Origin of the sequence: Sinorhizobium terangae (assembly GCF_009601505.1) — a bacterium.
GTDB classification, from domain to species: domain Bacteria; phylum Pseudomonadota; class Alphaproteobacteria; order Rhizobiales; family Rhizobiaceae; genus Sinorhizobium; species Sinorhizobium terangae.
The window spans coordinates 110764-167183 of record NZ_WITC01000124.1 but is presented as its reverse complement, the minus strand read 5'-3'; the positions used below and the strand labels follow the sequence as shown (position 1 = coordinate 167183).

The 56420-nt window shown below is 62.7% G+C and carries 56 protein-coding genes (1 of these 56 running past the window's edge); 39 read left to right on the top strand and 17 right to left on the bottom strand.

Annotated elements, in window-relative coordinates; translation table 11 throughout:
* Both GHK62_RS30040 and mutM read right to left on the bottom strand, forming a co-directional pair.
* Positions 1 to 728: the 5' portion of an enoyl-CoA hydratase gene (locus GHK62_RS30040; protein ID WP_153442583.1), read on the bottom strand. It extends 46 nt beyond the left edge of the window; the window shows 728 of its 774 coding nt (coding positions 1–728); its start codon is at positions 726 to 728; its stop codon lies beyond the left edge, outside the window.
* Positions 729 to 767: 39 nt separating this feature from the next.
* The gene (mutM, locus tag GHK62_RS30035) at positions 768 to 1658 is read right to left on the bottom strand and encodes a bifunctional DNA-formamidopyrimidine glycosylase/DNA-(apurinic or apyrimidinic site) lyase (RefSeq protein ID WP_153442582.1); all 891 of its coding nucleotides are present in this window, start codon (positions 1656 to 1658) and stop codon (positions 768 to 770) included.
* A 221-nt stretch (positions 1659 to 1879) separates the two neighbouring features.
* On the opposite strand from mutM, the gene ubiE reads away from it, so the two are divergent.
* From ubiE to coaBC, 8 genes are all read left to right on the top strand, one after another.
* A complete protein-coding gene (ubiE, locus tag GHK62_RS30030; RefSeq protein WP_153442581.1) occupies positions 1880 to 2656 on the top strand; it encodes a bifunctional demethylmenaquinone methyltransferase/2-methoxy-6-polyprenyl-1,4-benzoquinol methylase UbiE in 777 nt (258 codons plus the stop codon).
* A 5-nt stretch (positions 2657 to 2661) separates the two neighbouring features.
* Positions 2662 to 4236, top strand: coding sequence for a 2-polyprenylphenol 6-hydroxylase (gene ubiB, locus GHK62_RS30025; protein WP_153442580.1), 1575 nt, complete (start codon positions 2662 to 2664; stop codon positions 4234 to 4236).
* 361 nt (positions 4237 to 4597) lie between these two features.
* Positions 4598 to 5101 (top strand): GNAT family N-acetyltransferase, encoded by a 504-nt coding sequence (locus GHK62_RS30020; RefSeq protein ID WP_153442579.1) that lies wholly within the window; start codon positions 4598 to 4600, stop codon positions 5099 to 5101.
* Between the two features lie 98 nt (positions 5102 to 5199).
* Positions 5200 to 6054, top strand: coding sequence for a helix-turn-helix transcriptional regulator (locus GHK62_RS30015; protein WP_153442611.1), 855 nt, complete (start codon positions 5200 to 5202; stop codon positions 6052 to 6054).
* Between the two features lie 38 nt (positions 6055 to 6092).
* Positions 6093 to 6635 (top strand): YbhB/YbcL family Raf kinase inhibitor-like protein, encoded by a 543-nt coding sequence (locus GHK62_RS30010; RefSeq protein ID WP_153442578.1) that lies wholly within the window; start codon positions 6093 to 6095, stop codon positions 6633 to 6635.
* A gap of 269 nt (positions 6636 to 6904) precedes the next feature.
* The gene (locus GHK62_RS30005; RefSeq protein WP_153442577.1) at positions 6905 to 7684 is read left to right on the top strand and encodes an SDR family oxidoreductase; all 780 of its coding nucleotides are present in this window, start codon (positions 6905 to 6907) and stop codon (positions 7682 to 7684) included.
* 45 nt (positions 7685 to 7729) lie between these two features.
* On the top strand, positions 7730 to 8200 hold the full coding sequence (locus tag GHK62_RS30000) for a nucleoside deaminase (RefSeq protein WP_153442576.1): 471 nt from the start codon (positions 7730 to 7732) through the stop codon (positions 8198 to 8200).
* An 86-nt stretch (positions 8201 to 8286) separates the two neighbouring features.
* Positions 8287 to 9495, top strand: coding sequence for a bifunctional phosphopantothenoylcysteine decarboxylase/phosphopantothenate--cysteine ligase CoaBC (gene coaBC, locus GHK62_RS29995; RefSeq protein ID WP_153442575.1), 1209 nt, complete (start codon positions 8287 to 8289; stop codon positions 9493 to 9495).
* A gap of 135 nt (positions 9496 to 9630) precedes the next feature.
* On the opposite strand, the gene GHK62_RS29990 is transcribed toward coaBC, so the two are convergent.
* On the bottom strand, positions 9631 to 10461 hold the full coding sequence (locus tag GHK62_RS29990) for a class II glutamine amidotransferase (RefSeq protein ID WP_153442574.1): 831 nt from the start codon (positions 10459 to 10461) through the stop codon (positions 9631 to 9633).
* Between the two features lie 247 nt (positions 10462 to 10708).
* On the opposite strand from GHK62_RS29990, the gene GHK62_RS29985 reads away from it, so the two are divergent.
* The 11 genes from GHK62_RS29985 to GHK62_RS29935 all read left to right on the top strand — a co-directional run bounded on the left by GHK62_RS29985 (position 10709) and on the right by GHK62_RS29935 (position 22711).
* Complete coding sequence (locus tag GHK62_RS29985; RefSeq protein ID WP_153442573.1) at positions 10709 to 11839, top strand: Gfo/Idh/MocA family protein; 1131 nt, start codon at positions 10709 to 10711, stop codon at positions 11837 to 11839.
* Between the two features lie 244 nt (positions 11840 to 12083).
* A complete protein-coding gene (locus GHK62_RS29980; RefSeq protein ID WP_153442572.1) occupies positions 12084 to 12944 on the top strand; it encodes a MurR/RpiR family transcriptional regulator in 861 nt (286 codons plus the stop codon).
* A 110-nt stretch (positions 12945 to 13054) separates the two neighbouring features.
* Complete coding sequence (locus GHK62_RS29975; protein ID WP_184108411.1) at positions 13055 to 15007, top strand: bifunctional 5-dehydro-2-deoxygluconokinase/5-dehydro-2-deoxyphosphogluconate aldolase; 1953 nt, start codon at positions 13055 to 13057, stop codon at positions 15005 to 15007.
* Between the two features lie 67 nt (positions 15008 to 15074).
* On the top strand, positions 15075 to 16928 hold the full coding sequence (gene iolD, locus GHK62_RS29970; RefSeq protein ID WP_153442571.1) for a 3D-(3,5/4)-trihydroxycyclohexane-1,2-dione acylhydrolase (decyclizing): 1854 nt from the start codon (positions 15075 to 15077) through the stop codon (positions 16926 to 16928).
* 242 nt (positions 16929 to 17170) lie between these two features.
* Entirely contained in the window at positions 17171 to 18073 is a 903-nt protein-coding gene (iolE, locus tag GHK62_RS29965) for a myo-inosose-2 dehydratase (RefSeq protein WP_153442570.1), read from the top strand.
* Positions 18074 to 18283: 210 nt separating this feature from the next.
* Positions 18284 to 19084: a 5-deoxy-glucuronate isomerase gene (iolB, locus tag GHK62_RS29960; RefSeq protein ID WP_153442569.1), complete on the top strand. Its 801-nt coding sequence runs from the start codon at positions 18284 to 18286 to the stop codon at positions 19082 to 19084.
* Between the two features lie 176 nt (positions 19085 to 19260).
* Positions 19261 to 19665, top strand: coding sequence for a GFA family protein (locus GHK62_RS29955; protein WP_153442568.1), 405 nt, complete (start codon positions 19261 to 19263; stop codon positions 19663 to 19665).
* A gap of 4 nt (positions 19666 to 19669) precedes the next feature.
* Positions 19670 to 20476 (top strand): AraC family transcriptional regulator, encoded by an 807-nt coding sequence (locus GHK62_RS29950; RefSeq protein ID WP_153442567.1) that lies wholly within the window; start codon positions 19670 to 19672, stop codon positions 20474 to 20476.
* A 72-nt stretch (positions 20477 to 20548) separates the two neighbouring features.
* Positions 20549 to 21451 carry a DMT family transporter gene (locus GHK62_RS29945; protein ID WP_153442566.1) on the top strand — a complete coding sequence of 301 codons (903 nt, stop codon included), beginning with the start codon at positions 20549 to 20551 and terminating at the stop codon, positions 21449 to 21451.
* A gap of 71 nt (positions 21452 to 21522) precedes the next feature.
* Complete coding sequence (locus GHK62_RS29940; protein WP_153442565.1) at positions 21523 to 22215, top strand: B3/B4 domain-containing protein; 693 nt, start codon at positions 21523 to 21525, stop codon at positions 22213 to 22215.
* A gap of 124 nt (positions 22216 to 22339) precedes the next feature.
* Complete coding sequence (locus tag GHK62_RS29935; protein ID WP_153442564.1) at positions 22340 to 22711, top strand: hypothetical protein; 372 nt, start codon at positions 22340 to 22342, stop codon at positions 22709 to 22711.
* Positions 22712 to 22754: 43 nt separating this feature from the next.
* Here GHK62_RS29935 and GHK62_RS29930 read toward each other — a convergent pair whose 3' ends face one another.
* Positions 22755 to 24338: a peptide chain release factor 3 gene (locus tag GHK62_RS29930; RefSeq protein ID WP_153442563.1), complete on the bottom strand. Its 1584-nt coding sequence runs from the start codon at positions 24336 to 24338 to the stop codon at positions 22755 to 22757.
* Between the two features lie 91 nt (positions 24339 to 24429).
* Here GHK62_RS29930 and dut point away from each other — a divergent pair, with 91 nt between their 5' ends.
* A complete protein-coding gene (dut, locus tag GHK62_RS29925) occupies positions 24430 to 24906 on the top strand; it encodes a dUTP diphosphatase (protein WP_153442562.1) in 477 nt (158 codons plus the stop codon).
* 46 nt (positions 24907 to 24952) lie between these two features.
* Here the strand turns inward: dut and GHK62_RS29920 are convergent, their stop codons facing one another.
* Positions 24953 to 25387, bottom strand: coding sequence for an Lrp/AsnC family transcriptional regulator (locus tag GHK62_RS29920; protein WP_136506692.1), 435 nt, complete (start codon positions 25385 to 25387; stop codon positions 24953 to 24955).
* Positions 25388 to 25522: 135 nt separating this feature from the next.
* Here GHK62_RS29920 and GHK62_RS29915 point away from each other — a divergent pair, with 135 nt between their 5' ends.
* A complete protein-coding gene (locus GHK62_RS29915) occupies positions 25523 to 26434 on the top strand; it encodes a DMT family transporter (RefSeq protein WP_153442561.1) in 912 nt (303 codons plus the stop codon).
* Here the strand turns inward: GHK62_RS29915 and GHK62_RS29910 are convergent.
* Positions 26418 to 27167 (bottom strand): gamma-glutamylcyclotransferase, encoded by a 750-nt coding sequence (locus GHK62_RS29910; RefSeq protein WP_153442560.1) that lies wholly within the window; start codon positions 27165 to 27167, stop codon positions 26418 to 26420. The genes GHK62_RS29915 and GHK62_RS29910 overlap by 17 nt on opposite strands.
* Positions 27168 to 27241: 74 nt before the next feature.
* Positions 27242 to 27874 (bottom strand): LysE family translocator, encoded by a 633-nt coding sequence (locus GHK62_RS29905; RefSeq protein WP_153442559.1) that lies wholly within the window; start codon positions 27872 to 27874, stop codon positions 27242 to 27244.
* Positions 27875 to 28049: 175 nt separating this feature from the next.
* On the opposite strand from GHK62_RS29905, the gene GHK62_RS29900 reads away from it, so the two are divergent.
* Both GHK62_RS29900 and cysK read left to right on the top strand, forming a co-directional pair.
* Entirely contained in the window at positions 28050 to 28667 is a 618-nt protein-coding gene (locus GHK62_RS29900) for a LysE family translocator (protein WP_184108410.1), read from the top strand.
* 137 nt (positions 28668 to 28804) lie between these two features.
* Positions 28805 to 29773, top strand: coding sequence for a cysteine synthase A (gene cysK / locus GHK62_RS29895; RefSeq protein WP_153442557.1), 969 nt, complete (start codon positions 28805 to 28807; stop codon positions 29771 to 29773).
* 169 nt (positions 29774 to 29942) lie between these two features.
* Here cysK and GHK62_RS29890 read toward each other — a convergent pair whose 3' ends face one another.
* From GHK62_RS29890 to rsmI, 9 genes are all read right to left on the bottom strand, one after another.
* Positions 29943 to 30503, bottom strand: a complete 561-nt coding sequence (locus GHK62_RS29890) for a hypothetical protein (protein ID WP_153442556.1) — start codon at positions 30501 to 30503, stop codon at positions 29943 to 29945.
* Position 30504: 1 nt separating this feature from the next.
* Positions 30505 to 32037, bottom strand: a complete 1533-nt coding sequence (locus GHK62_RS29885; protein WP_153442555.1) for a YifB family Mg chelatase-like AAA ATPase — start codon at positions 32035 to 32037, stop codon at positions 30505 to 30507.
* A gap of 240 nt (positions 32038 to 32277) precedes the next feature.
* Positions 32278 to 33270, bottom strand: coding sequence for an endonuclease/exonuclease/phosphatase family protein (locus GHK62_RS29880; protein ID WP_184108409.1), 993 nt, complete (start codon positions 33268 to 33270; stop codon positions 32278 to 32280).
* Positions 33267 to 34385, bottom strand: a complete 1119-nt coding sequence (locus GHK62_RS29875; RefSeq protein WP_153442554.1) for a sn-glycerol-3-phosphate import ATP-binding protein UgpC — start codon at positions 34383 to 34385, stop codon at positions 33267 to 33269. The genes GHK62_RS29880 and GHK62_RS29875 overlap by 4 nt, the downstream gene beginning before the upstream one ends.
* Positions 34386 to 34449: 64 nt before the next feature.
* A complete protein-coding gene (ugpE, locus tag GHK62_RS29870) occupies positions 34450 to 35292 on the bottom strand; it encodes a sn-glycerol-3-phosphate ABC transporter permease UgpE (protein ID WP_153442553.1) in 843 nt (280 codons plus the stop codon).
* Positions 35293 to 35302: 10 nt separating this feature from the next.
* Positions 35303 to 36223 carry an ABC transporter permease subunit gene (locus GHK62_RS29865; RefSeq protein WP_167528397.1) on the bottom strand — a complete coding sequence of 307 codons (921 nt, stop codon included), beginning with the start codon at positions 36221 to 36223 and terminating at the stop codon, positions 35303 to 35305.
* Positions 36224 to 36345: 122 nt separating this feature from the next.
* The gene (locus GHK62_RS29860; RefSeq protein ID WP_153442551.1) at positions 36346 to 37644 is read right to left on the bottom strand and encodes an extracellular solute-binding protein; all 1299 of its coding nucleotides are present in this window, start codon (positions 37642 to 37644) and stop codon (positions 36346 to 36348) included.
* Between the two features lie 94 nt (positions 37645 to 37738).
* The gene (locus tag GHK62_RS29855; RefSeq protein WP_153442550.1) at positions 37739 to 38107 is read right to left on the bottom strand and encodes a YraN family protein; all 369 of its coding nucleotides are present in this window, start codon (positions 38105 to 38107) and stop codon (positions 37739 to 37741) included.
* Positions 38097 to 39011, bottom strand: a complete 915-nt coding sequence (gene rsmI / locus GHK62_RS29850) for a 16S rRNA (cytidine(1402)-2'-O)-methyltransferase (RefSeq protein WP_153442608.1) — start codon at positions 39009 to 39011, stop codon at positions 38097 to 38099. Before rsmI ends, GHK62_RS29855 begins: the two co-directional genes overlap by 11 nt.
* 270 nt (positions 39012 to 39281) lie before the next feature.
* On the opposite strand from rsmI, the gene dnaN reads away from it, so the two are divergent.
* From dnaN to GHK62_RS29815, 7 genes are all read left to right on the top strand, one after another.
* On the top strand, positions 39282 to 40400 hold the full coding sequence (dnaN, locus tag GHK62_RS29845) for a DNA polymerase III subunit beta (protein ID WP_136506667.1): 1119 nt from the start codon (positions 39282 to 39284) through the stop codon (positions 40398 to 40400).
* Positions 40401 to 40632: 232 nt separating this feature from the next.
* A complete protein-coding gene (gene pmtA, locus GHK62_RS29840; protein ID WP_153442549.1) occupies positions 40633 to 41235 on the top strand; it encodes a phospholipid N-methyltransferase PmtA in 603 nt (200 codons plus the stop codon).
* 8 nt (positions 41236 to 41243) lie between these two features.
* Positions 41244 to 41825 (top strand): histidine phosphatase family protein, encoded by a 582-nt coding sequence (locus tag GHK62_RS29835; RefSeq protein WP_184108408.1) that lies wholly within the window; start codon positions 41244 to 41246, stop codon positions 41823 to 41825.
* Between the two features lie 7 nt (positions 41826 to 41832).
* The gene (gene pyrF / locus GHK62_RS29830; RefSeq protein WP_153442547.1) at positions 41833 to 42537 is read left to right on the top strand and encodes an orotidine-5'-phosphate decarboxylase; all 705 of its coding nucleotides are present in this window, start codon (positions 41833 to 41835) and stop codon (positions 42535 to 42537) included.
* Between the two features lie 139 nt (positions 42538 to 42676).
* Positions 42677 to 42964: a DUF1330 domain-containing protein gene (locus GHK62_RS29825; protein WP_153442546.1), complete on the top strand. Its 288-nt coding sequence runs from the start codon at positions 42677 to 42679 to the stop codon at positions 42962 to 42964.
* Between the two features lie 119 nt (positions 42965 to 43083).
* On the top strand, positions 43084 to 44064 hold the full coding sequence (locus GHK62_RS29820; RefSeq protein ID WP_153442545.1) for a complex I NDUFA9 subunit family protein: 981 nt from the start codon (positions 43084 to 43086) through the stop codon (positions 44062 to 44064).
* 241 nt (positions 44065 to 44305) lie between these two features.
* Positions 44306 to 44467, top strand: a complete 162-nt coding sequence (locus tag GHK62_RS29815; protein WP_153442544.1) for a hypothetical protein — start codon at positions 44306 to 44308, stop codon at positions 44465 to 44467.
* Positions 44468 to 44596: 129 nt separating this feature from the next.
* On the opposite strand, the gene GHK62_RS29810 is transcribed toward GHK62_RS29815, so the two are convergent.
* On the bottom strand, positions 44597 to 45403 hold the full coding sequence (locus tag GHK62_RS29810; protein ID WP_153442543.1) for an undecaprenyl-diphosphate phosphatase: 807 nt from the start codon (positions 45401 to 45403) through the stop codon (positions 44597 to 44599).
* Positions 45404 to 45572: 169 nt separating this feature from the next.
* Here GHK62_RS29810 and GHK62_RS29805 point away from each other — a divergent pair, with 169 nt between their 5' ends.
* From GHK62_RS29805 to GHK62_RS29765, 9 genes are all read left to right on the top strand, one after another.
* Positions 45573 to 46265 carry a glutathione S-transferase family protein gene (locus tag GHK62_RS29805; protein ID WP_153442542.1) on the top strand — a complete coding sequence of 231 codons (693 nt, stop codon included), beginning with the start codon at positions 45573 to 45575 and terminating at the stop codon, positions 46263 to 46265.
* 10 nt (positions 46266 to 46275) lie between these two features.
* Positions 46276 to 47448, top strand: a complete 1173-nt coding sequence (gene queG, locus GHK62_RS29800; RefSeq protein WP_153442541.1) for a tRNA epoxyqueuosine(34) reductase QueG — start codon at positions 46276 to 46278, stop codon at positions 47446 to 47448.
* The gene (locus GHK62_RS29795) at positions 47436 to 48311 is read left to right on the top strand and encodes an SDR family oxidoreductase (RefSeq protein WP_153442540.1); all 876 of its coding nucleotides are present in this window, start codon (positions 47436 to 47438) and stop codon (positions 48309 to 48311) included. The genes queG and GHK62_RS29795 overlap by 13 nt, the downstream gene beginning before the upstream one ends.
* 460 nt (positions 48312 to 48771) lie before the next feature.
* A complete protein-coding gene (locus GHK62_RS29790) occupies positions 48772 to 49146 on the top strand; it encodes a septal ring lytic transglycosylase RlpA family protein (protein ID WP_153442539.1) in 375 nt (124 codons plus the stop codon).
* 137 nt (positions 49147 to 49283) lie between these two features.
* Positions 49284 to 50573: an RsmB/NOP family class I SAM-dependent RNA methyltransferase gene (locus GHK62_RS29785; RefSeq protein WP_153442538.1), complete on the top strand. Its 1290-nt coding sequence runs from the start codon at positions 49284 to 49286 to the stop codon at positions 50571 to 50573.
* A 161-nt stretch (positions 50574 to 50734) separates the two neighbouring features.
* Positions 50735 to 52015, top strand: coding sequence for an imelysin family protein (locus tag GHK62_RS29780; protein WP_153442537.1), 1281 nt, complete (start codon positions 50735 to 50737; stop codon positions 52013 to 52015).
* 347 nt (positions 52016 to 52362) lie between these two features.
* Entirely contained in the window at positions 52363 to 53913 is a 1551-nt protein-coding gene (locus GHK62_RS29775) for a di-heme oxidoreductase family protein (RefSeq protein WP_153442536.1), read from the top strand.
* Positions 53913 to 55040 carry an imelysin family protein gene (locus GHK62_RS29770; protein WP_153442535.1) on the top strand — a complete coding sequence of 376 codons (1128 nt, stop codon included), beginning with the start codon at positions 53913 to 53915 and terminating at the stop codon, positions 55038 to 55040. The genes GHK62_RS29775 and GHK62_RS29770 overlap by 1 nt, the downstream gene beginning before the upstream one ends.
* A 231-nt stretch (positions 55041 to 55271) precedes the next feature.
* Complete coding sequence (locus GHK62_RS29765; RefSeq protein WP_153442534.1) at positions 55272 to 56261, top strand: magnesium transporter CorA family protein; 990 nt, start codon at positions 55272 to 55274, stop codon at positions 56259 to 56261.
* Positions 56262 to 56420: the final 159 nt, after the last annotated feature.

Sequence of the window (56420 nt, the reverse complement as noted above, 5' to 3'; positions counted from 1 at the left end):
ATCCCCTCCTTCTGATCCTCGGTCGCAAAGAGCGACTGGAAAAGCCGCCGCTCGAAGCGCAGGCCTTCGGCCAGGGTAACCTCCAGCGAGCGGTTGACCGCCTCCTTGGCCATCATCACCGCCGGCAGCGAGAAGGCGGCGATCTTTTCTGCGGCAGCGAGCGCTTCCTCCATCAGTTTTTCAGGTGCCACCACACGCGAAACGAGTCCCGACCGCTCGGCTTCCGCCGCATCCATCATCCGGCCCGTGAGCACCAGATCCATGGCCTTCGCCTTGCCGACGGCGCGCGTGAGGCGCTGCGAGCCGCCCATGCCCGGAATGACGCCGAGGGTAATCTCCGGCTGGCCGAACTTCGCCGTCTCCGACGCAATGATGATGTCGCACATCATCGCGAGCTCGCAGCCGCCGCCGAGTGCAAAGCCGGAAACGGCGGCAATCAGCGGCTTGCGGGCGCCGGCCACCCGCTCCCAGCCGCCGAGAAAATCGCCAAGATAGGAATCGACGAAATCGAGCGCCTGCATCTCCTTGATATCGGCACCGGCCGCGAATGCACGCTCCGAACCGGTCAACACGATCGCGCCGATGTCCTTGTCGGCGTCCAAGACCTTGAACGCAGCATCGAGCTCCCGCATCACGGTCGAATTCAGCGCGTTCAGGGCCTGCGGGCGGTTGAGCGTGATCACGCCCACGCGTCCGCGCGTTTCGACCAGCAACGTCTCGTAACTCATTCTTGATCTCCTCCGTTCGGAGGCGCCCGATCGAGCGCCCTATTTCTGGCAGCGCGGGCAGTAGAAGGTCGAACGCCCGGCATGAACGATGCGGGCGACGGTACCGCCACAGCCCGGCTTGCGGCAAGCCTCGCCTTCACGATCGTAGACCGAAAAGGAATGCTGGAAGTAGCCGAGCGAGCCGTCCGCCTGGATGTGGTCCTTCAAGGACGAGCCGCCGGCGGCGATGGCGTCGGCAATCACCTCGTGGATCGCCTGTGTCAACGTCACCAGGCCTTGCTTCGCGCGCCCGCGCTTGTCCACCAGCGAGCCGGCGGGGCGGGAGGGCGACAGGTCCGACCGCCACAGCGCTTCGCAAACGTAGATATTGCCAAGGCCGGCAACGATCTTCTGGTCCAGCAGCGCTGCCTTGAGCGGCTGCGCCTTGCCGGCAAAGCGCTGGGCGAGGTAGGCGGCATCAAGCGCGTTGCCTGTCGGCTCCTGGCCGAGGTCGCGGAAGAACACGTGATCGGCGATCCCGTCGCGCCGGGCGAGATCCATGAAGCCGAAGCGGCGCGGGTCGTTGTAGATCACGCGCGCGGGGCCGGATCGGCCGTTGAGATGGAAAATCACATGGTCGTGCTTCACGTCCTTGCCGCGGGGATGATGGAACGCGCCCGGTGTCGCCGGATCGTCGCCGGCCTCGATCCGGAAAGAACCGGACATGCCGAGATGCGCGATGATGACATCGCCGCCTTCGAGATCGATCATCAGATATTTGGCGCGGCGCGACAGGGAAACGATGCGGCGCCCGGAGACCGAAGCTGAAAAATTGTCGGGAAAGGGAAAGCGCAGGTCCGGCCTGCGCAACTCGGCCCGCACGAGAAGCGCCCCCTCCATGGTCGGCGCCAGCCCCCGCTTCACCGTCTCGACCTCGGGCAATTCCGGCATTGTTCGTCTTCCCTGTTGCGCTCGCGCACCGGTCGTGCGCGGCATTCCCTTCACGGCATTGATGTCCTATAGGGATGCAGCGATTTGAAAGTGTTACAGCGACCTCGTGCGTCCGAAAGACGCACGAGGCTGTAGGCCGCAGCCATCCTCACCGCTGAGATAGCGCGGATGGGGCGATTTCGCTATGGTGCCGGCAAATTTGGTTGAAGTGGAGTTTCGTAATGACAGATGAGCGCGTATCGGCCAATGGGGGCATGGAAACCTCCTTCGGCTTTCGCGAGGTCGGCGCGGGCGAAAAGCAGCCGCTCGTCAACGATGTCTTCCACAAGGTCGCCAAGCGCTACGACATCATGAACGACGTGATGTCGGCCGGGCTTCACCGTGTCTGGAAGGATGCAATGATTGCGGCGCTCAATCCGCCGCGTCGGGAAAGCTATCGGGTGCTGGATGTGGCGGGCGGCACCGGCGACATCGCGTTTCGCATCGTCGAAGCCTCCGATCGCAAGGCCCATGCGACCGTGCTCGATATCAACGGCTCGATGCTCGCCGTCGGCGCCGAACGGGCAAGCAAGAAGAAGCTTTCGCCCAATCTCGACTTCGTCGAGGCCAATGCCGAAGACCTGCCTTTCGCTGCGAATTCCTTCGACGCCTACACGATTGCCTTCGGTATCCGTAACGTGCCGCGCATCGACGTGGCGCTCAAGGAGGCCTATCGCGTCTTGAAGCGCGGCGGACGGCTGCTGGTGCTCGAGTTTTCCGACGTCGAGATGCCGCTGCTTGACCGTTTCTATGACGCCTGGTCGTTCAATGCGATTCCCAAATTCGGCAAACTGATCACGGGTGACGATGCGCCCTACCAGTATCTGGTCGAATCGATCCGGAAGTTCCCCAACCAGCGCGATTTCGCCGCGATGATCAAGGATGCCGGCTTTTCACGCGTCTCGTTCACCAATTATACCGGCGGTATCGCGGCACTTCATTCCGGCTGGAAAATCTGAACGCAATGAGCACGCCTGGAGCATATTTTCGCCTCGTGCGGATCGGCTGGGTCCTTGCGCGCGAGGACGCCTTTTCTGCCGTTCCGTCCGAGCATCTTCCTCCGCTGGCACGCTTCGTGCAGCGGCTCGCAGGACTGCTTGCCCGCCGCAGGGCCCGGCTTGAGGCACGCAGCGGTCGTCTTGCCCGCGCCGTCGAACGGCTTGGCCCCTCCTATGTCAAGGTCGGCCAGTTCCTGGCGACGCGCCCGGATGTCGTTGGTGCCGAGCTCGCCGCCGATCTCTCACTCTTGCAGGACCGGATGGCGACGTTTCCTGAAAGCGACGCCAGGGCCGCGATCGAAGGCTCGCTCGGCCGATCGGTCGATGCGCTTTTTGCCGAATTTTCCGAGCCGATGGCGGCCGCCTCGATCGCCCAGGTCCACCCCGCCGTCGTCCTGCGCGACGGCAAGCGCGAAAAGGTGGCCGTCAAAGTCATCCGGCCCGGCGTGCGCCAGCGCTTTGCCGCCGACATCGAGGCCATGTACCTGGTCTCCCGCATGCAGGAGCGGTTTCTTCCCTACACGCGGCGGCTTAGGCCCGTCGAGGTGACAAAGACGCTGGAGCAGACGACCAAGGTCGAAATGGACCTGAGGCTCGAGGCCGCAGCTCTTTCCGAACTCGGAGAAAACACCAAAGAGGATTCCGGTTTTCGCGTGCCCAAGGTCGACTGGGAACGCACTGGCCGCGACGTCGTCACCATGGAATGGATCGACGGCGTGAAGATGTCCGACATCGAAGGACTGAAGCGAGCCGGCCACGATCTCAACCGGCTCGCCGAAACGCTCATCCAGTCCTTCCTGCGGCACACGCTGCGTGACGGTTTCTTCCATGCCGACATGCACCAGGGCAATCTGTTCGTCGACGACGCCGGCCACATCGTCGCCGTCGACATGGGCATCGTCGGGCGGCTCGGAAAAAAGGAACGCCGCTTCCTCGCCGAGATCCTTTACGGCTTCATCATGCGCGACTACCAGCGCGTCGCCGACGTGCATTTCGAGGCGGGTTACGTTCCATCCCATCACGACGCCGCGAGCTTTGCCCAGGCGATCCGCGCGATCGGCGAGCCGATTCACGGCCAGCCGGCCGAGACCATCTCGATGGCGAAGCTCCTGACGCTGCTCTTCGAGGTTACCGAGCTCTTCGACATGCAGACGCGCCCCGAACTGGTGATGCTGCAGAAGACGATGGTCGTCGTTGAAGGTGTGGCCCGCACGCTCAACCCGCGTTTCAACATGTGGAAAGCGTCGGAACCGGTCGTCGGCAAATGGATCCGCGACAATCTCGGCCCGAAGCGCATTGTCGCCGATCTGCGCGACGGCCTGCATGCGGCGCTCCGGGTTGCCGAGGCAGTGCCAGAGATCGCCGCCCGGACCGAGCGATTCTCATCGGAACTCATGGCGATGAGCGAAAACGGCCTGCGCTTCGATGCCGAGACCGCGCAGGCGATCGGAAAGGCCGAGGCACGCCACACGCGCTCTGGCCGCGTCGCGCTCTGGATTATCGCGGCGACGCTCATCTATATCGCCTGGCAGCTCGGATGATAGGCAGTAATCGCCCCTCTCTTCGGATTTAACCCGAGGACTAACCCTCTCCCCGCCGGCGCAGGGGATTTGAGAGGGCGCCACTGTCTCCCGCCCCCCGGCGGACCCCACAAGGGGAGAAGGTGGCGACCGCTGCGGAAACTTTGTCCCTCACTTGCGATCCCCCTTCCGATTCTTCGCATCCTGAAGTAGCATCCGGCCATGGATAGTCGTTTTGCGCTCGTGCCGATGGTGACCACGCACACCCCAGGGTGTGCGGGGAGCCTGTTGCGCTAAGCGGCCGTCTCCACGCCAACCCTGCCGAGGTAAGCAGGGTTCGGCGCTGTTTCCTCGGCCTCACATCTTGAGGAGAGAGGAAACGATGACCCCTATCCAACCCGAATTGCTGATCCGCGCCGCGTCCGCTGACGACTGGGAGGCCCTCGCCGCCTTGCGGGACTTGCCCGGCGTTCGCCGAGGCACACTCAGACTGCCCTTCGCGCCGCCGGAACAGACCCGAAAATGGCTCGAAAACCTCACCGAAACCGACATGGTTATCGTTGCCGAACTGGAGGGGCGCATCGTCGGGTTGGCTGGCCTGCATCGTCACAGGGGACGGCGGCAGCATGCGGCGGATCTTGGCATGAGCGTGCATGACGATTACCGGCGGCGCGGTATCGGCAGGGCCTTGCTCAACGCCCTGATCGACGCGGCCGACCGGTGGCTCGGCATTTCCCGCATCGAGTTGACGGTCTTCACCGACAATGAAGCGGCGATCGCGCTCTATCGCCAGGCAGGTTTCGAGACCGAGGGCCTACTGAAATCCTACGCGCTGCGGGACGGCGCGCTTGCCGACGTGCTAGCCATGGCGCGACTACACCCATGACGGGACGCCGCCTTCAGGCGGCCGCGGCAGGCGACGGTCTCAGAGTTTTGCGAGCGACCACCGAACTGCCATGTCATTCGTCAACCGGGAGGGAACACATGCAGCACGAAACTCCTCTTCTTTCGGCCGGTGCCCTCATCCGACAGGCGGGACGGGCGTGCTTTCATCGGCTCGTGAGCACCACCCCTGCGCTTGTCCAGGTGCGTTCGGGAACCAAGGTGGTGATCATACGCGATACCCCTTTGCGCTTCACAGCCGGCGACTTTGGCCTGTTGCCCGATCATCAGCCCATGACGATCGAAAACATTCCCAATGCAGCGCAGAACTACGAAGCCCGCGCCCTGCCCATTTCACGCCACTTGTTTGAAGAGACCTACGCGCGCCTGGCTTCCGTCGCGCCTCCTCGGACGCCACTTGCGATGAAGGCCGTGGACCTGCCGGGCGAAGCGGTCGCGCTGTTTGACTTCTGGTGCTCGCCGGAAAATCTCGCGACACTCCCCAGTGCCGTCGCCACGGTCCGCTTGATGGAACTCATAACCTGGTTTGCGCTCAGCGGCGCCGTGTTGGGCAACCGGGGAAGCCTGCTTCTGCAGGATCGCCTGCGTCAGATGATCGAGACCGACCCCGCCCACGGCTGGACTTTGGGCCATGCCGCGTCCGCCTTCCACATGAGCGAGGCCACGCTCCGGCGGAAGTTGGCGGCGGAGAACACCAGCTTCACCGAGACATTGAGCGACACGCGCATGACGCGGGCGCTGGCGCTCCTGCAGACGACAATGTTGTCTATTGCAAACATTGCCCAGGAAGTGGGCTACGATTCGCCGTCCCAATTTGCCGCACGGTTCAAAGATCGCTTTGGCGTCAATCCGCGCGACGTGCGGGGAGGTTCCGCGATATTTGAGCGGATCGGGACAGAAGTTGCGCATATCGGGGCAGACAAAATTTCTGCCTGACGTAGGCTTGCTTCATTGGCAACTACAGGAAAATACCTATGCGCCTCATCACAACACTTCTCACCTTGAGCTTTCTCGGCACCACCGCCGCGCACGCCGAGATGAAACTGACCTCGAAAGACCTGACAGCAGGCAAGCCGATGGCCGATGCGCAGGTCTTCAACGGCTTCGGCTGCAGTGGGAAGAATACCTCACCACATCTGGCATGGTCGGGTGCGCCGCCGGGTACCAAGAGTTTCGCGGTCATGGCTTATGATCCCGATGCACCCACGGGTTCTGGCTGGTGGCACTGGACCGTGTTCAACCTGCCCGCCGACGCCACCGAGATCGCGACCGGGGCAAGCGGAGACAAGAAGCTTCTCGCAGGCGCGGTTGAGGGCCGCACCGATTTCGGCATGTCCGGCTACGGTGGCGCGTGCCCGCCTGAAGGTCACGGACCACACCGCTACCAGTTCACGGTCTATGCATTATCCCAGGACAAGCTCCCCCTCGATGAAAATGCCCCCGCCGCCATGGTTGGCTTCTTTGTCCGGGCCAATGCACTGGACCAAGCGACGATCGAGGTCACGTACGAGCGCTGATCTGCGCTGCCCCGCGGCGCATTTCCCGCCACGGGGCAAGTTCTTGGCGGTCCGCATCGGCGGCCCCGCATCCCGAACCTGGCCATAGCAAACCTCCATGCCGAGACCGAACGCGGCGCCCCCGGGGCTTTCTCTTTGAATCCACCAGTGAATTTTCCGACTTGTGCGACACGCGGTCGCCCTGCCATTTTCCCTCTGCTTCATTGACGACATCGTCCAGGCGCGGTCCAACAATGCGAGCAGCGACAATCAGGTGGGAGGATCGGATCATGGATCTCGGTATCGCAGGAAAACGGGCGCTCGTGCTTGGCGGGAGCAAGGGACTTGGACGCGGCATCGCCGAAGCACTGGCGGCCGAAGGCGTTGCCGTTGCGCTGACCGGCCGGGACGAAGAGGCAGCCGGCAAGGTCGCGGCCGAGATCGGGTCGACCGCTGCGGGGTTTTCGCTCGACCTTACGAAACCGGAAACGATCGACGTTTTTCTGGACCGACTGGCCGCAAAATTCGGCTTGGTCGACATTCTGGTCCTGAACGGCGGCGGACCACCGCCGACGCGTGCGGCCGACATCGATGCCGATTTCTGGCGGACACAATTCGAGGCGATGGTGCTGGCAGGCATGCGCATCACCCATCGCCTGCTGCCGGCAATGCGCGAGCGCCGCTTCGGCCGCATCATCGCGGTCGCCTCGACCAGCATTCGCGAGCCGATCCCCGGCCTCACCGCCTCCAATGCCTTGCGCAGCGCGCTTGCCGGTTGGATGAAGACGCTTGCGGGCGAGGTTGCGGCCGACGGCGTCACCGTCAACATGCTGCTGCCGGGGCGGCTGGCGACCGATCGCACGCTTTCCTTCGACCGCATGGACGCGGAAAGCGAAGGGGTCACGGTGGAGACCGTCGCCGCGCGCAGCCAGTCGGAAATCCCGATCGGCCGCTACGGCACGCCCGCGGAATTCGGTGCGGCTGCCGCTTTCCTTGCGAGCCGCCAGGCGGCCTATGTTACAGGTATCGCGCTGCCGGTCGACGGCGGGCTCAGCCGATCGATGCTATGAGCGCTCTCGCGGCCGCGCAGCAGGCACTGGGGTAGGAGCAGGAATATGGATGAGGAACAACGCTTTCTGCGCGAGGCCGTGTCGCTCGCGCGCAGCAATATGGAAAACGGCGGCCGCCCTTTCGGCGCCGTCGTGGTCAAGGATAGCGTGGTGATCGCGACGGGCGTCAACGAGATGGCTCGGACCGGCGACCCGACTTCGCATGCGGAGCTCAATGCACTGCGTGCAGCGGCCAAGGCTCTTCAGTCGCTGCGGCTCGAGGGCTGCACGGTCTACGCCAGCGGCCAGCCATGCCCGATGTGCCTTGCCGCAATGCGCATGGCCGGCATCAACGAGATCAGCTACGCCCATTCGAATACGCAAGCGGAGCCTTACGGACTGTCGACTTCGGCGATCTACGCGGAACTCGCCAAGCCAGTCACGGAACAGGCGATGCGGTTTCGCCATGTGCCGCTCGAGGTGCAGGATGCGGTGCCGCTTTACGCCGAGTGGCAGAAGCGGCAACAGACAAGTTAGCCGCTCACCGGCTCCAATTGCGCGCGACAGGCCCGTCGGGTAGGGTCGCGATCAAAGAACCAGGAGCGGCCAAGAGCCGAAGCGGAATGACACTTTCCGACAAGCGCATACTTCTCATCATTTCCGGCGGCATTGCCGCCTACAAGAGCCTCGACCTCATTCGCCGCCTGCGTGAGCGCGGTGCCGAGGTCCGGCCGGTGATGACGGCGGCTGCGCAGCAGTTCGTGACGCCGCTGGCCGTCGGCGCCCTTTCCGCCTCCCATGTCTTTACCGACCTTTTCTCGCGTGAGGACGAGCAGGATGTCGGCCATATCCGGCTGGCTCGCGAATGCGATCTCGTCGTCGTTGCTCCGGCGACCGCCGATTTGATGGCCAAGATCGCGAGCGGGCTTGCTAACGACCTCGCCTCGACCATCCTTCTTGCGACCGACCGCCCCGTGCTGCTCGCTCCGGCGATGAACCCGAAAATGTGGGCGCATCCGGCGACGCGCCGCAACCGCAAAACACTAGCAGGCGACGGCGTTCGTTTCGTCGGGCCTGCCGCAGGCGAAATGGCCGAAAGCGGTGAAGCCGGCGAAGGCCGGATGGCCGAGCCGCTCGAGATCGTCGCCGCCGTCGAGGAACTCTTGAAGGGCGGACAAAGACCCTTGGCGGGGCGAAAGGCCATCGTCACCTCCGGACCGACGCATGAGCCGATCGACCCGGTGCGCTACATCGCCAACCGCTCTTCCGGCAAGCAAGGCCACGCGATTGCCGCGGCGCTCGCGAAACTTGGAGCGGAGGTCACGCTTGTTTCCGGTCCGGTGACGATTCCCGATCCCGCCGGCGTTCGCGTTGTCCACGTGGAGCGCGCCGAGGAAATGCGCGATGCGGTGCTTGCGGCGCTTCCGGCCGATGTTGCCGTCATGGTCGCGGCGGTTGCGGACTGGCGCGTTGCCTCCGCCGCCGGCAACAAGATCAAGAAGAAACCGGGCGAGGCCCCTCCTCCGCTCCAGCTTGCGGAAAACCCCGATATTCTGAAGACGATCGGCCATCACCCCTCCCGGCCAAAGCTGGTGATCGGCTTTGCCGCCGAGACGGAAAACGTCGCCGAGAACGGTCGCGCCAAGCTGGAACGGAAAGGCGCCGATTACATTCTCGCGAACGACGTTTCGCCCGCGACCGGCATCATGGGCGGCGATCGCAACCGGGTGAAGCTGATCGGCCGCAACGGCGTCGAAGATTGGCCGGACATGGACAAGGAAGACGTAGCGGCAAAGCTTGCCGCGCGCATAGCCGAGGCGCTTTCACGATAGCTTATCGTTGGATTAATGTACTGCCGCGCCTATGCGCTCAATTCGGCGCGTGGCGCATCCGCTACTGCATGCTTCCTTAAATCGGAATCGATTTAAGGACAAAATCATGCAGCCATTCAAATTGTTGCAGCGACTTTAGCGCGTCCGATTGGACGCGCGGCGCTGTAACGGGCCTTCCCGCACCTCGACCTCGGCGGTACCGAAAAGACGCACGTCGACGCCGTTCTCACCTACGATGACCACTGCGCCATCCGGGATCTCGACCCAGGCATTGTCGTCATCGTTGAGCGGTTCGGAGACCAGACAGTAGCCGCCACTCGGTCCCATCGGCGCCGCATAAAGCGTCGGCGCCTTCCAGTCGGTGGCGTAGCGTACCGCATAGAGGTTCCGACCATCGGACAAGGCGGCCGTGAAGCGGACGAGCGGCGGCCGACCGAGACGATCTGCAAGCCGCTCGACGAAGGCCAGCGCCTCGGCAATCGCGCCGAGCGGATCGCGATCGAGGCCGAACTGCAAGGCCAGGAGAAAGAGCAATTCCGAGTCCGTCGTGCCGGTGCGCGCGGCATAGAGATCGTTGTCGAGCATGCTCTCCATCGGCCGGCGCAGATGCTCGAAATCGCTGATCTGGCCGTTATGCATGAAGGACCAGCGCCCGAAGACGAAGGGGTGGCAATTGTCGCGGCGTGTGCCGCCGCCGGTCGCCGCGCGGACGTGGGCAAGGAACAGCGGCGAGCGGATCTGCCGGGCGATGCTCCTGAGATTGCAATCGGACCAGGCGGGAAGGATGTCTCGGTAGCGGCCGGGCTCCGGACGATCGCCGTACCAGGCAATACCGAACCCGTCGCCGTTGGTCGCCGTTTTGGCGCGTGTTGCACAATGGGACTGTTCGATCAGCGAGTGCGCCGGAGAGGTTACCAGTTCCTCGAGATAGAGCGGCTCTCCGCGATAGGCGGCCCAACGGCACATACTTCTTCACTCCGGCTTTTCGAGACGATTCGTTAACCATCGTTACCGGATGTTCCAACGAAACACGGTAAAAATGCGTTAACAAATTCACCCCGTTCTCCGTAGCGGATTCGCCGTACCGGCGCTGTTTCTCGTAGCACATTGCCGGGGCGAGAAGATTTCGAACAAACATTCCATATTGACAATATTCGCACATTTCATTTCATTTCCACGAAGCGCAAAGGGGCCCTTGCCCGGGAGGAATGATATGAGCGGCAAACGCAAACTCGGCGTCGGCCTGATCGGCACGGGCTTCATGGGCAAGGCCCACGCCCTTGGCTTCACGACCGCGACGCGCGTGTTCGATCTTCCCTTTGAGCTGGATCTCGTTTCCGTTGCTGACGTGACAAAGGACAGCGCCGAGGCCGCGCGCGGGCGCCTCGGTTTTCGCAAGGCGACGGCGGACTGGCGGGAGTTGTTGACCGATCCCGATATCGACATCATCGACATCACCACACCGAACCTTCTGCACAAGGAGATGGCGCTTGCGGCGATCGCCCACGGCAAGCACGTCTGTTGCGAGAAGCCTCTGGCGCCAACCGTCGCCGATTGCGCCGAAATGGTCGCCGCCGCCGAAAAGGCCGGCATCGTCACCCAGGTCGGCTTCAACTATCTCAAGAACCCGCTGATCTTCCTCGCCAAGGACATCATCGAAAGCGGCGAGATCGGCGAGATCCGCTCTATGCGCGGGCTTCATGCCGAGGACTTCATGGCGGATGCCAACGTTCCGTGGGGCTGGCGGCTCGATCCGCGCAGCGGCGGCGGTGCGCTTGCCGATATCGGCAGCCACATTATCGCCTCCATGCGCCATCTTGTCGGACCGATCAGGTCGGTACTCGCTGAAACGGTCATCCAGATCCCGGAACGCCCTGTCTCGCCCGGCACGGCCGAAACGCGTACCGTCGAAGTCGATGACATTACACGCGCTTTTGTACGCTTCGAGAACGGCGCGACCGGCAGCTTCGAGGCAAGCTGGATCGCCACCGGCCGCAAGATGCAGCATGACTTCGAAATCTACGGATCGAAGGGCAGTATTGTCTTCACCCAGGAACGGCTGAACGAAATCAAGGTCTACTATGCGGGTGACGACATCCGCAGTCGTGGCTTCCGCACGATCTGGGCCGGACCCGAGCACCCGCCCTACGGCGCCTTCTGCGTGGCGCCCGGCCACCAGATCGGCTTCAATGACCTGAAGGCAATCGAGGTCCACGAATTTCTTGACGCGATCGCCAAGGGCGGCAAGCCGTCGACCGATTTCCGCGAGGGCTACGAGGTCCAGAAGGTGCTATCGGCAACCTACCAGTCGGCCCGGACGAACGAATGGGTCGAAATCGGCTGAGGCTACTCTATCCGACACCTGGGCTGGCTCGTTATTCGCCCCTCACCCTGACCCTCTCCACGCAGGCGGGGCGAGGGGGCGAAGTGGGCGCCGCGGGAGTCCTGCTCCCCGCCTGCGGGGAGAAGGTGGTCGGCAGGTCGGATGAGGGGCGTACATGACGGAAAAATGGAACATCCATTCTACCGCGACCGTCATCAATCGATTAGAATAAGGCAGTGAAACAAGAGGCCGGAGATTCTGAACGATGCCAATGCCGGAGACGACCATGGACGTCCCCCAGGATTTCGAGGCGCTGAAGGCCGTCATTCTCGAGCGCAAGGCGCAACTGCCGAAGCGGCTGAAACAGGTCGCCGCCTATTCGCTCGACAATCCGGACGAGATCGCCTTCGGCACGGCGGCAAGCATTGCGACATCCGCCGACGTCCAGCCGTCGACACTCGTGCGCTTCGCGCAGCATTTCGGTTTCGAGGGTTTTTCGAGCCTGCAGCAGATTTTCCGAGCGCGGCTCAGGGAACGCACGCCCGGATACGAAGAGCGGCTGAGGGCGCTGAGCCAGAACGAACACAGCAAGCTCGAAAGCGGCTCGATCTTCAACGGGTTCGTCGCCGCCGCCCATCGATCGCTGGACAATGTTGCCACATCCGTCGACCCGGAGGCCTTCGAGCGCGCCGTCGACATCCTCGCCAACGCCGACACGATCTATCTCATCGCCAAGCGCCGCTCCTACCCTATTTCCAGTTATATGGCCTACGCCTTCGGCAAGCTGAAAGTGAAGTATCAACACGTCGGGACGGCAGCCGGGATTGACGACGATATGCTGGCCATGGCGACGAAACAGGATGCAGCCTTCGCGGTCAGTTTTTCGCCCTATGCCTCGGAAAGCGCCAGCCAGGCGCGATCCCTCGCCAGCCGAAAGGTGCCGGTCGTGTCGCTTACCGATTCGGCCTTCTCGCCGCTCGCCGAATCGTCGAAGGTCTGGTTCGAACTGGTGGAGGCCGACCATGCCGGCTTCCGTTCCCTTTCCGCCAGCATGGCCTTTGCAATGGCGCTGACGGTGGCGATCGCCGAGAAGCGCCAGCGCCTGACGGACAGCGGCGGTCAATAGAATGAAAATTCCATATTGACGGACCGACGGAACTTATGTTTCATAACTTCATCGCCCATGACATAATGGATAATTGTCGGCGCCGGCGCGGCGTCGGCGGGGAGGAAGCAGTGAGCCAGAGTCCATCGGCCCAAAACCCGTCGGCAAAGGGAGCCAAGCCCCTCGACCTCATCACCATCGGCCGGGCATCGGTCGATCTTTACGGCCAGCAGATCGGCACACGGCTCGAGGACGTGGCAAGCTTTGCCAAATCCGTCGGGGGCTGCCCCTGCAACATCTCGGTCGGCACCGCGCGCCTCGGCCTGAAATCGGCGCTGCTGACACGTGTCGGCGACGAGCAGATGGGCCGCTTCATCCGCGAGCAGCTTCAACGCGAGGGCGTCGAGACCCGCGGCATCGTCACCGATCCGGAGCGGCTGACGGCGCTCGCGATCCTTTCCGTCGAAAACGACAAGTCCTTCCCGCTGCTCTTCTATCGCGACAACTGCGCCGACAACGCGCTCTGCGAGGATGATGTCGCGGAAGACTTCATCCGTTCCGCGCGCGCGGTCCTCGTTTCTGGGACGCATTTCTCCAAGCCGAATACCGATGCCGCCCAGCGCAAGGCCATCCGCATCGCCAAGGAAAGCGGCGCGAAGGTCGTCTTCGACATCGACTATCGCCCCAATCTCTGGGGTCTTGCCGGCCACGACGCAGGCGAAAGCCGCTATATCGCCTCCGACCGCGTCTCCGCGCACCTGAAGACCGTTCTCGGCGACTGCGACCTCATCGTCGGCACCGAGGAAGAGGTTCTGATCGCGTCCGGCGAGAGCGATCTGCTCAAGGCGCTGAAAACCATCCGCACACTGTCCAAAGCCACGATCGTGCTGAAGCGCGGGCCGATGGGCTGCATCGTCTATGACGGCCCGATCTCCGACAATCTCGAAGACGGCATCGTCGGCAAGGGTTTTCCGATCGAGGTTTACAACGTGCTGGGTGCGGGCGATGCCTTCATGTCCGGCTTCCTGCGCGGCTGGCTGACCGGCGAGCCGCACGCGACATCGGCCACCTGGGCCAATGCCTGCGGCGCCTTTGCGGTGTCGCGCCTGCTCTGCGCGCCGGAAATCCCGACCTGGACCGAGCTCAATTTCTTCCTCGAAAACGGCAGCAAGGAAAAGGCGCTCCGCAAGGACGAGGCAATCAACCACGTTCACTGGGCGACGACCCGCCGCCGCGACATCCCGCTTTTGATGGCGCTTGCCATCGATCACCGCAGCCAGCTGGAAGATATTGCCGAAGGCAAGCCGGAACTTCTGGCACGCATTCCGGCCTTCAAGGTGCTTGCGGTCAAGGCTGCCGCTCAGGTCGCCGCCGGCCGGCCCGGCTTCGGCATGCTGATCGACGACAAATATGGCCGCGACGCCCTCTATGCCGCCGGCGCCCACCGCGATTTCTGGATCGGCAAGCCGATCGAGCTTCCCGGTTCGCGTCCGCTGCAGTTCGAATTCAGCCAGGACCTCGGCAGCCGCCTCATCGACTGGCCGGTCGATCATTGCATCAAGGTGCTGTCGTTCTTCCACCCCGATGATCCGGCCGAGCTCAAGGCCGCGCAGATCGCAAAGCTTCGCTCCGCCTTCCAAGCGGCGCGCAAGGTCGGCCGCGAGATCTTGATCGAAATCATTGCCAGCAAACACGGCACGCTTGACGATCTGACCGTTCCGCGGGCGCTCACCGAGCTTTATGATGCCGGTTTGAAGCCTGATTGGTGGAAGCTGGAGCCACAGGCGAGCCGCGGTGCCTGGGCGGCTATCGACGCCGTGATCGAAACGCGCGACCCGCTCTGCCGCGGCGTCGTGCTGCTTGGCCTCGAGGCACCCTATGAGGTGCTGAAGGATGGCTTTGCCGCCGCGCGGACGTCGAAGACGGTCAAGGGTTTTGCGGTCGGCCGGACGATCTTCGCCGACGCCAGCAAGGCCTGGCTCGCCGGCGCCATGACCGACGAGCAGGCGGTCGCCGACATGGCGGCAAGGTTCAAAGCGCTGGTGGACCTCTGGCTGCAACTGGGTGAAACAAAGGCTGCATAGTATCGCTCCGGCGACGATGCAGCGGAAGGGCGAAGCAGAAACTTCGCCCGCGAGGAGGAAACAGAAAATGAGCCAGAAAACCGTGCGCCTCACCATGGCCCAGGCCGTGGCGCGGTTCCTGACCAAGCAGATGACGATCATCGACGGCGAGCGCGTGCCGATCTTCGGCGGTGTCTTCGCGATCTTCGGCCACGGCAACGTCGCCGGAGTCGGCGAGGCGCTTTACGCCGTGCGCGAAACATTGCCGACCTACCGCGGGCAGAACGAGCAGGGCATGGCGAATGCGGCGATCGCATTTGCCAAGGCGAGCTTCCGCCGCCGCTTCATGGCCTGCACGACCTCAATCGGCCCGGGTGCGCTGAACATGGTCACGTCGGCGGCGCTTGCCCATGTCAACCGGCTGCCGGTTCTTCTTCTGCCCGGCGATGTCTTCGCCAACCGCCGGCCCGATCCGGTGCTGCAGCAGGTGGAAAGCTTCGGCGACGGCACGATCTCGGCAAACGACTGTTTCCGCCCCGTCTCGCGCTATTTCGACCGCATCACCCGGCCGGAACAGATCATCCCTGCGCTGCGTCGCGCCATGCAGGTTCTGACCGACCCGGCCGATTGCGGCCCGGTCACACTCTCGCTCTGCCAGGACGTCCAGGCGGAGGCCTACGACTATCCGGAATCCTTTTTCGACGAGAAGGTGTGGGTCCCCCGGCGGATCGAGCCCGATCTCGACGAGCTCGCCGCGGCGATCGCGTTGCTCAAGTCAGCCAAGAAACCGATCATCATCGCCGGCGGCGGCGTGCTTTATTCGGAAGCAAGCGCGGAACTGGCCGACTTTGCCGAAAAGCATGGCATTCCGGTCGTCGAGACCCAGGCCGGAAAGTCCTCGCTGCCGCATTCGCATCCGCTCAACATGGGCTCGGTCGGCGTGACGGGCACCTCCGCCTCCAACAGGCTTGCCGAGGAAGCCGACGTTGTACTCGCCGTCGGCTCGCGGCTTCAGGATTTCACCACCGGGTCCTGGGCGCTCTTCAAGAACGAAGGGCTGAAGATCATCGGTCTCAACGTCCAGCCTTTTGATGCCGGCAAGCACAATGGCCTGCCGCTGATTTCCGATGCGCGGGCCGGCCTCAACCGGATCTCCGGCGGCCTTGGCGGCTACAAGGCCGACAGCGCCTGGACCGAGAAGGCGAAGACCGGCAAGGCCAAGTGGCTGGAGGCGGCCGACAAGGCGACGGCCACCACCAATGCGGCGCTCCCCTCGGATGCCCAGGTGATCGGCGCCGTCCAGCGCGCCCGCGGCGGCAAGAAGACGACGCTCGTCTGCGCTGCCGGCGGGCTCCCCGGCGAGTTGCACAAGCTGTGGCAGGCGGACGCGCCAGGCAGCTACCATATGGAATACGGCTTCTCGACCATGGGCTATGAAGTGGCCGGTGGCCTCGGCGTCAAGCTCGCCAAGCCCGACAGCGACGTGGTCGTCATGGTCGGCGACGGCAGCTACATGATGCTGAACTCCGAGATCGCCTCCTCGATCATGCTCGGCGCCAAGATCACCATCGTGCTCCTCGATAATGCCGGCTATGGCTGCATCAACCGGCTGCAGATGGAAACGGGCGGCGCGAACTTCAACAACCTGTTGAAGGACACGCATCACGTGATGCTGCCGGGCATCGATTTTGCCGCGCATGCCGCGGCGATGGGCGCCGTCACCCGCAAGGTCGGCTCGATTCCGGAACTCGAGGCCGCACTCGGCGAAACGGCGCAAGAACAGCGCACGACCGTCATCGTCATTGATACTGACCCGCTGATCACCACGGAAGCCGGCGGCCATTGGTGGGATGTCGCGGTTCCGGAGGTTTCGGATCGCGAGCAGGTGAAGGCAGCCCGCGAGCGGTATGAGAAGGCGCTCCAATCGCAGCGCTTCGGCTGATCGCCACGAATGGCGCTCGCGGTTTTGCGCGGGCGCCGCTCTACGTCCAATGGCCCCTCACCCTAGCCCTCTCCCCGCAGGCGGGGAGAGGGGACTTGAGAGGGCGCGGCATATCCCTTCTCCCCGCAAGCGGGGAGAAGGTGCCCGGCAGGGCGGATGAGGGGCATTATGTGCCCTTTGCGTAAATATGAGAACAGCGACCATCCGCCCCAAGCGCATGGTGCATCAGAAAGTGAAGAGACATGATCCGCTACGGAACCAACCCGATTGCCTGGAGCAATGACGACGATCATTCGATCGGCGCGCATCTGACGCTCGACGACTGCCTTTCCGACTGCCAGAAGATCGGCTTCGACGGCATCGAGAAGGGCCACAAGATGCCGTCCGACCCGGAGGCGCTGAAGCAGAAGCTCGCCTCTTATGACCTCGTCTTCGTTTCCGGCTGGCACTCCACCAATCTGCTGACGCATGACGTCGAAGCCGAGAAGAAGGCGATCCAGCCGCATCTCGATCTCCTGAAACACAATCGCTGCAAGGTGGCGATCGTCTGCGAAACCTCCAATGCCATTCACGGCGATGATTCCAAATCCGTCGCCAACGACAAGCCGATGCTGCCGACCGATCAGTGGAAGAAGTTCGGCGCCGACCTTGAGGCGATCGCGCAGTATTGCGCCGACCAGGGCATCGATCTCGTCTATCACCATCACATGGGCACGATCGTCCAGACCGGCGAGGAGATCGATCTCTTGATGCAGCATACCGGCCCGGCCACGAAGCTTTTGCTCGACACCGGCCACGCCTGGTTCGGCGGCTCCGATCCGGCGGAAGTCGCGAAGAAATACATGCACCGCGTCCGCCACATCCATTGCAAGAACGTTCGTCCGGCAATCCGCAAGGAAGTGGAAAGCCAGGGCCTCTCATTCCTCGAGGGCGTGCGCCGCGGAGTGTTCACCGTTCCGGGTGACAAGGAAGGCGGCGTCGACTTCCTCCCCGTGCTGAAAATCGCAGCCGAACACGGCTATAATGGCTGGTTGGTGATCGAGGCGGAGCAGGATTCGGCCGTACGCGATCCGTTCGAATACCAGTCGCTCGGGCTGAAATCGCTGAAAGCATTTGCGAAGGAAGTGGGGCTGGACCGGGTATAGCTCGCCCCTCATCCGGCTGCCGGCTTGACAGGTCCGCCCCTCATCCGCCTGCCGGCACCTTCTCCCCGCAGGCGGGGAGAAGGGACATGCCGCGCCCTCTCAAGTCCCCCTCTCCCCGCGAGCAGGGAGAGGGCTAGTCTTCGGGTTAAACCCGAGGAGAGGGGCTTAAGCGCCGAGCCGCCCCGATCGAACAAACAGGAGACCGTCGAAATGTCCAAACTGCTCGTCAAACCGAAGGCACAATCCGGGCTGATGCAGGAGATCACGCCCGAGAGCGCCGGCTGGACGTATGTCGGTTTCGCGCTCAACCGCTTGAAGCCCGGCGAGAGGACGGCGGGTGAAGCCGGTGCGAAGGAGCTCTGCCTCGTTCTCGTCAGCGGCAAGGCGAAGATTTCCGTCGATGGCGAAGACTTCGGCGAACTCGGCGAACGCATGACGCCGTTCGAGGGCCAGCCCTACGCCGTCTATGTGCCGAAGGGCGGCAAGTGGGAGGCTGAGGCGGCGACCGATCTCGACCTTGCCGTCTGCTCCGCGCCCGGTGGCGAGGGCTTCAAGGCCAAGGTCATCCGTCCCGGTACGCACCCGCAGATGACGCGGGGCAAGGGCACCAACACCCGCTATGTCACCAACATCATGCCGGAGGACGACGGATCGGCACAGTCGCTGCTCGTCGTCGAAGTGATCACGCCGGGTGGGCATACCTCGTCCTACCCGCCGCACAAGCACGACCAGGACAACCTGCCTGCTGAAAGCTATCTCGAGGAAACCTATTACCATCGCCTCAACCCGCCGCAAGGATTTGCGATGCAACGCGTCTACACGGACGATCGCTCGCTCGACGAAACGATGGCGGTGGAAGACGGCGACGTGACCCTCGTCCCGAAGGGCTACCATCCGGTCGCCGCCGTTCATGGCTACGACGTCTACTATCTGAACGTCATGGCGGGACCGAAGCGGATCTGGAAGTTCCATAACGCCAAGGAACATGAGTGGCTGTTCACCGGCATCTGAGGGTACACTCTGGACGTTTGCTCCGGCTGGTCTATCGTACCCCCTCTACCGCGTCGGGCGTTTTATCAAACGCGCAAAGGACGCTGTAGCAGTTTGAATTGCTGCATGTTTCTATCCTTAAATCGGCTACGATTTAAGGAACCATGCAGCAGCGAAAACCGTGCGAGGAGCGGCCGATGCGGATCGATGGTCAGTGCCATTGCGGCCATATCACCTATGAGGCGGAGATCGACCCGGACGAGGTGTCGATTTGCCATTGCACCGATTGCCAGCAACTGACCGGGTCGGCCTATCGCGTCACGGCGAGCACGCCGCGGGCGTCCTTCCATCTGACCGGCGCCGAGCCGAAACTTTACGTGAAAATCGCCGAAAACGGGCGAAAGCGCCTGCAGTTCTTCTGCCCTGACTGCGGCTCGCCGATCTATACGACCGGCACGGACGAAGACGCCGAGGTGATCGACATCCGCCTTGGCACGATCAACCAGCGGCGCGCGCTTGCGCCGCGGTCGCAGATCTGGTGCTCGTCCGCCCTGCCCTGGATCGGGGACGTTGGCAAGCTGCCTGGCAAACCGCGGGACTAAAGGCATGACGAAGCGCCAGTTCAGAATGCTGCCTCGCCGGATCGCCGGCGTGGATGCGGTCGAGGCGGCCACGAACCACAGCTTTCCGCGCCACATGCATGATCAGTTCGGCATCGGTCTTATCCATCAAGGGGCGCAAAAATCCCTGAGCGGACGCGGGCCGGTGGAGGCCGCGCGCGGCGACGTGATCACTGTCAACCCTAATGAGGTCCATGACGGCTCGCCGATCGGCGATGCCGGTCGCTCCTGGCGGATGCTCTATCTTGATCCGGCAATCGTCGAAGCCGCCGTCAGCGATATCAGCGAGAGCGGACGGCGAATATGCGAGTTCGCCAACCCGGTCATCCGGAACGCCGCCATTGCGGCCCGTTTCCGTGAACTCTTCGCAATCGCGACTACCGCGGACGCCAGTGACGCCACCGTTCGCTGGGACGAGCTCGTTCTGATGCTTTTTGCCGAGGCGATGCAGGTCGTCCCAGGCGGCGCACGCAAAGTGCCGGAATCGATCGCCGCGGCGCGCAGCCTGATCGATGACGACCCGTTGGCTTCCATCACGCTGGCCGATCTGGCGCGCGAAAGCAGCCTCAGTCGATTCCAGCTGGTGCGGGGATTTGCGAAGGCGACTGGCCTCACGCCCCACGCCTATCTGGTTCAGCGGCGGGTCGACATCGTCCGGCGCCTGATCGCCGAGGGGACCCCGCTCGCAGAAGCGGCGATCGCCGGTGGCTTCGCCGACCAGAGCCATATGACGCGCGTCTTCGTGCGCACCTACGGCATTTCGCCGGGCGCCTATGTCGCAGCTTTGGGCTGATCCCTGCAATTCCGTTCAAGACCGCCGGGCGCCGATTGGGTTTTCTGCAGCTCTCACGCGGGGCTTGCAGTCATGTCGAAGCAATTTCAGGGTTATATCTATTTGTCGCTCGCGATGGCACTCGTCGGCAGTACGGTGATCGCGAGCAAGATTATAGCGTCCGGACTGCCGCCGTTCACGGCCACGGCCTTGCGCTTTGCGCTCGCCTTTCCGCTCTTCCTCATGCTGATGCGCGCGACCGCGACGCCATGGCCAAGGCTGCAACGGCGCGAATGGCTCATCCTGTTCATCCAGGCGGGTGCCGGCAGCGTCGGTTATACGACGCTCCTGATTTCCGGCCTGCGACTGACCCCCGCAGCCGATGCCGGCGTCATCATCGGTACCCTGCCCACCGTTTCGGCAGGGATTGCCATCGTCGTTCTCGGCGAACGGCCGGATCGTTCGATCCTGCTGGCGATCGCCCTCGCCGCCGCAGGCGTTCTCTCGATCGTCTTTCGGGCGGATGGCGGTGGTGCGCCTTCGCTCCTCGGCAACCTTCTGGTCTTCGGCGCCGTCATCTGCGAAGGCCTCTTCATTCTCATCAACAAGCGCCTGACAACCGCTATTTCGCCCCTCGCTCTGTCGACGCTGATGGCCGGTCTGGGGGTCGCTATCTCGGCACCGATTGCCCTGCTCGAAATTCCACAGGCAGCCGCGGTAACCACGCATTCGATCGCCGCCGTCGGCTACTACGCACTTGTACCGACAGTCGGGGGCTTCCTGCTCTGGTATGCAGGACTAGCCAAAGTGAGCGGCACGGAGGCCTCGGTGTTCACGGCGCTTGCGCCTGTTTCAGCCGTTCTCCTTGCCTTTATCATGCTTGGAGAGCCTGTTTCCGCCAATCAGCTGATCGGCATCGCATGCGTACTCGCCGCCGTCCTCAGTCTGGGTCTTCGATTGCCGGGCACGCAGCGAAACCGCTCGGAGGCCGGATGAGGCAACGTGCCCTCCCGGCTGCAATGCCGTCACCGCTGCAATCGCCGTTCACATCAGAGAGGCCAGCAACCATGTATTTCCGCCATGCAAGCGACATCTGGAGCGACTTTCCCGGACTTTCCGCCGGAATTCTTCATGTCGAAGGCATTCACCGAGACGCCTCCGCCGATGCGCACATCGCTGGTTTCGAGGCCGCGGCGAAGGCACGGCTCGCGGCAAGCTCGGAGGGTGAATTTCCGGAGATCCAGGCCTGGCGACGCGCCTTCTCGCGCATGGGTTTGAAGCCGACGCAATACCGTTCGGCCTCCGAGGCGCTGCTGCGGCGTTTGCGCAAGGATGGCTCCCTACCGCGGATCCACCCGCTGATCGACCTTTGCAATGCGGTATCGCTTGCATTCGCCATTCCGATCGCGGTTTTCGATCTTTCGAGAGTGACTGGTCATCTCGAGGTTCGTTACGCCTCCGGCAGCGAGATCTACACGACGTTTTCCGGCGAAACCGAACATCCCGAACAGCACGAGGTGATCTTCGCGGACGAGGAAGGGCGAGCCCATGCGCGCCGCTGGACCAACCGCCAGAGCGGCTATTCGGCGGTCGGCAGCGAGACGACGGCCGTGCTTGTCGTCGCCGAAGCACTGCACGCCGGCGCGGCGACGGACGTTGACCGACTCGTCCATGAACTGGCGGGAGCCGTGTGCGCGGTCTGGGCCGTCACGCCGCGCAGCGCCATGTTGGACAGCTCGGCCCCGCGCTTCGATATTTGATGCCCGGGCGCACCGCCTCCCCAAAACGCTCCCGATCTCCGCGCGACAGGCCGAAATTCTTTGACGACGCAAACGCGAGGCCAATATCATCCGCGCCAAATCACAAAGCGAGACGACAGCATCAATGTCCGACGAACGCGCCACGCCATGGCTTCTGAACCTCAAACAGGCACTCCTCGATCGGGGCGGGCTCGAGGAAATCTTCCGCCACGTCCGCAATCTGGTTGTCGCGACCCTGGTCATCGCAGCCGGCCTGCATGCCGTCGAGAATCCCGACATCATCAATGTGAAGGGGCTTTTGAGCATCCCGGTCGCCGGTTACATCGTCTTTTCGATCGGGATTGCGCTGTTCTTCCTGAACTTCGCAGACGGGCTTCATCGGCTTGGGAAAATCAAGCGGCACGTCGCCCTGCAACTGCTGCTGGTGGCCGTCTACGTGTTGATCACCATCCGTGTCGCCCAACTAATCCTGGCACTCCGGATGACGCCGTCGTAGCCGGCGCTGTGCGGGCGCCAGCTACCCTCTTCGCGTGGATCGATCACGCCGCCTTGGCGACGTGATATTCCTTGATCGCCACCATCTTGATTGCAGGATAGCGTTCCGCCTCGTAGCGCAACGAGAAGCTATCCTGCGCCATGAACACCGGGTCGCCATCGAGATCGCGGGCGATGTCGCCACGGCGGGCCGTGATGAACTTGTCGAGCTCGCCCGGATGATCCGCGGAAACCCAGCGGCAGACGGAGAAGCGCGACATTTCGAAGGAGACCGGCAGGCCGTATTCCGCCTGCAGGCGCTCCTTCAGAACGTCGAGCTGCAGCGCGCCGACGACGCCGACGATCGCCGGCGAGCCGTCCTCCGGCGAGAAGAGCTGCACGACGCCCTCTTCCGCCATCTGCTGCAGCGCTTCCTTCAGCTTCTTCGCCTTCATCGCGTCCTCAAGCCGAACGCGGCGGAGAATTTCCGGCGCGAAGTTGGGGACGCCCTGGAAGACGAGCGGCTCACCTTCCGTCAGCGTATCGCCGATGCGAAGCGTGCCGTGATTCGGGATGCCGACGACATCGCCGGCAAAGGCCGTGTCGGCGAGCTGGCGCTGCGAGGCGAAGAAGAACTGCGGCGCGCTCAGCCCCATCTGCTTGCCGGTGCGCGAGAGGCGCGCCTTCATGCCGCGCTCGAGCTTGCCGGAGCAGACACGGACGAAGGCGATGCGGTCACGATGGTTCGGATCCATGTTCGCCTGGATCTTGAAGACGAAGGCCGTCATCTTCTCGTCCGTCGCCTCGACGGTGCGGATGTCGGCGACCTGGGCACGCGGCGGCGGCGCATATTCGCTGAGCGCATTGATAAGGTCGCGTACGCCAAAATTCCTGAGCGCCGAGCCGAAGAACACCGGCGTCAGATGGCCTTCGAGAAAAGCCTTGTGATCGAAGGGCTTGCAGGCCTCGATCGCCAGCGTCGTTTCCTCGATGAAGGCGTCACGCTCGTTTTCCGGCAGGCGATGCGAAGCCATTTCGGGATCGTTGACCTTGGTGAGCCGCTCCTGCGTGTCGGCGCCGCGCACCTCGTTGGTGGCGAGATGATAGGTGCCGCAGAAGGTCTTCGAGCGGCCGATCGGCCAGGTGACCGGCGCGCAGTCGAGCGCCAGCTTATGCTCGACCTCGTCGAGAATCTCGAAGGGATCGCGGCTCTCGCGGTCCATCTTGTTGACGAAGGTGATGATCGGGATGTCGCGCAGACGGCAGACCTCGAAGAGTTTCAGCGTGCGCGGCTCGATACCCTTGGCGGCGTCGATCACCATGACGGCCGCATCCACGGCCGTCAGCGTCCGATAGGTGTCGTCTGCAAAGTCCTCGTGACCGGGCGTGTCGAGCAGGTTGAAGACGGTGTCGTCATATTCGAAGGTCATAACCGAGGTGACGACAGAGATGCCGCGTTCGCGCTCGATCTTCATCCAGTCCGAGCGGGTCTGAATGCGATCCTTCTTGGCCTTGACTTCGCCTGCGAGCTGAATCGCGCCGCCGAAGAGGAGGAGCTTTTCGGTGAGCGTCGTTTTACCGGCGTCCGGGTGCGAAATGATCGCAAATGTGCGGCGGCGGGAAACCGCTTCGGCAATGCTTTCGGCCATGATCTGAGCATCCTGTGAGTTGCGGCGTCTTTACAGGCTCGCAGGCCAATATGCAATTGACTGCGGAGGCGGCCGTGACGCTTATGACGGAATGATCACGCGCACCCCCGAAAACCGCCCCGCCCTCACTCTTGTCCGCTTGCCGCACGCGCAGGATCTCGACCTGCCCGCCTATGAGACGGTGGGAGCCGCAGGCATGGATTTGCGCGCGGCTATTCCGGCCGGCGAGCCGACGATGATCAAGCCGGGCGCGCGCGCCCTGGTGCCGACCGGTTTCATCTTCGAGATTCCTTTCGGCTACGAAGGCCAGGTCAGGCCGCGCTCGGGCCTTGCGTTCAAGCACGGCATCACCTGCCTCAACACGCCGGGGACGATCGATAGCGACTATCGCGGCGAGGTGAAGGTGCTCCTCATCAATCTCGGCAAGGAGGACTTCATCATCGAGCGCGGCATGCGCATCGCCCAGATGGTGATCGCACCGGTGACGCAGGTGGCGATCCGCGAGGCTGACGGGGCCAGCACGACAGAGCGCGGCGCCGGCGGCTTCGGCTCCACCGGATCCAAGTGATGCATGTCGCCTAAACGCGTTGAGCGGTTTTGGGATAAACAGAAAACTAAAGCGGCGGCAGCCGTCGCTTGACCGGCGTCGACTTGACGATCGAGGTATTGGTCTGTGCCTTTTCGGCGATGCGGTCGAGGATTGTGTCGAGCTCCTCCATATCCCGCACCAGCATCTTGGCGATGAAGCAGTCGTCCCCGGTGATCTTGTCGCATTCGACAATCTCCGGCGTTTCCTGAATGAGCTTTTCGACGATGTGCAGCATTCCGGGCATTGGCCGGACACGCACGACTGCCTGCAGCGGATAGCCAAGTCGCGCCGGATTGACGGAGACGGTGAAGCCATTGATGACGCCGCGTTCCTCGAGCTTGCGCAGCCTGTCGGCCGCACTCGGCGAGGAGAGGCCCGCTTCCTGCGCGAGCTCCTTCAGCGACACACGCGCATTGGCCGCGAGAATTTCGAGAATGCGGCAATCGACATCATCCAGCATTACGCCACCTCCGATAAGACAAAATAGCAAATTCTCCTTCCACAATTAGGCATCGTAATCCGTTTTCCTTTCTGAATCCATATAAAGCCGCGCAACAGCCGATTATTGTTGTGCAATCGGAAAAGGAGACCAGCCATGGACGGAGAACTGAAGCGCGGAAGCATTGAGATGACGGCGGCAATGCTGATTTCGGGGACAATCGGCTGGTTCGTGCTGATGTCCGGCCAGCCGGTCACGGGTGTCGTCTTCTGGCGTTGCGTCTTCGGGGCGCTGACGCTGGTCGCGCTCGCGGCAATGCTCGGGCTCATCGACTTCCGCCAGCTAAAGCCGCGCGTCGTCATCCTTTCCACACTCGGTGGCGTGGCCATCGTCGTCAACTGGCTCCTGCTTTTCGCCGCCTATTCGCGCGCATCGATCTCGATCGCGACGATGGTCTACAATACGCAGCCCTTCATGCTGCTCGGCCTCGGCGCGCTGTTTCTCGGCGAACGGATCACCGCCACCAAGCTTTTCTGGCTTTCGGTCTCCTTCGCCGGAATGATGGCGATCGTTTCGGCCAAGCCGGGCGGCGGCTTCGATCCCGACCACTATCTCGCCGGCATCGCGCTTTCCATCGGCGCAGCCTTCTTCTATGCCGTCGCCGCGCTCCTTACCAAGCTTCTCAAGGGCACGCCGCCGCATCTGATCGCCCTCATCCAGGTGATCACCGGGTCGATCATGCTGGCGCCCTTCGCGCTCTCCGCACCGCTGCCGCAGGACGCTTGGCAATGGACGCTGCTCGTCGCCGTCGGCGTCGTTCATACCGGCATCATGTATATCCTGCTCTACGGAGCGATCCAGCGGCTCCCGACGCACATGACGGGCGCGCTCTCCTTCATCTATCCGATCGCCGCGATCCTCGTCGATCGCGTCGCTTTCGGCCACGAATTGCAGGCGATACAGATCGCCGGATCTGCGGCAATCCTCCTGGCCGCGGCAGGCATGAATCTCGGCTGGAGCCTTCGGTCGATCCCGCTCTTCAAACGCGCGATCAGACCGGGCGCCTGATCGTCAGGCGCTCGCTACCTCGTTCGCGTGCACCGTCATTGTTGCGCTCGATGCACTCTGCGACGAGCGCTTGCAGGCGCCACAGATTGCGGTCCCGGATACCCCTCGCCTCGAGATGCGTCACGGTGTTGAGCAGATATTCCGCGCCTGAGCCGACATGGCCGCATGCGCAAGCCAGCACCTCCGCGACGGCTTCGAGGGAGAGACTACCGGCATAGAGCGGCGAAGCCCGGTTCATGACGAAGGACAGCGCCGACACCGGGCCAGACGCCGTCTCGACCTTGATCCAGCGCGGCATGCTGTTGGGCGGTTTATAGGTGAATTCGCGTCGGAAGAGTTTTCCGAGCTGCCCCTCGATGCCGTCATCCGGCAGTTGGTAGAGGACACCCCGACACTGCCCGCCGCGATCGAGAGCCATCATGAGGCCCGGCTGTTCGGGCGTTCCCCGGAAGCGGATCATCCGGAAGCAGAAGGCGCGATGCCAGCCCCGGGCAACACCAACCGTTTCGCCGACATATTCGATCTCCGGCCTCCAGATCAACGATCCATAGGCGAAGAGCATCGTTGGCGATCCCGGAGCCGGATGGCTCCTTATCATCCGCTCCACCCATTCGTCGTAGTCCGCGTCGCTATGGAGCACTGCGCCCGGCCCCGGGCCGCCATCGTCAATCGCCCGGTGCACCTGCGCGACGTGCGCCGGAGTCAGGCTCAGTGGTCTTGGTTTGCCGGGCATGGTCATCATCTCCACCTTGCCGAGAGGATCGCGCAGCGCGCATCCCGAAGCAAGTTGCGGCCCGCACGTCTCGCTTATCTGCGCGCCTCCACCGCCATGCTGACGGCAAGGCTGGCAAGCACGGTGCTCATCAGCCAGCGCTGCACGAGCATGAAGAGCGGGCGGCCGGCAAGGAAGGCGGCGATCGAGCCCGCCGTCACGGCGATCAAGGCGTTAACGGTGACGCTGATCATGATCTGCAGACTGCCAAAGACGAGCGACTGGCGAAGGACGTCGCCCTGTTCGGGGTGGATGAATTGCGGCAGCAGCGAAAGGTAAAGCACCGCCACCTTCGGGTTGAGCAGGTTGGTGACAAGCCCCATCAGGAAGAGCTTGCGCGGTCCGTCCTTCGGCAGATCGCGTACCTGGAAGGGCGAGCGGCCGCCGGGCCTGACCGCCTGCCAGGCGAGATGGAGCAGATAAAGCGCCCCGGCAAAACGCAAGGCGTCATAGGCGAGAGGAACCGCCAGCAGCAAGGCCGTGATGCCGAGCGCCGCGAAGACCATGTAGAAGACGAAACCGAGCGCCACTCCGCCGAGCGAGATGAGGCCTGCCGCCGGACCCTGGCAGATGGAGCGGGAGATCAGGTAGATCATGTTCGGCCCAGGCGTCAGCACCATGCCGAGCGCGATCAGGGCAAATCCGACAAGGTTCTGAATTTCGGGCATGGTGCATTGCCTTCCGCGATTTTTTCCGGAAGGTGCATGGCTCTCCGGGTCGGGGCAATGCCGTTCTTGTCACCCGATCAATTTTCGCACGAGAAGCCTCGCCACCGGGATCAAACCGGGTTCTCCTTCGCCGCGGTTTGCGCTAAACAAATCACCCGTTCCGGAGGAAACCATCGTGACACTCGCGGCCCTTCTCGCCTATAGCGGCGCCCTCTTCATCGCGGCGGCCATTCCCGGCCCCGGCATCACGGCGCTGGTTGCGCGGGCACTCGGCTCCGGCTTTCGCGAAACCTTCTTCATGGGTCTCGGACTAATTCTTGGCGACATGACCTATCTGACGGCCGTTGTGCTCGGACTCGCCTTCGTCGCCCAGACTTTCACCACGGCCTTTCTTATCGTGAAGATCGCCGGTGCGCTCTATCTCGGGTACATCGCCTGGAAACTCTGGACTGCCGGCCTTCTGTCGCAGGATATCCAGGCGAAGAAGTCAGGAAACGCGGCGATGTCTTTCCTGTCGGGGCTGATGGTGACGCTCGGCAATCCCAAGACGATGCTGTTCTATGTTGCCCTGGTGCCGACGCTCATCGATCTCGCCGCAATCGGCCCCGAGGATTACAGCCTGCTGCTGGCGGCAACCTTCCTCGTCCTTCTCACGGTGCTGGTTCCCTATATGCTGCTCGCAGCCCGCGCCCGTTCGCTTCTGAAACAGCCGAAGGCGCTCAAGACCATGAACCGCGCTGCTGCCGGCATTCTTGCCGGAACGGCAGCCTATATCGCCACCCGTGCGAGCTGAAAAAAGATTTCTGCGTCAGCCGCCTCGTAGACGTATTTTCCTCCGGCTGGCGCGCTTCGGGGGCCGTCTCACCCTGGAACGGGCTCGCTATTGTCCGTATTCTCGCGGCAACTAATTTCAATTGAAGGGAGAAACATATGTCCGAAACACGCAAGCCTGGCCGCGGCCGCGTCTTTTCCTCGATCACAGAAACGATCGGCGACACTCCCATCGTGCGCCTGGACAAGCTCGCAAAAGAGAAGGGCATAAAAGCGAATCTCCTCGCCAAGCTTGAATTCTTCAATCCGATCGCCTCGGTCAAGGACCGCATCGGCGTCGCCATGATCGAGTCGCTCGAGGCCCAGGGCAGGATCGCGCCCGGCCGCACAACTCTCATCGAGCCGACTTCGGGCAACACCGGTATCGCGCTCGCCTTCGTTGCAGCCGCCAAGGGATACAAGCTGATCCTCACCATGCCCGAGACGATGTCGGTCGAGCGGCGCAAGATGCTCTACCTGCTGGGGGCAGAGCTGGTTTTGACGGAGGGCAGCAAAGGCATGAAGGGGGCGATCGCCAAGGCGCAGGAACTCACCGAGACGCTTTCCGACGCGATCATTCCGCAGCAGTTCGAAAATCCGGCCAATCCCGAGATCCACCGCAAGACGACGGCCGAGGAAATCTGGAACGACACCGAAGGCGGCGTCGACATCCTGGTCTCGGGCATCGGCACGGGCGGCACGATCACCGGCGCCGGCCAGGTCCTGAAGGCGCGTAAATCCTCGGTCAAAGTCATCGCCGTGGAGCCGGAGGAATCCCCTGTCCTTTCTGGCGGCGAACCCGGTCCGCACAAGATCCAGGGCATCGGCGCCGGCTTCGCGCCGGCGATCCTCGACACGAGCATCTACGACGAGGTGATCACCGTGAATGCCGGCGAAGCGGTGGAAGCCGCGCGGCTCGTCGCGAGGCTTGAAGGTGTACCGGTCGGCATTTCCGCCGGCGCCGCACTGCAGGCCGCGATCGAGGTCGGCAAGCGCGAGGAGAACGCCGGCAAGAATATTGTCGTGATCATCCCCTCGTTTGCGGAGCGTTATCTTTCGACCGTGTTGTTCGAGGGGCTGGGGGCGTAAGCGGCAGTTCCTCTCCGCGTATGTCGGTCATCCGGCAGCACAACATTACGAACTCAACGGAGCTTCCGGGCGCTCTTTTTTCTACGACCACCAGTAGTCAGGAAAGGCAGCAGCTTTTTCCTGAGGATAGCGCCCGCAAAAGAGCGACCACGCTTTCGCCTTCCTGGCACTACTTCGCAATTCCGGGGCAAAGAGCTTGAAAAATCTCGGTGTCGAACGGAAAAAAGCGTTCCTCCCCATTGCGGTGGATGAGATAGTCCGATTCCGAAAAGTAACCCTGCTTGATCAACTCCGGCTGCTGCTTTGCGGAGCCATGAAATGAGTAGTTGTCGCCGTACATGTCTGTCCGAGTACGCTTCACGCAATCGCCGGTGACACGATCGGCAAGCTTTTTCTCTGCAAGCACCTGTCGGACGCAGCGCATCGAATGATCGAGCATGTACTCGACGCAGAAGCTTTTCGCATCTTGCGCCGTGTGCTTCAAACGGATCACCGCGTTTGCCGTGCCAATTCCCTCCTTCGACACGATGGTCATCGACTGGCCCGCTCTCGTTCCATAAAAAAGCTTACCGATGTCTTCGGCCGCGGCGGGCCGGCCTGTCAGGACGAGGAAAATGCCCACCATAATAGCAGCCGCCACGAGGAGGCGCTTCGACTGGCGGGTAACGCTGGTGAAAAACACGATGCTGAGCCTTTTGAATAAAAGATAAATCGTGTGTAAGCGGAACACGCTATGCCGCCACCGGCAGCCGCTCTCCGGCGATCCGGTAGGAGATCGCTTCCGCGAGATGGATCCGCCCGACCGCCGACTCTTCGTCGAGATCGGCAAGGGTGCGGGCCACTTTCAGCACCCGGTGATAGCCGCGCGCCGAGAACTTCATCTTCTCCGCCGCATCCCTCAAGAGCTGCAAGCCCGCAGCATCCGGTTCCGCGATCTTCTCGATCATCGTCGTCGATGCACGGGCATTGCTCGTGAGCACCGGATGGCCGAGGGCGGCGAAACGGTCCGCCTGCAGCGCGCGGGCGCGGGCGACACGCTTGGCAACGGCGGCACTCGGTTCGGCCGCCATCGGGCGAAGGAGGTCCGCGGCGCTGATGGCCGGGACATCGATGCGGATGTCGATGCGGTCCATCAGGGGTCCGGAAATCCGCGCCTGGTAGTCGGCCATGCAGCGCGGGCCGCGGGCGCATGTGCGCCCGGGCTCACCCGCCATGCCGCACCGGCACGGGTTCATCGCTGCGACGAGCTGGATCGCCGCCGGATAGCTGACGCGGTGATTGGCGCGTGCGATGATGCATTCCGCGGTTTCGAGCGGCTGGCGCAGTGCGTCGAGCACCTGCGGTGAAAATTCCGGGAACTCGTCGAGGAACAAAACACCGTGATGGGCAAGCGATACCTCACCGGGCTTCGCCCTGAGCCCGCCGCCAATCAGGGCTGCCATAGTGGCCGAGTGGTGCGGCGCGCGGAACGGCCGCCGATCGGAAAGCTTGCCGCCCGGCAGTTGACCCGCAATCGAATGGACCATCGAAACTTCGAGCAATTCCGCCGGGGAAAGCGGCGGCAGGATCGACGGCAGCCGCGCGGCGAGCATCGACTTGCCGGATCCTGGCGGGCCGACCATCAAGAGATTGTGGTTGCCGGCGGCGGCCACTTCGAGCGCCCGCTTGGCGCTCTCCTGCCCCTTAATGTCGGCGAGATCGGGCAGGTGGGCGGCCGCGGCTCTTATGGCCGGCTCGGGACGGGAGAGCACCTGCGTGCCGCGAAAATGATTGGCGATGGCGATCAGGCTGCGCGGTGCGAGAATGTCGATCTCCGATCCCGCCCAAGCCGCTTCGGGTCCGCTTTCCGCCGGGCAGATAAGGCCCTTGCCGAGTGCGTTGGCACCGATGGCGGCAGGCAGCGCGCCGGCGACGGCGGCGATGGTGCCGTCCAGATTGAGCTCGCCGATGACGACATAGCCGTTAAGCGCATCGGCCGGAACGGCACCCAGCGCCGCCATCAGGCCGAGCGCGATGGCGAGATCGAAATGGCTGCCTTCCTTCGGCAGGTCTGCCGGCGCCAGGTTCACCGTGACCCGCTTTGCCGGCAACGCCAGCCCCGAGGCATGCAGTGCCGCCTGGACGCGCTCACGGCTTTCGGCGACCGCCTTGTCGGGCAGCCCGACGATCTGCATGCCGACCTTGCCGGGTGCCACCATCACCTGGACGTCGACCGGAACGCCTTCGATCCCCTGGAATGCAACCGTGCTGACACGCGCGACCATGATGCCCCCTAACGTGAGAGCGGGGAGATGCGCGGAAACCGCTTCACGCTGTCCTCATCCCGCTCCAGTCACGGCGGCCCGCCTCGCGCCGCCACAACCGCTGCCGGTTGCGGCATCAAATCTTGCACGGTACGCGGTCAAAAACAAGAACAATAATAGAACAAATGCGGGCCCGCGCTTTTCGAACGAAACCCGCTGCGCGCTCCCTTAGCCCAACAGATGCGGGCACAGACCTCCACGCTATGCGAAACCTTCGACGACGCAGGTGATGAGGTCATGGTCGGACAGCGGGCGGCCCGAAGGATCGAGTGAAGGAATGATGTGGCTTTTGCCAATCTTCAGGCCACGCGCAAGGAACCAATCGAGCTTCATTGCACGCTTCGGCCAACGGGTGATGAGGCTCGGCCGCGTTGTCATGCCGTCGATCGGGCCGCCGTGGCGCGTGAAGCCGCGCTCGGCGCTCATGGCAAACAGGCCCTCGGCTTCGAAGTCGCCGCCAATATGGTTCCCGCTGTTGAGATCGCCGCCGATCAGGACAGGAAGCCCCGGAAAGGTCGCGTCCAGCGCGTCGATCAGTTCCTTGACCTGCCGCTCGCGATAGGCAGCCGTGGTCGCGCTTTCGAGATGGGTGGGAATGGCGACGAAAGGGCCCGCCCGAGTCTCGATCACGGCGCCGATGGCAAGGCGCTCGCCGACCCTCGGTTGGTCGCCGCCGTCCATGAACCACAGCCTCTCGCCCCAGAGCCGCAACAAGAACGGGCGGTCGAGCGGAGCGGTCGCCATCAGCGCATTGCCGTGGAAGCCCTTCTCGTTGAAGTCGTCCTTGCAGAACTCGCGCTCGGTATCGGACCCCAATCCCAGTTCGATGAATTCGACGCCGTAGGCGTATTGCATGCCGAGCGCCACGGCGATTTCGGCGGTCGGGTGCCGTTGGCCGGTACGCGCCATGCCGTTGTCCATCTCCGAAAGCAGAACGAGCGACGCGCCGGTGACGCCAAGGTGCGCAGCACTTTCCTCGGGGAACAGGCAGCGTTCGAGGTTCCAGGCCGCGGCGGTGAAGGGAAAGGCGAGCGGCCTGCGGGCGGGCGGCGCACCGCCGATCTCGATCGTGTTCATTTCCTCAAGGCTTTCCATGACGGCGTCATGGGCGGCGATGCTGCGCTCGATCCGGGCAAAACCGGCGCGCGTCTCCGGCGAGGAAACGGCGAGCGCCGCTGAGGTCGTTTCAATCACAATGCAGGCTCCATGTTCATGGTTCGCGTCGTGGCCGGTACGATGCCCGTTGCCGCATTCGGCTCTTCAAGCCTCCTGCCGGTCTCGGACGAAAAGAAATGGAAGCGCTCCGGAGCGATGGTAACGGCAAAACCGTCCGAAAGTGGCGCCTCCGGCGCAAGCGCGACAGTGACAGAATGATCGTCGATTGCGCCGTGGACGAGGCGCTGCGCACCCAGTTCCTCGACATACTCGACCCGGAAGAGTAGGGCCTGCTCGCCGACACCGGCGAGACGTAGATCCTCCGCGCGCAAGCCCACAGTCACCGATCCGTCCGCCGGCGCCCGATAGCCGAGGTCGATCGACTGCGTGCCGATCCGCAGCCGGCCGCCGTCGAGAACGCCTTTGACCAGGTTCATCGCCGGTGAGCCGATGAAGCTCGCAACAAAGGTCGAGGCCGGCGCATGATAGACGTCGAGCGGCCGGCCAATCTGCTCGATCCGGCCGCCGTTCAAGACGACGAGCCGATCGGCGAGCGTCATCGCCTCGAGCTGGTCGTGAGTGACATAGAGCGAGGTGGTGCCGAGGCGCTTCTGCAATCGCTTGATCTCGCCGCGCATGGAGACCCGGAGCTTGGCATCGAGGTTCGACAGCGGCTCGTCGAAAAGGAAGGCCGCCGGCTTGCGCACGATCGCCCGGCCCATGGCGACGCGCTGGCGTTGCCCCCCGGAGAGTGCGCGCGGCTTGCGATCGAGATAAGGCGCGATCTCGAGCATGCGCGCAGCCTCGGCGACCCGCGCCTCGATCTCGGTCTTCGGCGTCTTCCGGTTCTTCAAACCGTAGGCGAGATTTTCGTAGACGGTCATGTGCGGATAGAGCGCATAGTTTTGGAAGACCATGGCGATGTCGCGTTCGGCGGGATCGACATCGTTTATGATCCGCGGGCCGATTCGCACGGTGCCCTTCGAGATCGTCTCCAGGCCTGCGACCATGCGCAACAGCGTTGACTTGCCACAGCCGGACGGACCGACGAGCACGATGAACTCGCCGTCGGCGATGTCGATCGAGACGGATTTCACCGCCTCGACGCCGCCGGCGTAGATTTTCGAGACCTCTGCGATATCGATCGCCGCCATGGGTTGCCTCCGTTAATAAAATTCGCTGCTGAGGGCTGCGAGAAGCCCGCATCCTCGGTCCGCTCTACTTGTCGCTTTCGGTCAGCCCCTTGATGAACCAGCGCTGGAAGATGACGACGATCATCACCGGCGGCAGCATGGCGAGGATAGCCAAGGCAAAGGCCTCGTTGTAGTCGGGAATGTTGGAGCCGACCCAGACGAGCAGGATCTGCTTGATGCCGCGCACGAGCGTGAAGAAGCCCTCGTCCGTCGTCATCAGCGTCGGCCAAAGATACTGGTTCCAGCCATAGACGAACATGATGATGAAGATGGCCGCCATCATCGTGCGAGACAGCGGTACCAGAACATCGATGAAGAACTTGAATGGCCCGGCACCGTCGATGCGCGCCGCTTCGAGTAGTTCGTCGGGCACCGACTTGAAGAACTGGCGGAAATAGAAGGTGCCGGTCGCCGACGCGAGCAGCGGCACGATCAGGCCCGTGTAGGTGTTCGTCAGTTTCAATGCGTTCATCACCTCGTAGGAGGGCAGAATGCGCACTTCGAGCGGCAAAAGCAGCGTGGTGAAGATGATCCAGAAGGCAACCGTCGCCAGCGGAAAGCGGAAATAGACGATCGCATAGGCGGCCAGCATGGACAGCACGATCTTACCGGCGGCGAAGCCGAGGCCGAGGATCATCGAGTTCAGCATCATGTTGAACCCGGTGATCTTGCCGGTGAAGCCGCCCGCGCGCGTCAGCACGGTCTCGTAAGTCTCCGCGAAATGGCCGCCCCAGGTGAGGCTCAGACCGTTGCTGTGGATATCGACGGCCTCATGGGTCGAGGTCATGAACGCGACCACGACCGGCGCGACCATGATGAAGACGCCGATAAGAAGGATGACGTGATCGAGGATCTTCGTGCGGTGCATGGCCGTTACCTCAGTTGTAATGGACACGCCGCTCGATGAAGCGGAACTGGAAGATGGTGAGCACGAAGACGACGACCATCAGGATCACCGACTGGGCGGAGGAACCGCCGAGATCATTGCCGCGGAAGCCGTCCATATAGACCTTGTAGACAAGGGTGATGGGATTGTTTGCAGCCTTGTCCTTCACCATGACGTCGATGACGCCGAACGTATCGAACAGCGCATAGGTGACGTTGATGATCAGCAGGAAGAACGCCGTCGGCGCGAGCAAGGGGAGCACGACCGTCCAGAAGCGGCGCGTGCCGGAACGGCAGTCGAGCGCTGCGGCCTCGCGCACGGGGACGGGGATCCCCTGCAGCCCGGAGAGGAAGAAGATGAAGTTGTAGGGGATCTGCTTCCATACGGAAACGACGATCATGGCGAAGGCCGTGTCGAAATAATCGAGCCCCACCTTGATATCCAATCCGAACCAGGCCGCGAGCTTGACAATCGGACCGATGTGCTGGTCGAAGAACATCATGCCGATCAGGCCGGCGACAGGCGGCGCGATGGCATAGACCCAGATCAGCAATGTCTTGTAGCCGCTATTGCCGCGGATGACGCCATCCGCCTTGACGGCGAGCAGCAGGCCGATCGACAACGCGAAAAACGTCACCAGAACTGTGAAGATCGCCGTGAAGCGCGCGATACCGAGATATTCGTTCGACCTCAGCACGTCCGCATAGTTGCTCATGCCGACGAAAGTGGATCCGAAACCGAAGGGATCTTCCAGGTAGAAGGAAGACTGGATCGCCTGCGCGGACGGCCAATAGAAGAAGATGAAGATGATCGCGAGCTGCGGCGCGAGGAAGAGATAGGGCAGAAAAGGCGATGAAAACTGAACGCGCTTCGCCCCTGCCTTATCCCTCCGGTCGCCGGACGATCCCGTCATCCAGCCCGCCGGCCACCTCCTCCCCGCCTTTGTGGAGAGACGCAACGTTCCATCGTCCGCTGCGCTCACCTCTCCCCGCGTAAGGGGAGAGGGCCAGGATGAGGGGCCGGCGTGGCTCATGATCAGCCTGCCGTCTTGGCGAAGCGGGCGAGCAGCTCGTTGCCCTCTTTCTCGATCGTCTCGAAGGCATCCTTGACGGTCGTTTCGCCGGAGAAGATGCGGCCGTATTCGCGCTCCATGATCTCGCGGATCTGCGGGTAAAAGCCGAGACGATAACCCTTCGACCATTCACCGGCCGGCAGGAGAAGCTGCTTGATGCCGACTTCGGCAACAGGCTTTTCCTTGTAGTAGCCATCCTTCTGGGCAAGCTCGTAGGCCGCCTTGGTGATCGCCACGTAGCCGGTGGACTTATGATAGAAATACTGGATTTCCGGCGATGTCAGAAACTGGAAGAAGTCGGCGACGCACTTGTTTTCCTCGTCCGATTTGCCGGACATGGCAAAGAGCGCGGCACCGCCGATGAAGGAGTTGGTGCCGGCGCCTTCGATCGAACCCCAATAGGGCAGGAAGGTCGCCGAGAACGGCATCTGCGCCGTCTTCGTCAAGCCGCCGAAGGAACCGGACGAGCCGATCCAGAGGGCAGCCTTGCCTTCCTCGAAAACCTTCTGGTTGTCGTTCCAGCCGGCGCCGTAGAAGGCGAAGTAACCCTCGTCCTTCCAAGCCTTGAGCTTCTCGAACATCATCTGCAGGTTCGGGTCGGTGACCTTGAGCTCCGTGTCGGCGACGCTGTCGTAACCGTTGTTGTTGGTCGCGAACTGGATGTTGTTGCGCGAGAAGAAGTTTTCGGTGAACTGCCAGGTAAGCTGCGACTGGACGAGCGGGATATAACCGGCTTCCTTCAGCTTCGGAGCGACTGCCTCGAAATCTTCCCAGGTCTTCGGAGCTTCGACGCCGGCCTTTTTCAGTGCCTCGTCGTTGATATACATGATCGGCGCCGAAGAGTTGAATGGCATGCCGACGAACTTGCCCTCGCTGTCGGCGTAGAAGTAGCGCACGCCGTCGATGAAGGCGTTGCGATCGAAGCTGTAGCCGGCCTTGGTTATCAGGTCCTCGGCCGGGATGACGGCGCCCTTGGCATTGATGATGGTCGCGGCACCTGCGTCGAAGACCTGCAGAATGTTCGGCTGCTCGCCCGAACGGAAAGCGGCGATACCGGAAGCGAGCGCTTCCTCATAGGTGCCCTTGCTGACCGGCGTCAGGGCGCAGGCGCTCTGGGATTCGTTGAATTTCTGCGCGACTTCGTTGATGACCTCGCCGTTGCGGCCGGCCATGCCGTGCCACCAGGTAATGTTGGTCGCGGCGAGCGATGTCGTTGCGGAAAATGCGAAAGTAACGGCTGCAAGCGAAATTCTCTTGAACATGGTCCCCTGTCCTCTCCACCGTTTGCGGATGGCAGTGGACTAGTGACCTTCCATGACAGGCCCGTAACGCTTTTATGTCGTGACGATTACAAATTCAGAAGGCATCCGGCAAATGCCGCGGCCAGCGCCAGGGAGTGACCGCGACGATATCGTAGCGGACGGAGAGACGGTGGAAATCCGCCTGGCGCGACAGCCAGATATCGCTTGCAGCCCTGATCCGCCGCTGCGCCGTGTCGGAGACGGCGAAGACCGCCTCGTCGAAGCCGCGGCGAGCCTTCACTTCGACGCAGGCGACGAGATCGCCGCGGCGGGCGATGATGTCGATCTCGCCGAGCCTGGTGCGGTAACGCATCGCCACGATGCGATAGCCCTTGAGCATCAGGCAGAGCGCCGCGCGGTATTCGGCGACGTGACCGCGCTTCAGGGCGTTCAGCTTGCGATTGTCCGGCGGCTCAACCTTCATCGCGTTCCTTGCGGGCGAGAAGCCGGTCGTAGAGTTCCTTGCGCGGCAGTCCGGTCCGGCGGGCGGCTTCCGTTGCCGCCTTGCCCATCGGCATCTCTTGCGCAAGCGCGCTCAAGAGAGCGTCCACATCCGCTTCCTTTGGAACCGGTTTCGCCTCCGGCGGACCGACGACGAGGACGATCTCGCCCCTTACGTTCGCGCCGTCCGCGTAGAAGGCGCGGAGCTCGCCGAGTGTGCCGCGCCGGAATTCCTCGAAGGCCTTGGTCAGTTCGCGGCAGACGGCCGCTTTCCTCTCAGTGCCCAGTACATCGGCGGCGGCGGCAAGTGTTGCCGCGATCCGGTGCGGCGACTCGAAGAACAGCAGCGTCGACGGCACCGCGGCAAGCTCGCCGAGACGATCGCGCCGCGCCTTGTCCTTTACCGGCAGGAAGCCGGCAAAAAGGAAAGCGTCGCTCGAAAGACCAGAGCCGACAAGGGCGGCAAGAGGAGCCGACGCCCCCGGGATCGGCACGACCCGGTGGCCGGCCTCGATCGCCAGCTGCGCCAGCCGATAGCCGGGATCGGATACGAGCGGCGTCCCGGCGTCTGAGACGAGCGCCACCGATTTGCCCTCGCCGAGCGCCGAAAGCAGCCGCGGGCCGGCCTCGTCGGCATTGTGCTCGTGATAGGCGAAGGGGCGATTGACGATGCCGTAGCGATCAAGCAGCACGCGGGTGACGCGCGTGTCCTCGCAGGCAAGGACGTCGGCACCGGCAAGCGTCTCCAGGGCTCTAAGCGTAATGTCGGCGAGATTGCCGATCGGCGTCGCGACGAGATAAAGTGCCGGCTCCAGCGGGCGGGCCGGTATGCTCATATTGTGCAGCCGGTAGCCGCGCTGTCTCGCCCTGTCCGCCGCTTCGGCCATTTCGTGTTTTTCCAATTGCTTATCTTCCCGCCGACCATGCCCGTCGCCCCGGCTTCGCCCTTTATGGGCGAGCTGATGGCGTGAGGCAAGGACGGGCCGCGGCCGCACGCTTGTGCAATTGGGGAAACTCCCGGCGAAACCCCTTGCTTTTGCGGCTCTCTTTCTGCCATTTTGCCCGTCCACATCCTTCCGGCTGATCGGCCGGGACACTCGCAGTTGACGCCGCGGCGGGTTCGCCCGCCGGGCAATGGTTGAAAGCGGTAGCATCCCATGCGCATTACTCTCGAGCGGTCCAATCTCCTGAAATCGCTGAACCATGTCCACCGCGTGGTCGAACGGCGAAATACGATCCCGATCCTCTCGAACGTGCTGCTGCGCTCCGACGGAGCGAGCCTCGAAATGAAGGCAACCGACCTCGATCTCGAGATCACCGAGGCGACGCCGGCGCAAGTGGAACAGGCGGGCGCCACCACGGTTCCGGCGCACCTCCTCTACGACATCGTTCGCAAGCTCCCCGACGGAGCGGAAGTGCTGCTTGCGACCAATGCCGAAGGCACGGCGATGACGGTGGCCTCCGGCCGTTCGAAGTTTTCGCTGCAGTGCCTGCCGCAGTCGGATTTTCCGGATCTGACGGCCGGAAGCTTCTCGCATTCCTTCCGATTGAAGGCGACGGATCTCAAGATGCTGATAGACCGGACGCAGTTCGCGATCTCGACGGAGGAGACCCGGTATTACCTCAACGGCATTTTCATGCACACGGTCGAGAACAAGGGACAGCTGAAGCTGCGCGCGGTTGCGACCGACGGCCATCGCCTTGCCCGCGCCGATGTCGAGGCTCCGGCAGGTTCCGAGGGCATGCCAGGCATCATCATTCCGCGCAAGACTGTCAGCGAGTTGCAGAAGCTGCTCGACAATCCCGACATCGTCGTGACGGTCGAAGTCTCGGACGCCAAGATCCGCTTGACGATCGGTTCGATCATCATGACCTCGAAGCTGATCGACGGCACTTTCCCCGACTACCAGCGGGTGATTCCGGCCAACAACGAGAAGGAATTGCGCGTCGATTGCCAGTCCTTTGCCCAGGCCGTCGATCGCGTCTCGACCATTTCCTCCGAGCGCGGCCGCGCTGTGAAGCTTGCGCTTACGGACGGACAGATGACGCTGACGGTCAACAATCCCGATTCAGGCAGTGCTACGGAAGAACTGCCGGTCGGCTATGAAAGCGATCCACTGGAAATCGGGTTCAACGCCAAATACCTGCTCGACATCACAGCGCAGCTGACAGGCAACGATGCGGTCTTCATGCTCGCCGATCCCGGCTCGCCGACGCTGGTGCGCGATCTCGCCGCCGAGGACGCGCTTTACGTCCTGATGCCGATGCGCGTCTGAGGGTTTCCGTCGACCGCGCCATGAAAGCTGACCCGCCGGCACTGGACGGCGGGTTTTTTATGAAATCCGTGGTCGCGCATTGTTGATAAGCTGTCGCTTTTAGACGCGGACAGACTTGTTTTTGCCGCAGATGGGAGCACATTATGCTCCATGCGCTTGCGCGACCTCGCCGAATCAGAACGCTGCGTCGGCCGCGTGCGACTGAATGAGAATGATTTTTCGAGGGGATTCGATGAGATTGCACCTGAAGGTGAAGGAAAAGTTCGGCCGGAAGTTCGACGAGGAAATCCGCTTCTTCAAAGGCTGGATGAACAACACCCGTGCCGTCGGAGCCATCCTTCCAACCTCCTCGATCACGGCGCGACGGATGGCGAGCGTGGTCAATCCCCACTCAGGCCTGCCGGTGCTCGAGCTCGGCCCCGGGACCGGGGTGATCACCAAGGCGATCCTGGAGCGCGGCATCGCGCCGGACAAACTGGTCTCGGTTGAATATTCGACCGATTTCTTCAATCAGCTGAAGGCCCGTTTCGCCGGCGTGCAGTTCATCAACGGTGACGCGTTCGATCTCGAACGCACGCTGGGATCCTTGAAGGACCGGCAGTTCGACAGCGTCGTATCCGCGGTGCCGCTGTTGAACTTTCCGATGCACCGCCGCGTCGAACTCGTCGAAGACCTGCTTTCGCGCATCCCGGTCGGTCGGCCCGTCGTCCAGATCTCCTATGGGGCGCTGTCACCGGTCGTCGCCATGCCCGATCGCTACAGCATCCAGCATCTCGACTTCGTCGTGCGCAACATTCCGCCCGCTCAGCTCTGGGTCTATCGCAAGGCGCATTGAGGCGCCGCGTGTTCGGCGTCTATCTGACCCATCCGCGGGTCAAGATCGACCCGGCAATCGCCGTGCCGAAATGGGGATTGTCCGAGCTCGGCAGGGACCGCGCCCGCGCAGCGGCCTCGACCCCATGGGTCCGGTCCCTCGGCCGCATCATATCCAGCCACGAGACGAAAGCCGTGGAGACCGCAGCCATACTGGCGCGCGCGGCAGGAATCCCGATCGAGACCGACGAAGAGATGGGCGAGAACGATCGTTCGGCGACAGGCTTCCTGCCGCCACAGGCATTCGAGGAGGCGGCCGACTGGTTTTTCGCCCACCCGAACGAAAGCTTCAAAGGATGGGAGCGGGCGATCGACGCGCAGACGCGCATCTGGAACGCGGTTTCCTACATTCTCGATCGCCACGACCCAGCGATTCCGATCGCCTTCGTCGGCCATGGCGGCGTCGGCACGCTGCTCAAATGCCGCATGACCGGCACCGCGATCGCGCGCGACGCGGACCAGCCGGCCGGCGGCGGCAACCTCTTTGCTTTTCGCCTTGCGGATCGCGCTGTCACGTGCGACTGGACGCCGATGGAATTCTGGCAGGGGTGATCTCGACATGACCATGAGCGCGCGCGACCGGCTGATCGTCGGCCTTGACATTCCGACGGTTGCCGAGGCGGAAAAGATCGTCTCGACGCTTGGAGACAGCATCGCTTTCTACAAGATCGGCTACCAGCTTGCCTTCGCCGGCGGGCTCGAATTCGCCCGCGATCTTGTCGCGAGCGGCAGGAAGGTCTTCCTCGACATGAAGCTGCTCGACATCGACAACACGGTGGCGAAGGGCGTCGAGAACATTGTGAAGATGGGCGTGTCGATGCTGACGCTGCATGCCTATCCCAAGGCGATGAGGGCGGCCGTCGAGGCGGCGCGCGGATCCGGCCTCTGCCTGCTCGGCGTTACGGTGCTGACCTCCATGGACGAGCAGGACGTCATCGATGCCGGTTACGAATACGATCCGCACACGCTGGTGTTGCGCCGCGCCGAACAGGCGCGCGCCGCGGGAATGGGCGGCATTGTCTGCTCCGCCGAGGAGGCCGCGGCGGTGCGCAAGATCATCGGAGCGGACATGGCGCTCGTCACGCCCGGGATCCGGCCGGCCGGTGCCGACAAGGGTGACCAGAAGCGCGTGATGACGCCCGCCGAAGCGCTTCGCGCCGGATCGAGCCATCTCGTCGTCGCGCGGCCGATCGTCCAGGCTGCGGAGCCATTGACAGCCGCCCGCGCGATACTGACCGAGATGGAGAGCACGCTCTCGGCTTGATCCGTCCGCGAAGGCAAGCTTCGCCGGCTATTCTGCAAGCTTACCTCCATTGACGAGAAGCTGCGCTTGACGTTGACCGCGAATTGCCGGAAGTAACGATCCCGTCTGTGTATTTCTACCGAAAGACGAGGAGCTTATCATGGCCAAGGGATATTGGATCGCTCGGGTCGATATACGGGACCCGGAGCGTTACAAGGACTATGTAGCGGCGGCAAAGCCGGCCTTCGAGAAATACGGCGCCAAATTCCTTGCCCGCGGTGGCAATTTCCATCGCCTGGAAGGCGCGGTTCGCTCCCGCAACGTCGTCATCGAGTTCCCTTCCCTTCAGGCCGCAGTCGACTGTTACAACTCGCCAGAATACCAGATTGCCGCGGCAATCCGCCAGGAAGTGGCCGACGCCGAGATGGTGGTGGTGGAAGGCGTCTGAAGCCCGCAGAAGGCGTCACGAAAGTGCTGGTGCGGCCCTGTGGATTGGCCTTCACCTCGCCCGCCGCTTGGGCTATGTAGCAAGCAATTCTTCCCAATGATATCAGGAGTGCGTTTCCCATGACCTTGTCCAACCTTCCGCCGCTGGTGACGATTTTCGGCGGATCCGGATTTGTCGGCCGTCATGTGGTGCGCGCGCTCGCCAAGCGCGGTTATCGCATTCGTGTCGCCGTCCGTCGGCCGGATCTCGCCGGCCATCTCCAGCCGCTCGGCAATGTCGGCCAGATTTCCTTCGTTCAGGCCAATCTGCGCTATCGCAAATCGATCGACCGCGCCGTCGAAGGTGCCGACCATGTGATCAACTGTGTCGGCATCCTGTTCCAGAGCGGCCGCAACACGTTCGACGCGGTCCAGGATTTCGGAGCGCGGGCAGTCGCCGAAGCGGCTCGGGCGGCCGGGGCGACGCTGACCCATATCTCGGCGATCGGGGCCGACGCCAAGTCCGAGTCGAGCTATGCCCGCACCAAGGGCCGAGCCGAGGCGGCGATCCTCGAAACCCTACCCGAAGCCATCATCCTGCGGCCGTCGATCATTTTCGGGCCCGAGGACGGCTTCTTCAACAAGTTCGCCGAAATGGCCCGGTTCTCGCCACTCCTGCCGCTCGTCGGCGGCGGCCGCACGAAGTTTCAGCCGGTCTACGTGACCGATGTTGCCGAAGCGGTCGCCCGCGCCGTCGACGGCAAGGTCGAGAAAGGCAAGATCTATGAGCTTGGCGGGCCGCAGGTCCTGTCGTTCCGCGAATGTCTCGAGCTCATGCTGAAGACGATCGACCGCAAGCGCCGCCTCGTGTCGCTGCCCTTCGGCGTCGCTTCGCTGATGGGCAGGGTCGTGTCGCTGGTGCCGTTCATCACGCCGCCGCTCACCGCAGACCAGGTAGTGTTGCTCAAATCCGACAATATCGTCTCCGCACAGGCCGAAACCGAGGGGCGGACGCTCGCCGGAATCGGCATCCAAGCGACGATGCTCGAATCGGTCCTGCCGAGCTATCTGGTGCGCTATCGCCCGCATGGGCAGTATCAGCGCGGCGGACGGGCGGCCTGATATCTCACTCTTCCGGATTTTCGCTCTGTGACCGCCGGCCCTGCCGGCGGTTTTTGTTTGTTGCAATGACGCAACACCGTTGCAGTTCTGCCGCAGTAGCAAAACGCCAATAGCGTTTACCGCAGATTCAGCATGTCCTGATATTGATCATGACATGTCCGGCGAATAAACACCCCCTCGCACCACATCGCTCGGCGAGCGCAGTCGGTGCCAACATCACACTCGAAAGGCATAACGTCCCATGGGCAAGTCGATCGCAATCTTTTTTGCGTCTGCGGCACTGATCATTCTTGCTGGCTCATTCATGGCTCCGGGCACCGTGGCAAGCAGCAGCAAGGGATGCGCGCCCGCCTATGGCGTCGATCCCTGCACGACGGCGTCTATCGAGTTTTCCGGCGAGTAAGCCGGCACCTGTCGCATAAAGAGCGGTCCCCCCAGAGACGGACGGCACTGCGACGGTGACATTTTAGTTTTGGCGGGGGCCAGGGAGCCGCATGCGTCTCGAAAGAGCGCATGCGGCTTTATTCTTTGCCTATCCAAGAAGCCAAAGGCCGATCAGACCTGCGACGCCGATGATGATCCGCCAGATCGCGAAGGGCGTGAAGCCGCGGTACGAGACGAAATCGAGCAGCGAGCGCACGACAAACACCCCGGCCACGAAGGCGGCGATGAAGCCGACCGCAATCAGCGTCATATCGTCGAAGGACAGCGCATCGCGGTTCTTGTAGAGATCGATGGTGAAGGCGCCGACCATCGTCGGCATGGCAAGAAAGAAGGAAAACTCTGCCGCGGAACGCTTGTCGGTTCCCATCAGCAGAGCACCGGCAATCGTGGCGCCGGAACGCGACGTGCCCGGAATCATCGCAAGGCACTGAAAGAGGCCGATTTTGAAAGCCAGCGATGGCGGATAGTCCATCACATCGGTGTAACGGGGTTTAAGCGGCAGATGGTCAATCGCGTAGAGGATGACGCCGCCGACGATTAACACGATACAGATCAGCATCGGTGTTTCAAAAAGCACCGACTTGATGAAGCCGTGGGCCGCGGCACCAATAACCGCCGCCGGAAGAAAGGCGATGAGCACCGAGAGCACGAAGCGACGTGCCAGCGCGCTCGACGGCAAGGCCAGCGCGATCTTGAGCAGCCGGTGGAAATAGACCAGCAGGATCGCGAGGATCGCACCGAGCTGGATGAGAACGGCGAAGGTATTCCCGGGTGACCTGAAGCCGAGGAAGTGGCCGGCAAGAAGAACATGCGCCGTCGACGACACGGGGATGAACTCGGTCAGTCCCTCGACAAGCCCGAGAACGAGCGCGCTGATGATCGATTGATCCGCCATAAATAAGATGTTCCTGACATGTTGGGGTGTGGGAGGAGAAGGTCGATTTGCTTGTGTTTGCCACCTGAACTACCTATAGCTCGTTTTTATGACAAGCCGTGGCCAGACACATGTGTCACGATGCTACTGTAGCGCTCCCGAAAAAACAGATCCACGAAGCCGACCCTTGATGCCGACACTCTATCATCACCCCATGTCCTCCGCCTCCCGGTTCGTACGCCTGATTCTTTCGGAATACGGCTACCAGACAGAGCTGAGCGAGGAGCAGCCCTGGGAGAACCGGCGGGACTTTCTGGCGCTCAATCCGGCGGGCACGCTGCCTGTCTATGTCGACGACAGCATGCGCGCGCTCTGCGGCGCGACGATCATTTCGGAATATCTCGATGAGACCAGCGGCATCATGAAGCGCGACCGCCGTTTGCTCGCCGAGGACCCGTTCCAGCGAGCAGAGATCCGCCGGCTCACCGAATGGTTCCTGCAGAAGATGGAAGCCGACGTGACACGCCCCTTGGTGCGCGAACGCATCTTCAAGCTGCAGATGACCCCGGATCAGGGTGGAGGTGCGCCGGATTCGAAAATCCTTCGCACCTCGCGCGCCAATATCCGCCAGCACATGAAATATCTCTCCTGGCTCGCGGCCTCGCGCCCGTGGCTTGCGGGCGACCGCATCTCCTATGCAGACCTCGCCGCGGCGGCCGCGATCTCCGTGCTCGACTACCTCGGCGAGATCGACTGGTCCGAGGCGCCGACGGCCAAGGAGTGGTATCAGCGACTGAAATCCCGCCCGTCCTTCCGGCCGCTGCTCGGTGAGCGCGTGCGGGGCGTCACACCGGTTTCGCACTATGCGGACCTCGATTTTTGAGGACAAGGCAATGCCTGGCGACGCTGTAAGAGCGGAGAACCAGGGGAGGAAACGCAGCACACTGACCGCGTTCCTGAAGAGCGAGGCGGCAGACAAAGGCTTCGATATCTGTCGCATCACCAAGCCGGACGCCATTCCTGAGGCGCCCGCACGGCTGAGACAGTTTCTGGCCGAAGGCGCCCATGGCACGATGGAGTGGCTCGCCGAAACGGCAGAACGCCGGTCCGATCCCCGCGTGCTGTGGAGCAACGTCCGCTCGATCGTCATGTTCGGCATGAACTACGGTCCAGAGGACGATCCGCGCGCGATCCTCAGCAGGCGGGAGCGGGGGGCGATTTCGGTTTATGCGCAGAACCGCGATTACCACGATGTCGTCAAGGGGCGGCTCAAGGAGATCGCGACGCGCTTTGCCGCCCGCGCCGGCGAGGACGTGAAAGTCTTCGTGGACACGGCCCCGGTCATGGAAAAGCCGCTCGCCGAGAAGGCCGGTATCGGCTGGCAGGGCAAGCACACTAATCTCGTCAGCCGCGAATACGGTTCGTGGCTGTTTCTCGGCAGCCTTTTCACGACCGCCGATCTCGATTTCGACGAGCCCGAACGCGACCATTGCGGCTCCTGTCGCGCCTGCCTCGATGCCTGCCCGACCGGCGCCTTTCCGGCGCCTTACCAGATCGACGCACGGCGCTGCATTTCCTACCTGACGATCGAGCACAAGGGGCCGATCGAGCCCGAGCTCCGCCCTCTGATCGGCAACCGGATCTATGGCTGCGACGACTGTCTTGCGGCCTGCCCGTGGAACAAGTTCGCGCGTTCGGCCTCTGAGATGAAGCTCAAGCCCCGCGACGACCTGAAGGAGCCGGAGTTGAATTTCCTGCTGACCTTGGACGATGCGGCGTTTCGCACTTTCTTCTCCGGTTCTCCGGTTAAACGCATCGGCCGCGACCGTTTCGTCAGAAACGCCTTGATCGCGGCCGGCAATTCCGGCGAAAAAGGTCTGATACCGCATTGCAAGGCATTGGTGCGCGACGCTTCCCCAACAGTAAGGGGCATGGCCATCTGGGCGCTCTCGCGGCTATTGCCGCGCGACGAACTTGTCGCCTTCGCCGGGCAGTGTGAGCTGGAAACCGACAACGACGTTCTTTCCGAATGGGAAATGGCAGGAGTAAGCCGATGCATGTCCTGATTCTTGGCGCCGGCTATTCCGGCACGGCGATCGCGAAAGCGCTGGCGCCTGCCGCCCAGTCCGTGACCGGCACAACTCGTTCGCCCGAAAGGCTCTCCGAACTCGCACAAGCCGGGATTCGCCCCCTCCTTTACGATGGAACGGCGATATCCGCCGAGCTCGCGGACGCTATGCGCCAGGCAACCCACCTCATCCAGTCAATTGCCCCGGGGCGCGACGGCGACCCGATGTTCCGCGCCGGCGTCCAGCCGTTGCCCGAGCTTTTGCCGAACCTTCGCTGGATCGGCTATCTTTCCACCGTCGGCGTCTATGGCGACCACAAGGGCGCCTGGGTGACGGAGGAAACGCCCTACAAGCCGGTTTCCCAGCGTTCGGTCGAGCGGGTCGAGGCTGAGGATGCCTGGCTTCACTACGGTGCGCAGCAGCGCATTCCCGTCGCGATCCTGCGCCTTGCCGGCATCTACGGTCCGGGGCGCAATGCCTTTCGCAATCTCGCCGAAGGCACGGCACGCCGGCTAGTGAAGCCAAACCAGGTCTTCAACCGCATTCGTGTCGAAGACATCGGATCGGCTGCCGCCTTTCTCGCCAACCGTGGCATGGGTGGAGTCTTCAACGTCACCGACGATGAGCCGGCCGCGCCGCAGGACGTGGTCGCGGAAGCCGCCCGGCTCATGGGCGTCGAGCCGCCACCGGAAATTCCCTTCGAGACCGCCGAACTATCGCCAATGGCGCGCTCCTTCTATGGCGAGAACAAGCGCGTCTCGAATGCACGCCTTCGCGAGGCTGGCTTCCAATTCGCCTTCCCGAACTATCGCGTGTCGCTTGCACAGTTGTGGCAATCCGGCGCCTGGCGCGGCAAGTAGACTCCCCCACAATTCGCGTATCCAGAATAATCCGTTCGGATGAAAGCATGTCTTCAGATCATCCGATAGTAACAGTGAACTCGACTTTCGTTTGACTGCCTAACGCTTGCCCATATTTGGCCTATACTTCGCCCAATCGCACAACCTACGCGCTAGTTAGCGGATTTCCACGAACGGGATTCATGGAAATTCATGCGAATCGAAATTTTAAATGTTTTTTTTCGAACGCGGGGAGCCTGCACTCTGCCTTGCGTCGCGTTCGACGTCTAACCCCTGATTCCTAGGAACTTCGCACCACGATTTAAAATAATTCAAACAATCTCCCATTTTAAATTTCCACTGCTTTTCAAGAATACCTAATAGACAGTTAACGGTTGAAGCACGGTTTTGCCATTTTTCGCCTCAATTACGTCGATCAGCAGGGAAATTAACTAAACTTTCAAACCGTGGGGGTCGTCGCTTGAAACCAGCGAACATTAAAACTGCTGCCGCAGCAGTGCTATTCACCGTCGGGATGGGGTTGGTCTCGGCATCCGATAGTCAGGCAGCAGGGTCCGCTTGCGGCGGTGCATCCTGGTACGCGCTGACCTCCAAGACCGCGTCCGGCGAAAGAATGAACGCCGCGCGGCTCACCGCCGCCCACCGCAGCCTCAAATTCGGCACGAAGGTCGCAGTCACCAACAAGCGCAACGGCAAGACGGTCGTCGTCCGCATCAACGATCGCGGTCCATTCATTCGCGGCCGCGTGCTCGATCTGTCGAAGGCGGCCGCCTCGCAAATCGGCATGATCCGCTCGGGAACCGCCAGCATCTGTTACCAGGTCATCAATTCCTGATACGCCAATACTTCCGCCCGATTATCGCTCCGGGCAGATTTGTTTATGGAGACTGCGGGTCTCTCGCATTTATACCGCATCCGTCTTGCTCTTCGGTGTCATCGCCGTTACCACGGCGAAAAAGGAGTTCATCGAAGATGCGATTGGGCGGAAGGCTCGCCGGAGCCATCGAGGTTCTTGACGACATAGAGAAACGGAAGCGTCCCGTCGCCGACGCGCTCAAGGACTGGGGTCTTTCGCACCGCTTCGCCGGATCGGGCGACCGTGCCGCCATCGGCAACATCGTCTATGACGCGCTGCGGATGAAACTGTCGCACGCCTACCTGATGGACAGCGACAGCGCCGCGGCGCTTGGTCACGCGGTCATGTATCGGCAATGGGGCTTTTCCCCCGAGACGCTTGCCGCGGAGCTCGCCGACGACAAGTTCGCGCCTGAGGCGCCTTCAGCGGAAATGATGAACGCCTTTGCCAAGCGTCGGCTAGAAGACGCGCCCAAGCATGTGCAGGCAGATATTCCGGAATGGACGCAGGCCTCTTTCGAGGAAAACTTCTCCGACCACTGGCTCGAGGAGGCCCAGGCGCTTGCCGGCCGGCCAACGCTGGACCTGCGCGTCAATACGCTGAAGGCGAACCGCGACAAGGTGTTGAAGGCGCTCGAGCGCAGCGGCGCCGAACCGGCGACGATCGCGCGCCACGGGGTGCGCATCCCGGCCGGTGAAGGCGCCTCGCGCCTTCCGAACGTTACAGCGGAGATCTCGTTCCAGAAGGGCTGGTTCGAAGTTCAGGACGAAGGCTCGCAGATCGTCGCCGACCTCGTTTTCCCGCAGGAGGGCGAGCAGGTGCTCGACTACTGCGCCGGTGGCGGCGGCAAGACACTCGCCATGTCGGCAGCGATGAACAACAAGGGCCAGGTCCACGCCTACGACACCGATCGCAAGCGGCTGGCGCCGATCATCGAGCGGCTGAAGCGCGCCGGCACGCGCAACGTGCAGGTGCATGAATCGGCGGAATCCCTGGCGCCGCTTGCCGGGCGCTTCGATCGCGTGCTTGTGGATGCGCCCTGCACCGGGACCGGCACGTGGCGCCGCCGCCCGGACACAAAATGGCGGCTCACGCAGAAAAACCTGGAGGAGAGGCTGGCCCAGCAGGAGGAAGCGCTGGCGAGCGCCGCCCACTTCGTCCGGCCGGGCGGACATCTGATCTACGTGACGTGCTCGGTGCTTCCCGAGGAGAACGAGTCGCAGGTCTACGGTTTCTGCGAGGACAATCCGGAATTCGAGATCCTCTCGGCCGCCGACACATGGGCGGCACTCTTCGGTACCGACAAACCGCAGCCGTGGTCCGCCGACATGAAGACGGTCACGCTGACACCCGCCTCGACCGGCACGGATGGGTTTTTCTTCTGCCTTATGGGCCGAAGGAGCTAAAGCCCGATAACAGGCCGGCATTTCGGCCGCCGCGCCGGGAAAAGATTGAAAATATTCTAAACTATACACTTTGACACAAGTTTACTTTTGGTCCATGACAAAGCCGCTTCAACGGGTCTCGAGGCGTCTGCTCGGCCCTGGAACAAGCCAAGGAGAGGGTCATGACCAAGAATTGCATCCGCGCCGCCGCGCTGGCGCTCATGACGGCAACGTCTACGCTGGCTTTGCAACCGGCGAATGCCGCCACCGACGCCGCTCAGGTGGTCAAGCACTATGCTGCCGTTGCACACGCCAAATACGAAGATGCCCTGACGACGGCCGAAGCCCTCGACAAGGCGGTTGACGCGCTGATCGCAAGCCCGAGCGAAGAGACCTTGAAGGCCGCGCGTGACGCCTGGCTCAAGGCGCGCAACCCCTATCAGGAAACCGAGGTCTATCGTTTCGGCAACGCGATCGTCGATGAGTGGGAAGGCAAGGTGAACGCCTGGCCGCTCGACGAAGGTCTGATCGACTATGTCGACCAGAGCTATGGCACCGAAAGCGACGAGAACGCTCTTTTCGTTGCCAATGTGATCGCCAACAAGTCGATCAAGATCGACGGCAATGACGTCGACGCGACGAACATCACGCCGGAATTCCTGTCCGGGACGCTGCAGGAAGCAGGCGGCATCGAGGCGAACGTTGCGACCGGCTACCATGCGATCGAATTCCTGCTCTGGGGACAGGACCTGAACGGCACAGGCCCCGGCGCCGGCAACCGCTCCTATACCGACTTCGATACCAAGGCCTGCACGAACGGCAACTGCGATCGCCGAGCCGCCTACCTGAAGGCAGCCACCAGTCTGCTCGTTTCCGACCTCAAGGAAATGGTCGCCAACTGGACGCCGGATGGCGCCGCCACCAAGGCGGTGGAGGCCGATCCCAAGGCCGGCCTCGCCACCATCCTCACCGGCATAGGCTCGCTTTCCTACGGGGAACTCGCGGGCGAGCGCATGAAGCTCGGCCTGCTGCTGCATGATCCGGAAGAAGAGCACGATTGCTTCTCGGACAACACGCACAACTCGCATCTCCATGACGCGATCGGCATCCAGTCCGCCTATACCGGCGAATATACCCGTGTCGACGGCACGAAGCTCACCGGTCCCTCGATTTCCGAACTCGTTGCCGCGAAGGATGCGGCGCTGGACAAGGAACTGAAGGACAACCTTGCCGCCACGGTCGAAAAGATGCAGGCGATGGCTAAGCGCGCCGAAACGGTCGAGGCCTATGACCAGATGATCGGCGAAGGCAATGCGGAGGGTAACGCCACCGTCCAGGCCGCGATCGACGGCCTGATCGCACAGGCGAAGACCGTCGAACGCGTCATCGCCTCGCTCGATCTCGGCACGATCGAGCTTGAAGGTTCCGACAGCCTGGATAATCCTAGCGCCGTCTTCCAATGAGCCGAAAGGCGGGCCGCTCCGAAAAGGTGCGGCCCGGCCCAAGTCCAATGCATGTGACCTCCCGCCTCTTCGGGCTGCCCATCGCCGCGCTCATCAGCATCACCGCAACAGCAGCGGCGACGGGCGACGGTCCCGGCCTCGTCGTCAAAGCGGAACCCCAAGGGATACCAAAGGCTGAAATCGGGATAGGCGGCGTCGATACCCCCCTCTGCGCTGCCGGGCATCTCCCCCACAAGGGGGGAGATTGGCCGGAAGCAAAGCCTTGCCCGGTAATAACCGCGCAGAGGTCGGAATTGCGTTCAAAGGCACACGCGCAGAATTCAACGGCGTATGCGCAGGTTAATAGCTTGAGCGGGGCATCGCCCCCTGCCGATCTCCCCCCTTGTGGGGGAGATGCCCGGCAGGGCAGAGGGGGGTGCAGCGCCGGACAGGTCGCAGACAACCAAACCTCGCCTCGCCCTGCACGCCAGGACCTTTCCGAGCACGACCGCGAACGCGTGCTGACCGTCACCCGACCAACGACGGATTTCTTCAAGGCCGAACAGTTCGAGGCCCTTTCCGCCGGCGCCGCGACGACAATCGCGCCGGTCGACCGGCAAGTCTTCTCCCAGTTTTCGGCGAACCTTCCCTTCGAGGCCGAGCAGAACTTCAAGCTCGGCAAGGCGCTCTTCGAGAAGCTCTGGGTTTCGGCGCCCTCCTCCACGCAAGCCTCCGACGGGCTCGGCCCGCTCTACAACGCCCGCTCCTGCGAGAGCTGTCATCTCCGCGACGGACGCGGCCGACCGCCGGTAGGCGCGTCCGACTCAACATCGATGTTCTATCGCTTTGCGCGTGCGCCGCGCGATGACGCCGAACGGGAGATGGTCGCCGCCCATGCCGCGCTCAATTTTCCCGATCCTGTTTACGGTGCGCAACTCCAGGACAGTGCCGTGCCGGGGCTTGCAGCCGAAGGGCGCGTAGCGATCACGTATACGGAAGAGCAGGTGAGGCTTGCGGACGGCGAGACGGCTTTTCTGCGGAAGCCGCATTACACGGTCGCCGGCCTCGGCTATGGCCCGCTCGATCCGACAACGACGCTTTCGCCGCGCGTCGCCTCCCCGATGATCGGTCTCGGCCTGATCGAGGCGATCCACGAGGCCGACATTTTCGCGCGCGCAGATCCGGAGGACCGCGACGGGGACGGCATCAGCGGGCGGCCCGCGCTGGTCCGCGATGCCAAAACCGGAACCGTAACGCTTGGCCGCTTCGGCTGGAAGGCCCAAAGCCCGACGCTCCGACAACAAGCCGCCGACGCCTTCGCCATCGACATCGGCATATCCAACCCCGACAACGATCGCAGCCATGGCGATTGCACCGAGGCGCAGACCGGCTGCCAGGCGCTTCCGACCGGCGTTCAGGAACGGCTCGGCCCCGTCGAAGCACCCGATCCGGTGCTTGGGCTGGTCACCTTCTACGCCTCCAACCTGGCCGTGCCCGCCCGCCGAAAGGCAAGCTTTCCGGAAACCTTGAGGGGCAAGCAGCTCTTCTACGAATCCGGCTGCGTGGCCTGCCATGCGCCGAAATTCGTGACCCGGCGCGATGCATCGCACAAGGAGCAGGCGTTCCAGTTGATCTGGCCCTATTCGGATTTCCTGCTGCACGACATGGGTGAAGGTCTCGCAGACGGCCAACAAGTCGGCGTCGCCAATGGCCGAGAGTGGCGCACGCCGCCGCTCTGGGGGATCGGACTGACGCAAACCGTCAGCGGCCACACCTTCTTCCTTCACGATGGCCGCGCCCGTAACCTTACCGAGGCCGTCCTTTGGCACGGCGGTGAGGCGGAAAAGGCTCGCAACGCCTTTGCCGCCCTGCCGAAGGACGACCGAAAAGCCCTGATCACATTCCTGGAGTCACTCTGATGCGCCCGAGCCTTCCCCTAACACTGGCCGTCCTCCTGTTTGCGGCCACCGCCATCCCGACGGCCGCGCAAGAAGGTGGAGCGCTGTCGCCGCGCGTCGTCGACGAGGCCGCCGTGCCGGGCGTCATGGCAAAAGCCGTGGACGGCTTCATCATCCCCGGCTATCGCGGTCTCGCGGAAGCGACGGTCGGCCTTGCGGAAACGAGCGCCGCGCTTTGCGAGGCGCCCTCGGCAGCGGCGCTCGAGGCTGCCCGCTCGGCCTTTTCGGGCGTCGTGCGGAGATGGTCGGCGATCGAGATCATCCGCCTCGGCCCGGCCCTCGAACAGAACCGCTTCGAGCGCTTCCTGTTTTATCCCGACCGCAAGAGCACCGGCCTCAAGCAGGTACAGGCGATTCTTGCGAAAGAAGACGAAAGCGCAACGCAGGTAGAAAGCCTCAAGAAAAAAAGCGTCGCTGTCCAAGGCCTCGGCGCGCTCGAATACGTACTCTACGGCACCGGGGCAGAAACGCTTGCCGGGAAGGACGGCGCCTTTCGCTGCCGTTACGGCGTCGCGATATCGGAGAACCTGAAGGCGATCGCGGGCGAGCTCCTCACCGAATGGGAAAGGCCGGATGGAATCCAGGCCGCCTGGAAGAAGCCCGGTCCCGACAATCCGCTCTTCCGCGACAGCAGGGAGGCCGCAACCGAGCTCCTCGGCATTCTCGTCCACAGCGTCGAGATGGTGAAGGACCAGCGGCTGCGGCCCTTTTACACCGGCACGCTCGATGGAAAGCCCGACAAGGGCCGTCCAAGGCTCGCCATCTACTGGCGCTCAGTCAATACGATGGCCGCCATTTCCGCGAATCTGCGGGCCCTGCAGATGCTCTTCGATACGGCCGGCATGGAGAGCCTGCTTCCAGCCGACAGCCGCTCGATCGCCGGTTCGATCAATTTCCTCTTCAAGGCGCTGATCCGCGCCGCGGACCGCATCGAGGGACCGATCGACGCGGCGCTTGCGGACGAGAACCAGCGTGCCACGCTCGACTTCATCGCGCTCAACACCGCTGATCTCCTCGATCGCTTCAATCGCGAATTCGGGGGCGCCATCGGCCTTGGCGCCGGCTTTTCCTTTGCCGACGGCGATTGACATTGCACGTTGACACGGCAACGTGAAGGGGCCCCGCCGGCCAGCGGTTGACAAGCCGCTCTTTTGGGCGCAAAGCGCAAGTCGTGTCCGCTGTCGCGGGCATGTTTCACCTAGCAAGGATCAACCGGAATGAACCCCGACAGTCGAAGTCGAGCCTTCACGCTCACGGCCGTCCGATCCTGATTGATCAGGGCTCCGGGCGGTCGGATGACTCGCCCCATGGAGCCCCAAATGCTGCGCATCTACAAAGGCCAGAACAACCATCTCGCGCCCGTCGACCTCCTCAACGGCCTGGCATCCCAGGTACCGGTGATCTGGTTCGACCTCTTCAGTCCTTCCGCCGAGGAAACCCGGCTGGTCGAAGAGAGGCTGGCGATCGCCATCCCGACACGGGACGAGATGCAGGAAATCGAGCTTTCCGACCGCCTCTACCAGGAGGACGGCGCCGAGTTCATGACGATGACCGCCGTGGCGAAAATCGACAGCGACAATCCGGCAAAAGTGCCGGTGACGTTCATTCTCAAGGGACCGAGTCTCGTCACGGTGCGCCACGCCGATCCGAAGCCGTTCCAGGTCTATGCGACCCGCATCCAGAGGCCGAACGGGGCGGCGTGCGAAACCGGGGAACTGGTGATGCTGGGGCTTCTCGAGGCGATGATCGACCGCACGGCGGATGCGCTGGAGCGCGCCGGCAACGAGGTCGATGCGATTTCGCGCGAAGTTTTCCGTAAGTCGCACGCCAACGCCACCAAGAAGACGCGCAACCTGCAGTCGCTGATCGAGCAGATCGGCCAGAAGGGTGACCTCTTGACGATCATTCGTGAAAGTCTGGTGAGCGTCGGCAGGCTCGTCGCCTACCACGTGGCGATCGAGGGCAACGGACAGCGCAAGGCAGCCAAGGAGAGCCGGCAGCGGATCAAGCTGATCCAGCGCGACGCAACCTCGCTCGGCGATCACGCGCTGTTCCTGTCGAACAAGATCAATTTCCTGCTCGACGCGACGCTCGGCCTCATCAATCTCGAACAGAACCAGATCATCAAGATCTTCTCGGTGGCAGCGGTCGTGTTCCTGCCGCCGACGCTGGTCGCCTCGATCTACGGCATGAACTTTCAGTCGATGCCGGAACTGTTCTGGGACCTCGGCTATCCCTATGCTCTCGGCATGATGGTGCTTTCGGCGCTGTTGCCCTATCTCTATTTCAAACAGAGAGGGTGGCTGTGACGATGGCGCACTCTTCCCGGACTTTTCCCGCACAACCCCTCCCCAACCCCTCCCCACAAGGAGGAGGGACTTACGACGCTGCGCCGGCTTCGTTCAATCTCAACATTCCCGGGCATTCGGACGTCGGAGCTGGGATTGAGCGGGTCACGGAGGCGAGCC

Excerpts from the sequence above, each read along its gene's own strand:
- mutM (WP_153442582.1), bottom strand. The coding sequence starts at position 1,658 with ATGCCGGAATTGCCCGAGGTCGAGACGGTGAAGCGGGGGCTGGCGCCG.
- ubiE (WP_153442581.1), top strand. The coding sequence starts at position 1,880 with ATGACAGATGAGCGCGTATCGGCCAATGGGGGCATGGAAACCTCCTTC.
- ubiB (WP_153442580.1), top strand. The coding sequence starts at position 2,662 with ATGAGCACGCCTGGAGCATATTTTCGCCTCGTGCGGATCGGCTGGGTC.
- GHK62_RS30020 (WP_153442579.1), top strand. The coding sequence starts at position 4,598 with ATGACCCCTATCCAACCCGAATTGCTGATCCGCGCCGCGTCCGCTGAC.
- GHK62_RS30015 (WP_153442611.1), top strand. The coding sequence starts at position 5,200 with ATGCAGCACGAAACTCCTCTTCTTTCGGCCGGTGCCCTCATCCGACAG.
- GHK62_RS30010 (WP_153442578.1), top strand. The coding sequence starts at position 6,093 with ATGCGCCTCATCACAACACTTCTCACCTTGAGCTTTCTCGGCACCACC.
- GHK62_RS30005 (WP_153442577.1), top strand. The coding sequence starts at position 6,905 with ATGGATCTCGGTATCGCAGGAAAACGGGCGCTCGTGCTTGGCGGGAGC.
- GHK62_RS30000 (WP_153442576.1), top strand. The coding sequence starts at position 7,730 with ATGGATGAGGAACAACGCTTTCTGCGCGAGGCCGTGTCGCTCGCGCGC.
- coaBC (WP_153442575.1), top strand. The coding sequence starts at position 8,287 with ATGACACTTTCCGACAAGCGCATACTTCTCATCATTTCCGGCGGCATT.
- GHK62_RS29990 (WP_153442574.1), bottom strand. The coding sequence starts at position 10,461 with ATGTGCCGTTGGGCCGCCTATCGCGGAGAGCCGCTCTATCTCGAGGAA.
- GHK62_RS29985 (WP_153442573.1), top strand. The coding sequence starts at position 10,709 with ATGAGCGGCAAACGCAAACTCGGCGTCGGCCTGATCGGCACGGGCTTC.
- GHK62_RS29980 (WP_153442572.1), top strand. The coding sequence starts at position 12,084 with ATGCCAATGCCGGAGACGACCATGGACGTCCCCCAGGATTTCGAGGCG.
- iolD (WP_153442571.1), top strand. The coding sequence starts at position 15,075 with ATGAGCCAGAAAACCGTGCGCCTCACCATGGCCCAGGCCGTGGCGCGG.
- iolE (WP_153442570.1), top strand. The coding sequence starts at position 17,171 with ATGATCCGCTACGGAACCAACCCGATTGCCTGGAGCAATGACGACGAT.
- iolB (WP_153442569.1), top strand. The coding sequence starts at position 18,284 with ATGTCCAAACTGCTCGTCAAACCGAAGGCACAATCCGGGCTGATGCAG.
- GHK62_RS29955 (WP_153442568.1), top strand. The coding sequence starts at position 19,261 with ATGCGGATCGATGGTCAGTGCCATTGCGGCCATATCACCTATGAGGCG.
- GHK62_RS29950 (WP_153442567.1), top strand. The coding sequence starts at position 19,670 with ATGACGAAGCGCCAGTTCAGAATGCTGCCTCGCCGGATCGCCGGCGTG.
- GHK62_RS29945 (WP_153442566.1), top strand. The coding sequence starts at position 20,549 with ATGTCGAAGCAATTTCAGGGTTATATCTATTTGTCGCTCGCGATGGCA.
- GHK62_RS29940 (WP_153442565.1), top strand. The coding sequence starts at position 21,523 with ATGTATTTCCGCCATGCAAGCGACATCTGGAGCGACTTTCCCGGACTT.
- GHK62_RS29935 (WP_153442564.1), top strand. The coding sequence starts at position 22,340 with ATGTCCGACGAACGCGCCACGCCATGGCTTCTGAACCTCAAACAGGCA.
- GHK62_RS29930 (WP_153442563.1), bottom strand. The coding sequence starts at position 24,338 with ATGGCCGAAAGCATTGCCGAAGCGGTTTCCCGCCGCCGCACATTTGCG.
- dut (WP_153442562.1), top strand. The coding sequence starts at position 24,430 with ATGATCACGCGCACCCCCGAAAACCGCCCCGCCCTCACTCTTGTCCGC.
- GHK62_RS29920 (WP_136506692.1), bottom strand. The coding sequence starts at position 25,387 with ATGCTGGATGATGTCGATTGCCGCATTCTCGAAATTCTCGCGGCCAAT.
- GHK62_RS29915 (WP_153442561.1), top strand. The coding sequence starts at position 25,523 with ATGGACGGAGAACTGAAGCGCGGAAGCATTGAGATGACGGCGGCAATG.
- GHK62_RS29910 (WP_153442560.1), bottom strand. The coding sequence starts at position 27,167 with ATGCCCGGCAAACCAAGACCACTGAGCCTGACTCCGGCGCACGTCGCG.
- GHK62_RS29905 (WP_153442559.1), bottom strand. The coding sequence starts at position 27,874 with ATGCCCGAAATTCAGAACCTTGTCGGATTTGCCCTGATCGCGCTCGGC.
- cysK (WP_153442557.1), top strand. The coding sequence starts at position 28,805 with ATGTCCGAAACACGCAAGCCTGGCCGCGGCCGCGTCTTTTCCTCGATC.
- GHK62_RS29885 (WP_153442555.1), bottom strand. The coding sequence starts at position 32,037 with ATGGTCGCGCGTGTCAGCACGGTTGCATTCCAGGGGATCGAAGGCGTT.
- GHK62_RS29875 (WP_153442554.1), bottom strand. The coding sequence starts at position 34,385 with ATGGCGGCGATCGATATCGCAGAGGTCTCGAAAATCTACGCCGGCGGC.
- ugpE (WP_153442553.1), bottom strand. The coding sequence starts at position 35,292 with ATGCACCGCACGAAGATCCTCGATCACGTCATCCTTCTTATCGGCGTC.
- GHK62_RS29865 (WP_167528397.1), bottom strand. The coding sequence starts at position 36,223 with ATGACGGGATCGTCCGGCGACCGGAGGGATAAGGCAGGGGCGAAGCGC.
- GHK62_RS29860 (WP_153442551.1), bottom strand. The coding sequence starts at position 37,644 with ATGTTCAAGAGAATTTCGCTTGCAGCCGTTACTTTCGCATTTTCCGCA.
- GHK62_RS29855 (WP_153442550.1), bottom strand. The coding sequence starts at position 38,107 with ATGAAGGTTGAGCCGCCGGACAATCGCAAGCTGAACGCCCTGAAGCGC.
- rsmI (WP_153442608.1), bottom strand. The coding sequence starts at position 39,011 with ATGGCCGAAGCGGCGGACAGGGCGAGACAGCGCGGCTACCGGCTGCAC.
- dnaN (WP_136506667.1), top strand. The coding sequence starts at position 39,282 with ATGCGCATTACTCTCGAGCGGTCCAATCTCCTGAAATCGCTGAACCAT.
- pmtA (WP_153442549.1), top strand. The coding sequence starts at position 40,633 with ATGAGATTGCACCTGAAGGTGAAGGAAAAGTTCGGCCGGAAGTTCGAC.
- pyrF (WP_153442547.1), top strand. The coding sequence starts at position 41,833 with ATGACCATGAGCGCGCGCGACCGGCTGATCGTCGGCCTTGACATTCCG.
- GHK62_RS29825 (WP_153442546.1), top strand. The coding sequence starts at position 42,677 with ATGGCCAAGGGATATTGGATCGCTCGGGTCGATATACGGGACCCGGAG.
- GHK62_RS29820 (WP_153442545.1), top strand. The coding sequence starts at position 43,084 with ATGACCTTGTCCAACCTTCCGCCGCTGGTGACGATTTTCGGCGGATCC.
- GHK62_RS29815 (WP_153442544.1), top strand. The coding sequence starts at position 44,306 with ATGGGCAAGTCGATCGCAATCTTTTTTGCGTCTGCGGCACTGATCATT.
- GHK62_RS29810 (WP_153442543.1), bottom strand. The coding sequence starts at position 45,403 with ATGGCGGATCAATCGATCATCAGCGCGCTCGTTCTCGGGCTTGTCGAG.
- GHK62_RS29805 (WP_153442542.1), top strand. The coding sequence starts at position 45,573 with ATGCCGACACTCTATCATCACCCCATGTCCTCCGCCTCCCGGTTCGTA.
- queG (WP_153442541.1), top strand. The coding sequence starts at position 46,276 with ATGCCTGGCGACGCTGTAAGAGCGGAGAACCAGGGGAGGAAACGCAGC.
- GHK62_RS29795 (WP_153442540.1), top strand. The coding sequence starts at position 47,436 with ATGCATGTCCTGATTCTTGGCGCCGGCTATTCCGGCACGGCGATCGCG.
- GHK62_RS29785 (WP_153442538.1), top strand. The coding sequence starts at position 49,284 with ATGCGATTGGGCGGAAGGCTCGCCGGAGCCATCGAGGTTCTTGACGAC.
- GHK62_RS29780 (WP_153442537.1), top strand. The coding sequence starts at position 50,735 with ATGACCAAGAATTGCATCCGCGCCGCCGCGCTGGCGCTCATGACGGCA.
- GHK62_RS29770 (WP_153442535.1), top strand. The coding sequence starts at position 53,913 with ATGCGCCCGAGCCTTCCCCTAACACTGGCCGTCCTCCTGTTTGCGGCC.
- GHK62_RS29765 (WP_153442534.1), top strand. The coding sequence starts at position 55,272 with ATGCTGCGCATCTACAAAGGCCAGAACAACCATCTCGCGCCCGTCGAC.